This window comes from Streptomyces sp. NPDC026515, from assembly GCF_055567595.1.
The window spans coordinates 1-56058 of record NZ_JBVHQD010000002.1 but is presented as its reverse complement, the minus strand read 5'-3'; the positions used below and the strand labels follow the sequence as shown (position 1 = coordinate 56058).

The window sequence follows — 56058 nt, the reverse complement described above, 5'->3', positions numbered from 1 at the left end:
CCGGTCGTCGTACACCCCGTCCCGCATCTGGATGACGTCGCCGGGCTGCGCCTCGTCCAGGGCCTGGGCGAGGGACTCGGCGTCCCCCACGGTGACCGTGGGGGCCGGGCACTTCGTCCCTCCGGTCACGGCCGGCGCGGCGGAGCCGGACGCGGTGGGCTCGGCCGTCCCCGCGTCGGACGCCGTGCCGCTAGGTTCCGGGGCGGAGGAGGCGGCACCGGCGTCGTCGGTGTCGCCGTCGTCATCGCCGGGGGTGGCCACCGCAATGGTGGGTCCCGCGTCGGGCCCGGCCCCGTACACCACGGGCGAGCCGTTGCCGGCGGAGGCCGCCACGATCAGCGCCACCACCGCGACCAGCAGGGCGGCCGAGGCCACCCACAGCGGCAGGCCGCCGGAGAGCCGGATCCGGCGCACCCGCTCCGCCACCGTGGGCTGTGTTTCCGGGACTCCCGTCCCCTCGGGGGTTTCCTCGCTCATTCGCTCATCACCGGCACCCTGCGACGGCCCGCGACGTCGATCTCGTCCGGCGGCGGGGCCGGCAGCGGTGCCTTGTCGGAGTACGGGTGGACGATCCGGCCGATCAGCCCGTGCCCGCGCCGCCTGCGCCGGCCCATCACCGCCGAGAACAGGATCAGCAGCAGGATGCCGGTCCACAGCAGGGTCATCGGGCTCGCGTAGTGCTTGACCTTGACCCAGAAGGAACTGGTGTCGTACCAGGCGAAGGTCTGGTTCTCCTTGATGTCGGCGCCGCCGTGCGAGCGGCCGGCGTCCAGCGCGCTGGGGCCGACCCCGCCGATCACGTTGAAGGAGACCGTCGTGCCGTCCACGCCGCCGACCAGGCTCACTCCGTGGTTGGTCGCGTCCTGGACGGTGTTGCCGCGTATCTCGGCGGCCGAGTCACGGACGTACACGCCGGTCTCCGGGCCGTCGATGATGTTGCCGGTGACCGTGGCGTCGCTGACGCCGTCCCGTACCGAGATGCCCTGCCGGTTCTGGCCGGTGAGGCGGTTGCCGGTGATGGACACCTTGTCCGCCTCCAGGCGGGCCACGATCCCCATGTCACCGCCCTCGATGCGGTTGTTCTGCACTCCGACGTCGAACCCGCCCAGCACCTCGACGCCGTAGCGGCCGTTGTCCTTCGCCACGCTGTTGGCGACCGAGTTGGAGCCGTAGCTGTCGACGGCCTGCCCGGAGGCGGAGGGGCCGTCGGCGAGCGGCTTGCCGCTGAGGGTGTAGCCGTTGCCGCCGTTGCCCTCGGCGGTGGAGCCGCTGATCCGCACCTGCTGGGTGGCGCGGGAGAGGATGAAGCCGTCGCCGCCGTTGTCCTTGGCGACCGTGCGCTGCACCAGCGAGCTGGAGACGAAGCGGTGCAGCACCACACCGTCCTCCAGGCTGTCCCGCACGGTCGTGTCACTGATCTCGATCCCCGTGGCGCTGGAGATGAAGATCCCGAAGGCGTTGCCGGTGATGGTCGAGTGGGTGATCGACCCGGAGACGTAGGAGAGTCCGCCGGTGGAGAACCGGGCGTCGGGAGTGGTCAGTTCACCGGAGGGCATGGCGGTGACGTCTCCGCTGCTCGAGCCGTCGTCCTGGGCGTCCCCCTCCTCCCGGGCCCGCTCGCGCGCGGTCTTGCCGTGGATCTGGCCGGTTTCCTCCAGCGAGCCGGTGTTCGGCCGGTCGGTGCCGGTGAGGCTGAGCCCGCCGGTGCGGCCGCTCCAGAAGCCGAGGTCCGAGAGTTTGGTGTGGGTCATCTGGAACTGGCCGCCGATGGTGCGGACATAGGCGCGGCCGTCCCGGACGTCGGTGTCGGCCCTGTTGCCCTGCGGGTCCCAGCTGGTGATCTCCAGCGGCGCCTGGGCGGTGCCCTGGAGCGCCAGTTCGCCGCCGAAGGAGACGATGGAGACGAAGCCGGTGCGGTTGCTGGCCATCCGCAGCGTGAGGCCGCCCGGGTTGGACAGCTTCAGCTTGGCGCCGACGTTGAGGTAGATGTTCTCGGTCAGCAGGTACGAGCCGTCCTTGCGCCGTACGAAGGTCTGCGGGGCCAGTTTGAGCAGGTCGGCGATGGTGTAGGCGTTGCTGCGCTCGGTGAGCACCAGGGTGTAGCCGTTGTCGGTGTCCAGCCGGTAGGGCACGGTCCACTTGGTGCTCTGCAGGGGTGCCACCGAGGTGAACGCCCGTACCTGGTTGAGCCGGTGGTCCTCGTCGGCGACCAGCGCGGCCTGGGTCTCCGCGTCCTCGGCGGCCAGTGTCTGCTTCCTGTCGCCGTCCCCGTCGGCGTGCGCCGCGGTGGACGTGCCCAGCAGCAGCGTCGCCGCCACCGCGAAGGCGCCCACCAGCGCCGCCGCTCTGGCACCCGCCCGGCGCGGCGGGATGCCGGGGCCCGGTCTCGTGGGGGTCATGAGTCGCGCTGACATGAGGTCAGATCACCTCCGGCTGGAGAGCGGGGTGGTTCTGACCGCCGCCGGAGAGGGTCGAGGCGCTCTGGCCCTCGCCTCCGATGCTGGTGGAGCCGCGGGTGAGCCAGCCCTGCTTGTTCATGGTGACGAAGGCGTACAGCTTGATCGGCAGCGAGATCATGATGACCACGAGTGCCGTCAGCGGCAGCAGCAGGATCTCCTGCGGGTGCCTGCGCAGATGCGAGTAGCCGCGGACCGCACGGCCCAGCATCAGCCAGATCAGGGTGAGGACGATGCCGCGCGGGCTGAGGTCGAGCCGGCTCAGCAGCAGATAGCCGAGGGCCATGCCCATGGTCACCGGAGTGAGCAGGATCTGCAGCACGGTGATCTTGGTGACCAGCGGGGCCCGCCACAGCCAGCCCTTGTACAGCGCGGTCAGGTAGCACCGGTAGGAGTTGCGGCTCCACCGGACGCGCTGCTTCACGAACGCCCGGAACGACGAGGGGAACATGGAGACGGCCCGGGCCGAGGACTGGTGCACGGTCCTGTAGCCGGAGGCGAGCACCAGCCAGGTCAGCCGGCCGTCGTCGCCCGCCACGCAGCGGCGGCCGAGGAAGAACTCGTTCTCCAGGTTCTCCAGGACCGGCAGGACCGCGGCCCGCCGGTAGGCGGCCGTACGGCCCGACAGACAGGCCACGGCTCCGGCCCGGCCCATGGCCGGGACGTAGTCGTAGTAGCGGAGGTTGACCAGCCAGTCGGCTATGCGGCGCCAGACGCTGGTGGTGCGCTGGTAGACGTTCTGCTGGGTACCGACGCCACCGACCGCGGGGTCCGCGAAGGGCATCTGCACGGCGTCCAGCAGCCCCGGCTCCCAGCGGGTGTCGGAGTCCACCAGGACGAGGAGCTCGGCGGTGGCCTCGCGTATGCCGACCCCCAAGGCGGAGCGTTTGCCCCGGTGTTCGAAGGCGAGCACCCGGACCCGGGGGTCCTCCACCAGCGACAGCCGGCGCAGCACCTCGTGGTCCTCGACGTCGGGGACGATGATGATCTCGGCCGGATCCTGGGCGAGCCAGGTCTCCAGGCACTCCAGCAGGATGTCAGGGTCTTCCCGGTACGCCGGGACCACCACGGAGACACTGGTGCGGAAGTTGTTGACGACCGGCTTGGCGAACCGGGAGAGCACCGCTCGGTACAGCCAGAGCGCCCAGACGAAGAGTCCGGCCAGCCCCAGCGGCATCAGCTCTCGCCACGAAGTCTCCCCCACAGCCTCGACGATCCACGACCAGACCTGGTCGAAGAACTCGGACAATGTTTCGCTCTCCCCCCACATGACACGGCTGCCTCGGTCCGAAAAGCGACAGAACCGGGCACTGCTTCAGCGATGCTAGGAGTTCTCGGGTGAACGGGAGTCACACAAAGCACTAACTTCGCTCACGAAATCTTCACACACCACTCGTCACGGTCATGACGAGGCTGCCGGAGGGCAGGTGCGCAGGACCCCCAGTTCCCCATGTACTCCCCGACCGTGACAGCACGTCACACACGTCACGGCGCGAGGGGGATCATATGAGGGTGATGTGAAGAGGACGAACTCTTCCGATAAATGGCATGTTTCGACGGGACGAGCGGAAAGCGGGTGCCACGGCACCGCGAGACCCACCCGGTGACGACGTCAGCCCCGCAGCGCGGCCTTCAGCAGCTCCGGGTCGGTGGTCGGGGCGTCACAGGTGAAGTGCCGGCAGACGTACGCGGCCGGCCGGTCCCCGACGAGCGGGCGGCCGGCGAGGAGCGGGAACTCCTCGCTCCCCGGGGTTCCCACGGCCACGACCGCGCCGGGGGCCACGCCCAGCAGCGCGGCGCGGTGCAGGGCGGCCGTAGGGCCGTCCCCCTGGCCTGGTCCCACGATCGCGACCTCGCGCGGGCCGTCGAGCAGCGCCTCGGCGACCGCGAGCCCCCACCCGATGAAGCGCGGCACCCGTGGCCCGAGCGTCCTGACGACGCCCAGCGCCCGTTCCGCCGCCGCGCGATGAGGCTCCGACCCGGTGTGGGCCGCGTAGCCGAGCAGCGCACCTGCGGCCGCCGTCCAGCCGGAGGGCGTGGCGTTGTCGGTCGGGTCCTGCGGCCGGCGGATGAGCTTCTCGGCGTCCGAGGCGGTGTCGTAGAGGGCACCGGTCTCCGCGTCGGCGAAGCGGTCCAGGACGTGGCCGAGCAGCAGGCCGGCGAACTCCAGCCAGACCCCCTCGCCGGTCACGGACGCGAGCGCCAGGAAGCCCTCGGCGACGTCGCCGTAGTCCTCCAGCACACCCGCGTTGGCGCCGGCCTGGCCGTCCCGGCTGGTGCGGGCGATCCGCGCGTGGTCGTCGAGATGCACCCGTACGAGGAGATCCGCGGCGCCGACGGCGGCCTCGACCAGGTCGGGCCGGTCGAAGAAGGCGCCGGTCTCGGCGAGCGCCGCGACGGCGAGCCCGTTCCAGGCGGCGACCACCTTGTCGTCCCGGCCCGGCGCCGGGCGTTCCGCGCGCTTCGCGAGCAGCCGCCGTTTGACCGACTCGACCTTCTCGGCGTCGAACACCACGTCCTGCTGCGGGAGTTGCAGCACGGACTGACCGTGCTCGAAGGTGCCCGCCTCGGTGACACCGAAGTACCGGACGGCGAGATCCGCGTCCGCGCCGAGGACGTCGTCGAGCTGCGCGGGTGTCCACACGTAGTACGCGCCCTCGACGTGCCTGCCGGTCCCGTCGTCGCTGTCGGCGTCCAGGGCGGAGGCGAAACCGCCCTCGCCGGTGCCGAGTTCACGGACCATGAAGTCGGCGGTCTCCAGCGCGACCCGGCGGGCCAGCTCGGACCCCGTCGCCCGCCACAGGTGCGCGTAGACCCGGCAGAGCAGGGCGTTGTCGTACAGCATCTTCTCGAAGTGCGGCACGACCCAGTCGCGGTCGACGGAGTACCGGGCGAAGCCGCCGCCCAGCTGGTCGTAGAGGCCGCCGCGGGCCATCCGCTCGCAGGTGTCCGCGGCCATCTGCAGGGCGCCTTCGGAACCGGTCCGGGCGTGGTGGCGCAGCAGGAACTCGACGGTCATGGACGGCGGGAACTTGGGGGCACCGCCGAACCCGCCGCGCTGCGCGTCGTACTCGCGGGTGAGCCCGAGCAGGGCCTGGCCGAGCTCCTGCTCACCGGGCGGCCGGTCGCCCTGGTGGCTGATCTCCCGCTCGGCGAGATCGTGGACGATCTTCCCGGCGACCTCGGCGACCTCGTCGCGCCGGTCCGCCCAGGCGCCCCGGACCCCCTCCAGGACCTGCCGGAAGGAGGGCATCCCGTGCCGCGGGGCGGGCGGGAAGTAGGTGCCGAAGTAGAACGGCTCGGCGTCGGGCGTGAGGAACACGGTCATGGGCCAGCCACCCTGCCCGGTGGCGGCCTGCACGGCCTCCATGTACACGGCGTCGATGTCCGGCCGCTCCTCGCGGTCCACCTTGACGGCGACGAAGTGCTCGTTCAGGAAGTCGGCGGTGGCCTGGTCCTCGAAGGACTCATGGGCCATCACATGGCACCAGTGGCACGCCGAATAGCCGACGGACAGCAGGACGGGTACGTCACGCCGCCGCGCCTCCTCGAAGGCGGCCGGCTCCCAGGGCCACCAGTCGACCGGATTGTCAGCGTGCTGAAGCAGATAAGGCGAGGTCACACCAGCCAGCCGGTTCATGCGCCCCAGCCTCTCACAGCGCCCCGCCCCACCGGCGGGTCCTGCGCGGGCGCCGCCCCGCCCGGCCTCACGGTCCGCACGGCTCGCCCTCCCGTTCCCCGACGGGGTCGGGGGCCGCGTAGAAGCGCAGGTTGACCCGGCGCGCGCCCTCGGGAACGGCGTCGTCCGGGTGGCCGTAGCGGTCGAGCAGTTCCTGGTAGGCGCGGACGAACGCGTGCAGGTCGTCCTTGGTCATCCAGGTTCCGGTGCGCTGCACCTGGGACCAGCCCTGCGGACCCCGGTACTCCTCGTGGGCGCGGCGGAACAGCCTGGTGTCGACCTCGATCTTGAGCAGGGCGAGGTGCTCGGCCGCCGCGTACTCCTCGGCCGTCATCGTGGCCGGGTCGGGTGTGGTGTGGCGGAACGGCAGGCTCCGCCACCACCGCTCCCGCCCTCCCGACCTCTCCGGGATCTCCTCGATGAGCTTCTGCTCGGCGAGCTTGCGCAGGTGGTAGCTGGTGGTGCCGGAACTCTCGCCGAGTTCGCGGGCGAGCACGGTGGAGTTGGCCTCGCCGTGCCGGCCGAGGTAGTCGAGGATCCGGCGGCGCAGCGGATTGCCCAGTGACTTGTAGAGGGCGGTGCGTTCGAGGCCGGTCAGCTCGGCGTGGGCGCCGGGGTCGGGCGCGGCGGGCGTCCTGGGCGTGCCGTCGGTCATGCGATCACCGTAGCCCTGAGAACCCTGAGACGTCCCCGATGTCTGCCGACTTTCCTTTGCAGAGCTTTCTCTGCGTTCTACGATGGGGCATGGCGGAGCTCCCGCGAGGTCACCCTGGGGGGCCATCGGGTCCACAGCCTCCGCCGGGCCGGAACAAGGTGAGGGGGCCGAGGTGTTGGAGGGGTCGACGGCGAGGAAGGCGCGGAGGATGAAGCGGACGAGGCGGCTGAAGAGGTGGGCACTGATCCTTCTCGGGTCGTCCGCCGTGCTGCTCGTGCCGTGGACGGTGGTGCTGGCGCTGACGCTGCCCACCAGGACCGAGGTGCACAACTGGTCGCTGGCCTGGATCGGGCTGGACGTCCTGATGGCGGCGGGCTGCGCGGCCACGGCCGTGCTGGGGTTGCGGGGTGACGCCCGGGTCCGCCTGACGGCTTCGGCGACGGCATCGGTCGCGATCCTGGACGCATGGTTCGACATCACGACGTCGGCGGTCGGCACGGCGCTGCTGGAGGCGCTCGGCAGCGCGGTCGCGGAGGCGGGGCTGGCCGCGGCATGCGTCTTCCTGGCGCTGTCGAAGGGCCGGCAGGGCGAACCCGCGCCCCGGTAGCCGGACGCTTCTCTTGGAGATCCGCTCTTCGATGATCCGGCCCTCTCGCAACTTCGCCCTCTCCCAAGGACACTCATAGGCCAAGGAGTTACCGCTGGAGGGGGACGGGACATGCGGGACGCCCATCGGGCGGAAGCCGACCGGCTGCTGGTCCAGGCCGTGGAGGAGGAGGTCCGCCGCTCCGGCGGCCGCGTCGACGGACAGCTGCTGCTGTCACGGGCCCGCGGCGGCCTGGAGGCGATGGCCCAGAGCGCCGCGGAGGAGTACGACACCTACACTCACGCTCTCGACGAACGGGAGGCCGGCCGGCAGAGCTTCGGCCAGCGCTACGCCCGCGACGGCGCGGGAACTCCGCTGCTGGTGGCGGCCGTCGCCGCGGTCGCCGCCACCGTCGCCGACCTCTCCTTCGGCACCGGCGCCGGTACGGCACTCGGCGCGGGCGCGGCCGCCGGAGTGATCGGCGCGGCGGCCACGGTCGTCAAGGTCGCCGGCGCCCATCTCCCCGCCGCGCACCACCAGGCCGGCGAGGCAGGCCAGCCCGGCGGCCCCGAACAGCTGCGGCTGCAGTGGCTGACCGCGCTGGAGGTACGCGGCATCCGTCCGTTCCTCGATCAGCAGCGGGTGCTCAGCGCGTCCACGGGGCCGAAGAAGCAGGGGCCGGGGCTGCGCGGCGCGGACAAGAGCGCGGCGGCCCGCAGGCGTACGGTGCTCCAGCAGTCGTTCGGCCAGCTCCCCGACCGGGACGGCCCGTTCGCCGGCCGCCAGCATGAGCTGGCGCGGATCCGGCAGTGGGCGCAGGCGGCGCGGGCGGCCACGGAGACCCGTCCGACGGTGGTCGTCCTGCACGGGGAGCCCGGCTCCGGGCGGACGACGCTCGCGATCCGGGCCACCCACGAGCTGAAGGACTTCTTCCGGGGTGCGGTCGTGGTGGATCTGCGCGGTGGAACCCGCGGTGAGCCGCCGCTGCCCACCCGGGACGCGCTGCTGCACCTGCTCAACCGGCTGGGCGCGCCGCGTGAACAGCTGCTGTTCCGTGAGCGTTCCTCACCCGACCAGCAGGTCAAGCGGCTCAGCGAGCTGTACCACCAGCACCTGACGGGTCTGCCGGTGACCATCGTGCTGGACGACGCCTCGGACGCCGGGCAGGTGCGCACCCTGATCCCGGAGCGGTCGGACAGCCTGGTCCTGGTGACCGCCCGGGAACAGCTCGACCTGCCCGCGGACCTGCCGGCCTGGGTGCACCAGCTTCCGGTGACGGCGCTGGACGCGGCGGGTGCGGAGGAGCTGCTGGACGCGGCGGCGCAGGACACGTCGGGGCCGTACGACGCGCAGTCCGCGGAGCGGATAAGGGAGCTGTGCGGCGGCCTGCCGCTGGCCCTGCGGGTGGCGGGCTCCTCGCTGGGTTCGCGCTCACCGCTCCAGCTGGCGACGGATCTCGGCGCGTACGGCCCGGTCGAGCCGGTGGAGCGAGTGCTGTGGCTGCGCTACACCGACCAGTCGGACATCGGCCGCCGCCTGTTGCGGCGGCTGGCGCTGGCGGGCCGGGCCTCGCTCGGCGCGGCGGCCGCGGCCGCACTGCTGGCCACGGACGAGGCGGAGGCGACCCGTCAGCTGCTCGCGCTCGCGCGGGCCGGTCTGATCGACCATGTCCGGGGCAGCCGCTACCGGCTGCACGACCTGGTCCGGGCCTTCGCCCAGGCCCGCCTCGCCGACGAGGAGGCACCGGCCGACCGTACGGCGGCGCAGGAGCGGCTGATCGTGAACTACGGGGAACTGGCCGACTCCGTGCTGCGGCTGGTGGACGGCAACATGTCCACCCGCTCGGACCGGTTCAGCCCGCACGGCTTCACCTCGCTCGACGAGGCGCTGCGCTGGCTGGACGACGAGTCGAGCTTCATCACGGCGGCGCTGCGGCACGCCGAGGGCGTCGACCAGGCGGCCGTGCAGAGTCTGCTGGGCGCCCTGTGCGACTACTGCCTGCTGCGCGGCGACCTGTACCGGCTCGGTGAGATCAGCGAGCTGGCGCAGGCGGTGGACCAGGGACTGCTGGTGCGTTCGGTGCAGTGGCGGACCGGTATCGCGGCTCGGCACCTGGGCGAACTGGACAAGGCGCGCACCACCCTCACCTCGGTGGTGGACCTCTACATGGAGGCGCACCACGACGCCGGCGCGGCCCGTGCCCTGTGCTCCCTCGGGATCACCCTGCACCACCAGGGCAACCTCACCGAGGCGGCGGCCAAGCTCCAGGAGGCGCTGGATCTGCAGGCGGCCCCCCAGCTGGCGACCGACCGGGCCTGGACGATGCACGCGCTCGCGGCGGTGCAGCGCGACCGCGCCCGGCTGCCGGAGGCGTTGGACCTGCTCACCCGCTCGCTCGTGCTGCACCGGGAGGGCGGTTCGGTGCACGGCGAGGCCTGGGCGCACTTCCAGCTCGGTCAGCTGGCGCTGCGGATGGGCGACGTACCGCGTGCGGAGCGCGAGTTGGGGGCGGCGCTGGAGCGCTACGGCCGTACCCGCGACGCCCGCGGCGAGGCCTGGGCACTGACCCAGCTGGCGCGCACCCGGCTGGTGGACGGTGACGCGTCCCCGGCGGTGGACGCACTGCGGCAGGCGGCGGCCCGGCACCGGGAGAACGAGGACGCGCGCGGCGAGGCCTGGACGGTCTACTACCTGGGCCAGGCGCTGGAGGAGACCGGCACGCTGGACCTGGCGGTCCGTGAGCTGGAGCGCTCGCGCGCGATGTTCTCCCGGATGCGGGACGTCTACGGACTGGCCTGCGCCCGCCACCACTCGGCCCGGGTCACCCGCGACCAGCGCGCGGCCCAGACCGGCTCGCTGCGCAACTCGGGTTTCGCCCGCCAGCTGCTGGTCGACGCCCACGCCGACTTCCAGCGCATCGGTGTCGTCCACGGCGAGGCCTGGACCTGTCTGGAGCTGGCCGTCGTCGACGCCGGCAACAGCCGCACCCAGCAGGCCCTGGCCCTGTGCGACGAGGCGGTCACCCTGTTCTCGTCGTACGGCGACCGCCGCGGCGAGGACTGGGCCCGCTTCCTGCGCTGCACCCTGCTCCCCTACGCCGCACCGGGCGGTGCGGAGGTGGGCACGGCGGTCGCGCAGGAGGAACTCGCCCAGCTCTCCCGCGCCGTCCATCCGCTGCGCGACGAGAAACTGACCGAGTACGTCACCGCGTACGGCCTGCTGCTGGACCGCGGGATCACCCTGGAGTCCGGCTGGCAGGCCTGGCGCCTGGGCATGGTGCCCAGCCGGCACGCCCGTGAGGTGATGGGGGTGCCGGTGCCGGGCGGGGAGTGACCCGGGTCAGCCCTTGGAGTCGGCCACCGCGGTCCCCGGGTCCGCCTTGGCGTCCGGGGCCTCCTTGAAGTCGACCTTCTGCATGTGCTTGCTCATGGACTTCATCAGGCCCCAGACCGCCAGGGCCATCACCGCGAAGACGATGAAGCCGAGGACCCCGGGGGTGACCTTGTTCTCGTCGACCTCCTTGGCGAGGGGGACGAGGTGCGTCAGTGCCAGGTTTGCGCTTGCGCTCATGTCAGGCATTGTCGCGGATGCCCGCAAAGAGGTCGTCCTCGGGGAGGGAGGTATCGACGAGCGACTTCGCGAGCTCGTACTCCTCGGTCGGCCAGACCTCCTTCTGGAGGTCCATCGGGACCTTGAACCAGCCGCCGTCGGGGTCGATCTGCGTGGCGTGCGCGATCAGTGCCTTGTCGCGGATCTCGAAGAAGTCCGCGCACGGGATGTGCGTGGTCAGGGTGCGCTCGGTGCGCTCCGTCTCGCTCCACCGCTTCAGCCAGTCCCCGTACGGCGACTCCATGCCGCGCGCCAGCAGCGCGTTGTGCAGCGCCTCGGTGCGCGGGCGGTTGAAGCCCTGGTTGTAGTAGAGCTTCCGCGCCTGGTGGACCGGGCCGAACTCGCCCTCGGGGTACTTCTCCGGGTCGGCCGCGCCCTCGAAGGCCACCATCGAGATCTTGTGGGTCATGATGTGGTCGGGGTGCGGGTAGCCGCCGTTCTCGTCGTAGGTGGTGATCACCTGCGGACGGAACGCGCGGATCCGCCGGACGAGCTCACCGGCGGCCTTGTCGACGTCCTCCAGGGCGAAGCAGCCGTCGGGAAGCGGCGGCAGCGGGTCGCCCTCGGGCAGGCCCGAGTCGACGAAGCCCAGCCAGTCCTGCTTGACGCCGAGGATCTCCCGGGCCTCGTCCATCTCCTTCTTGCGTACCTCGTGGATGTGCTCCTCGATGTACTTGTCGCCCTGCAGCTTGGGGTTGAGGATGGAGCCGCGCTCCCCGCCCGTGCAGGTCACGACCAGCACGTCCACCCCCTCGGACACGTACTTCGCCATGGTGGCCGCGCCCTTGCTCGACTCGTCGTCGGGGTGGGCGTGGACGGCCATCAGTCGCAGCTGGTCAGTCAAGACTCAATCCTCAGTAAGTCGGCGCCCCGGTGTCTTCGGGTGCGATCGGCGCTTCTATAGTGACCGAATCGGGGGGCGAATAATTCCGGGGTCCGGGTCCGGCCGGCCCCGGAAGGGTTCCTGCAGGAGGACGATCATGAGTACCGCGAGTACGCGGCCGCCCGAGGGTCGCTACGGCCGCTCCTCGGACGAGGCCGCCGACCGCAAACTCAAGATCACCGGCGCCGTCCTGGGCGCCCTGCTCCTCGCCCTGGTCGGTTATTTCGCCTACCACTATGTCGTGAAGAGCGAGATCAGCGCCCAGGTGGTCACCTTCGACGCCTCGGACAGCGCGGTCAAGGTGCATCTGGAGGTCCACAAGGACGCCGGCGCCTCCGGGTACTGCACCCTGCGTTCCCAGGCCGCGGACGGCTCCGAGGTGGGCCGGGCGGACTTCCGCTTCACCGGTTCCGCCACCGAGATCGACCGCGTGGTCACCCTGCGTACGACGGCTCGCGGCACCACGGCGGAGCTGCTCGGCTGCCACACCGGCTGACACCGGCCATGAATACGTAGAGCCTCACCTGCGTTGATGCGATTCTGATGGCTTATGTCCTCCCCCTTACGCCGTCGAATTGTTAGGCTCGTGGTTTCGCCCTTCCGTGGAGGAACATGCTTCTGGGTAGGGCGATGCTTTGTATTCCCAGTACCTACGAGGAGCACCTGTGACCCAGACCAGCGAGAACGTCACCTGGCTGACCCAGGAGGCGTACAACCAGCTCAAGGCCGAGCTGGAGTACCTGTCTGGTCCTGCGCGCACGGAGATCGCCGCCAAGATCGCGGCTGCGCGCGAGGAGGGCGACCTGCGCGAGAACGGCGGGTACCACGCGGCCAAGGAGGAGCAGGGCAAGCAGGAGCTCCGTGTGCGCCAGCTGACCCAGCTTCTGGAGAACGCCAAGGTCGGCGAGGCTCCGGCCTCCGCGGACGGCGCTGTCGCGCCCGGCATGGTGGTGACCATCGCCTTCGACGGCGACGAGGACGACACGATGACGTTCCTCCTCGCCTCGCGCGAGTACGCCAGCGCCGACGTCGAGACCTACTCGCCGCAGTCCCCGCTGGGCACCGGTGTCATCGGACACAAGGTGGGCGAGGACGCCGAGTACGAGCTGCCGAACGGCAAGAAGGCCTCGGTGAAGATCCTCAAGGCCGAGCCCTACTCCGGCTGACCTCGACAGACACCTGCCCCCGGCGTCCACGGGACGCCGGGGGCGTTGTCATGGGCCGGGTCAGGCGGTGGCCGAGCGGTACTTGCGGACCGCTAGCGTCCGGAAGACCAGGATGATCGCGACCGACCAGATCAGCGAGGCCACGACCGGGTGCTGCATGGGCCAGGCGCCGGACGCGTTGAAGCCCGGCGGCAGATTGCCGAACAGCTCACGGCTGGCCTGGACGGTGGCGCTGAACGGGTTCCACTCCGCGATGTGACGCAGGAAGGCCGGCAGGTGGCTGGCGTCCACGAACGCGTTCGAGATGAACGTCAGCGGGAACAGCCAGATCAGACCGCCCGAGGTCGCCGCCTCGGGGGTGCGCACGGACAGGCCGATGAGCGCGCCGATCCAGGAGAACGCGTACCCGAGCAGCAGGAGCAGACCGAATCCGGCGAGCACCTTGCCGAGGTTCTCGTGGGTGCGCCAGCCGACGATCAGGGCGACGACCGCCAGCACGACGAGGGTGAGCGCCGTCTGCACCAGGTCGGCGATGGTCCGGCCGGTCAGCACCGCGCCGCGCGCCATGGGCAGCGACCGGAAGCGGTCGATGAGGCCCTTGTGCATGTCGTCGGCGATGCCCGCGCCCGCGCCCGCGGTGGCGAAGGTCACCGTCTGCGCGAAGATGCCCGCCATCAGGAACTCGCGGTAGGCCTGGGTGGAGGTGGACGAGCCGACCTGGATCGAGCCGCCGAACACGTAGGTGAACAGCACCACGAACATGATGGGCTGGATGAGCCCGAAGATCAGCATCTCGGGGATCCGGGACATCCGGATCAGGTTGCGTTTCGCGATCACCATCGAGTCGCGGAAGGACTGACTGACGGCGTTGCCCGGGGCGGCTACCCGCACGGTGTCGCTGACGGCGCTCACTTCACGGTCTCCTTGCGGCTGTCCTTGCGGGTGTTCTGCCGGCCCTGGTCGCCGGTGTCCTCGGTCTTCTCCTCGGCCGTGTGTCCGGTCAGGGACAGGAAGACGTCGTCGAGGGTCGGGCGGCGCAGCGCGATGTCGTCGATCTCGATGCCCCGGGAGTCCAGCTCACGGATGACCTCCGCGAGCAGCTTGGCGCCGCCGGTGACGGGGACCGTGAGCTTGCGGGTGTGCTCCTCGACGGTGGTCTCGCCCTTGCCGAAGCCGCGCAGCACCTCGCCGGCGGTCGGGATGTGCTCGCGCTCGTGGACGACGACCTCGACGCGCTCGCCGCCGGTGCGGGCCTTGAGCTGGTCCGAGGTGCCCTGGGCGATGACCCGTCCGTGGTCGACGACCGCGATGTCGTGGGCGAGGTGGTCGGCCTCCTCCAGGTACTGCGTGGTCAGCAGCAGCGTCGTGCCGCCGGAGACGAGCTGCTTGATGACCTCCCACAGCTGCTGGCGGTTGCGCGGGTCGAGGCCGGTGGTGGGTTCGTCCATGAACATCACCGGCGGCGAGACGACCAGTGCGGCCGCCAGGTCGAGGCGGCGGCGCATGCCTCCGGAGTAGGTCTTGGCGGGGCGGTCCGCGGCGTCGGTGAGGTGGAACTGCTCCAGCAGCTCGACCGCGCGGGCCTTGGCCTGTTTCGCGCCCATCTGGTACAGACGGCCGACCATCTGCAGGTTCTCGCGGCCGGTCAGGTATTCGTCGACCGCCGCGAACTGTCCGGACAGGCCGATGGAGCGGCGCACCGCGTCCGGTTGCCCGACCACGTCCAGGCCCGCGACGACCGCCTTGCCGCTGTCGGGGCGCAACAGGGTGGTCAGACAGCGGACGGTCGTCGTCTTGCCGGCGCCGTTCGGCCCGAGCAGTCCGAGGACGGTGCCTTCGGGGACATCGAGATCGACGCCGTCCAAAGCCCTTACGTCACCGAAGGTCTTCACCAGGCCTTCGGCATAGATGGCGCCTGGCATATGAGTCTCCACGTCGTCGAGGATTCTTCGAGAAAGGCTAGGTATGCGCGCTTCGGTCCGCCTATGGTTTTCGCCGACGCGACGACAGGCGGGCGCGACCGTGGCCACGCGACACACCATAACGCGATGTATCGCGTTCGTCGACAGGTTTTCTCGAACGAGTGAATGAACAGGTCCTGACCTCGCCGTTCGCCCTCGGAAGCGGCCGAAGGCGCGGCCCGGAGCGGCCGGAAGCAGCCCGGAGCCGTCCGGGAGCCGCCGGGAGCGCGGCCGTTTCTCTCAGTCGATGACCGTGTAGCCGGCCTCGCGCAGTGCCTGCCCGACCTCCGTGCAGTGCACCGGCCCCTTGGTCTCCAGCTGGAGTTCGACCTCCGCCTCCGAGAGCCCGAGCCGGGGGTCGGTCCTGACGTGGCTGATGTCCAGGACGTTGGCGTCGGCCCCCGACAGCACCCCGAGGAGCGTGGCCAGGGCGCCCGGCCGGTCGGTCAGCCGCAGCCGTACGGCCAGGTAGCGGCCCTGCGCGGACATGCCGTGCCGCAGCACCCGCTGCATCAGCACCGGATCGACGTTGCCACCGGAGAGCACCGCGACGACCGGTCCGGCGAAGGTGCCGGGCTCGGCGAGCAGGGCGGCCACCGGAGCGGCACCGGCCGGTTCCACGACCAGCTTGGCCCGCTCCAGGCAGAGCAGCAGGGCGGCGGAGAGCCGGTCCTCGCCGACCGTGCGGACCTCGTCGACCAGCTCCTCGACCAACGCGAACGGCACGTCGCCGGGCCGACCGACCTTGATCCCGTCGGCCATCGTCACCGGGTTGTGCACCGAGACCGGCCGTCCGGCGGCCAGCGAGGGCGGATACGCGGCCGCACCCTCCGCCTGGACGCCGACGATCCGCACGTCCGGCCTGATCGCCTTCACCGCGACCGCGATCCCGGCGGCGAGCCCGCCGCCCCCGACACCGACGACGATCGTGCCGACCTCCGGGCACTGGTCCAGGATCTCCAGCCCGACCGTGCCCTGACCGGCGATGACGTCGGGGTGGTCGAAGGGGTGGATGAACACCGCGCCGGTCTCGGCCGCGTACTCCTGGGCGGCGGCCAGCGTCTCGTCGACCACCTGACCGTGCAGCCGGACCTCGGCGCCGTACTCGCGGGTCGCGCTGATCTTGGGCAGCGGGGCGCCGACGGGCATGAACACCGTGGCGTGCACACCGAGCAGCGCGGAGGCCAGGGCCACGCCCTGGGCGTGGTTGCCGGCGCTGGCCGCCACCACCCCGGCGGCGCGCTCCTCGGGCAGCAGCCCGGCGATCCGCACGTAGGCTCCGCGCAGCTTGAACGAACCGGTCCGCTGGAGGTTCTCGCACTTGAGGTGCACCGGCGAGCCGACCAGCTGGGACAGGTGACGGCTGCCCTCCATCGCGGTCACCCGCGCCACGCCCGTGAGCATCTTCTGAGCGCCGCGTACGTCGTCGAGGGTGACGGGGCGCAGGGAGTCAGCCGTGCTGTAGCTCATGACCCAAGTCTCGCAGTTCACAGGCCGGAGCCTCGGGTGTGACCAAGCTCCGAGACCGGTTTGCGCAGCGCCGGTACGGCTCGACCCCGGTCCGCGTACTCTGTCCCCCACACCAGCACTCTTCATGAAGTGAGTCCCCGGCCATGCCCACAACACCTGAAATGTCGATGGACATGACGACCGTCGGTGACACCGGCCTCCTCGACACGCTGCAGCACGAGGTGGCGGTGTTCGCCCGCCGTGCCGAACAGACCCGGCTCGGCGGCGTCGGGCAGGTGCGCAACTCCATGGACCGCGCCGCGTATCTGCTGCTCAACCGCCTCGACAAGGAAGGCCCCATGGGGGTCAAGGCGCTCGCCGCGAGCATGGGGATCGACTCCTCCACGGTCACCCGGCAGGTGGCCCCGCTGGTCGACACCGGGCTCGTCAAGCGCACCTCGCACCCCGAGGACGGGCGGGCCGTGGTGCTCCAGCTGTCCCCGCGCGGGCTGTCGCGGCTGGACGAAGTACGTTCCTCGCGGCGGCAGTTGATGGCGGAGCTGACCCAGGACTGGGAGCCGGCGGAGCGCGAGGCGTTCTGTGCGCTGCTCACGCGCTTCAACACCGCCCTGTCGGCGCGGATGTCCCTCCAGCCGGGCTCGGACGCACCTCCGGCATCCTGAACCCCGGCCGGCCCCGGCCCGCGGACCGTCCGGCACGCGTGCGTGCCGCCCGGCTCTTGACCGTGAGGGCACCCCTGGCCTCATATGAGACCGGGCCTCCGTCCTATCCGAATCCGTGTCCGGTTCCCGGACACGGGGGCCCACGCAGACGGGGAGGTACGGTGCGTGATCGGCAGGCGTTCCAGGACGCCCGCCGGGCCCGGGAGTTCGAGGCGTTCGTCGCGGGCGCGGCAGGACGGCTGCTGCATGCCGCGACGCTGCTCACCGCGGAGGCCCCGGACGCCAACCCGCGCGCGCGGCGCCTGCTGACCCTCGCGCTCGCGCACACGTACGCGTGCTGGGACGGGCTGCGCGGCGAGGACCCGTACGACCGGGCCCGCCAGCACCTGGCCCTGCGCTTCGCGAACTCCGTCTGGCACCAGTACGGCAGCCCGCTGAGCCGCGCCCGCCCGCACCCGGACAGCGCCCTCGCCGTCCTGACCCCGCAGGAGCGCCTGATCGTGGTGCTCCGGCTGTACGAAGGGGTCGCCGAGGAGCAGACGGCGGCGCTGCTCGGCCTGCCCACGGACCGGGTGCACACCATCTGCGACCGGGCCACCGCCACCCTGCTGCACCCGCCCAGGAAGGCGGCACCCCCGGTGATGGGAGCGAAGGTGGCACCGTCGTGAACCGTGTCGAACGCGAGGCGGCCGCCCGGCGGATCATGGAACAGGGGCCGCCACGGGTGCCGCCCGATCTCTACGGCGAGGTGCTGCGCCGCGGCGGCCGCCTGTTGCGCCGCCGACGGGCGGCCCGCCGCCTGCTGTGGGTGCTGCTGTGCGCGGCGGCGGTGGCCTTCACCGTCTGGGCGGTGCTGGTCCGGCCGTGGGCGCAGCCGCCGTCCACGACGACTCCGCCCGTCGTCGGCTGGTGAGCCGGTTCTAGCCGAGCGCCTGCTGGAGGTCTTCCAGCAGGTCGTCGACGTTCTCGATGCCCACGGACAGGCGCACCAGGTCGGCGGGCACCTCCAGCGCGGAACCGGCCGCCGAGGCGTGCGTCATCCGGCCCGGGTGCTCGATCAGCGACTCGACGCCGCCCAGGGACTCGCCGAGGGTGAACACCTTGGCGCGGTTGCAGACCTCGACCGCCGCCTCCTCGCCACCCGTGACCTGGAAGGAGATCATGCCGCCGAAGGCCTTCATCTGCTTGGCGGCGGTCTCGTGCCCGGGGTGCTCGGGCAGGCCCGGGTAGAGGACACGCGTCACGCGCGCGTGCCGGCTCAGCATGTCCGCGATCCTGGTGGCGTTCTCACTGTGCCGGTCCATGCGCACCGCGAGCGTCTTGGTGCCGCGCAGCACCAGCCACGAGTCGAACGGTCCGGCGACCGCGCCCATCGCGTTCTGGTGGTACGCCAGCTCCTCGCCCAGCGCCTGGTCCGACACGATCAGCGCGCCGCCGACCACGTCGGAGTGACCGCCCATGTACTTCGTCAGCGAGTGCACGACGACGTCCGCGCCGAGCGAGAGCGGCTGCTGGAGGTAGGGCGTGGCGAAGGTGTTGTCGACGACGAGCCGGGCGCCCGCGTCGTGGGCGACCTGCGCGACCGCGGCGATGTCGGTGATGCCGAGCAGCGGGTTGGACGGGGTCTCCACCCAGACCGCCTTGGTCTTCGGGGTGATCGCGGCCCGCACGGCCGACGGGTCGCTGGTGTCGGCGACGGACCACTCCACGCCCCACCGGGAGACGACCTTCGCGAACAGCCGGAACGTGCCGCCGTACGCGTCGTTCGGGATGACCACGTGGTCGCCGGGGCTGAGCAGCGTGCGCAGCAGGGCGTCCTCGGCCGCCAGCCCGGACGCGAACGCGAGGCCGCGGCGGCCGCCCTCCAGCGCGGCCAGGTTCTCCTCCAGGGCGGTCCTGGTGGGGTTGGCGCTGCGGCTGTACTCGTAGCCGCCGCGCAGACCGCCGACGCCGTCCTGCTTGTAGGTCGAGACCTGGTAGATCGGCGGTACGACCGCACCGGTGAGGGGGTCCGCCGTGTTGCCCGCGTGGATGGCGAGCGTCTCGAAATGCTGACTGATGTGCCTGTCGCTCATAAGCCCCGAGCCTAGTGCTCAGGCGCCTGCTCACGCGCCCCGGAGGAGCGCGGGGCGGTACCGGTGTGTGCCTTCGCCACGTGGACGCCACCCGTCCCCACCGCCCCGCGACCGCGTCCCGGCCCCGCGTCGTCCACGGGCCACGACCACCGGTTCGCCAATTGTCCGCGCCGTCTGGTTCGCTTGACGCATGGCGATTCTCTGGGCCCTGATGGCGCTGCTCCTGCTGAGCTTCGTGCTGCTCCCTGTCCTGCGGCGGCGGCGCGGCATGATCGAGCAGGTCCACCCGAGCCACCCGGACGCCGCCGACCCGGCGGACTACGGCTTCGTGCGCGAGGAGGACCTGGACGTCCGGATGCCCGGGCCCGACCACGACCTGCTCGACGTCCTGGACCTGGTGCAGCGTACCCACGACTACCACGCCGCGGCGCAGCTGCTGGCGGGCACGGAGATCACCGGCGAACTGCGCTGGCAGCGGGTGCAGGCCTTCGCCGGCGCGGCGGCGCTGGAGCTCCAGCAGCGGCCGGGCGGGGTCAGCGAGACACCGGGCGGCCAGTGGCTGCGGGTGTGGCGCGCCGAGCAGCCCAAGGACGCCGGCGGCGCGGCCGTGCACGCGGAGTTCCTGGTCCAGCAGGCGTGGCGGACGTCGACGCCGGGCACGGACGACTTCCGGATCATCATGGAGGAGGCCAGGGACGCCTGCGGTCAGGCGGCGCTGCTGTCCCCCGGCGACCCGGTGCCGTACGTCATCGAGCTGTCGGTGGCCCGCGGGCTGAACTACTCGCAGCCGGACTTCGAGAAGCTCTGGCTGAAGATCCTGGACCGCGCGCCCGCGCACATGGGGGCGCATCTCGCCGCCCTGCACTACTGGTGCGAGAAGTGGCACGGCTCGCGCGAGGCGGCGTACTCCTTCGCCGAGGCCGCCGCCGCACGCGCCCCGCGGGGCTCCCTGCTGGCCGCGATGCCGCTGTTCGCGGTCTTCGAGCACCTTCCCGAGGTCAACCTGGTGGCGAGCTTCTACCAGAGCGAGGTCGTCACCAAGGCCGTCCACGGCGCCCTGCACGCGGTGCACTCGGCCCGCCAGGACGACCCGATGCTCGCCCACGTCCGGCACCTGCTGATCTTCTTCCTGGTCCGCTCCGAACGCTGGGCGGAAGCCATGGGCGAGCTGATACACGTCGACGGGCACGTGGGGGCCCTGCCGTGGACGCTGTCCGCGAACCCGGCCGCCGAGTTCACCCTCTACCGCGCGCTGGCGGTGGCGGGCTACGAGGCGAACGGCGGCAGCCCGGCGACACTGCCCGGCTGAGAGGCCTCCGGCCACAGGACGGGACGCGTGCCGGCCGGGGCGCCGGTGGGACCCGCCTCGGTTCGTCACCCGGCGCCGCGGAGAGAACAATGGGACTCCCGCGCCGTGTGAGGTGGTGGCGATGCCTGCTTGGCACCTGCGTGAATACCGCGAAGACGATCTCGACCAGGCCATCGACATCTGGGACCAGAGCCGTCCGCCCGACGAGGACCAGGTGTTCGCGGTCTCCGAGGTCATGACGGCGGCCAAGGCCGGACAGCCGGCGGTCGTCGCGGTCGTCGGGGAGGAACTGGTCGGCATGGCCGTGGCGCAGGCCTACGGAAAGCGGGGGTGGATCCTCCTGGTGGCGCTCGCCTCCCGCTGGCGTGAGCGCGGGATCGGCAGCGCCCTCCTCTCCGATCTCGAGCGGCGCCTGCGGGCACTGGGCGTGCGCCACATCAGCGCGCTGCTGCCCGCCGAGGCTGCGGGCACGAAGGCTCTGGAGAACTCCGGCTACCGGTTCCGCGACGGGCTCACCTACTACGAGAAGCTCGAACCCGTCGACACCGCGAACGCGGAGGTCCTCGCGGGGCTGGGCGGCCGCATGCTGCCCGAGGGCCTCTGGAACGACATGGCCGGCATGGAGGAGGAGAAGCAGGTCGTCGAGCGCCGTGTCGTGCTCCCGCTGACCGAACCGGCACTGGCGGACCTTTACGACGTGGCCCCGCCCAAGGCGATCATCCTGTTCGGCCCGCCGGGCACCGGAAAGACGAGCTTCGCCAAAGCGGTGGCCTCACGGCTCGGCTGGCCGTTCGTGGAACTCTTCCCCTCCCGGCTCGCGGCCGACACGAGCGAGGGCCTGGCCGTGGCGCTGCGGGAGGCCTTCGCGGACCTGGCGGAGCTGGACTCGGTCCTGCTCTTCATCGACGAGGTCGAGGAGATCGCCGGGGCGCGCTCAGGAAAGGCGGTCGATCCCGGGCACGGCGTGACCAACGAGCTGCTCAAGCTCATCCCCATCTTCCGCGAGCACGACGCGCGGCTGCTGGCCTGCGCCACCAACTCGATTCGCTCTCTCGACGCGGCGTTCCTGCGGCCGGGCCGCTTCGACTACGTCATCCCCATCGGCCCACCGGACGCGACCGCCCGGGCGGCGATCTGGAGCCGCTACATCCGAGCCTCCGCCGAGACCGTGGACATCGCCCAACTCGTCCGGGCGAGCGAGCTGTTCACCCCGGCCGACATCGAATTCGCGGCACGCAAGGGCGCACAGGCGGCATTCGAGCGCGAAGTCACCCACCGTCAGGGCCGACCGGCGACGACCGAGGACTACATGACCGCCATCGCCGACACCCGCCCGACACTCACCGCACAGGCCATCCAGGAGTTCGCGGAGGACATCGACAAGTACCGCCGCCTGTGAGCCGGACGCCCGCATCCCCGGCCCGCGGTGCGCGGCGACCGCCCTCGTCCCAGGCAACCGCCGGAACCGACGCCGAAACCCCGGTCTGCCTGGACACGGGAGACGGCGGGTACCGTCAGCCCGTTTCCCACAGGTTCACCGTCCTGTCGACGCCGCAGCCGGCGAGCATCCGTCCGTCCGGACTGAAGGCCAGACCCCGTACCGCCTTGCGGTGGCCGGTGAGATGGGCGGCCGGAGTCAGGTGCGCGGGGTCGGTGACATCCCACAGGGTCACCGCCGCGTTCTCGCATCCGGAGGCCAGCAACCGGCCGTCCGGACTGAACACCACCGCGTACATCCGCCCCGTGTCCCCGGGACCGGCCAGAGGAAGGATGCCTGTGCCCGTCCGTACCGGGTGTGCCGGGTCGGTGATGTCCCACACCATGACGGCTCCCTTCCGCCACGACCCATAGGTGCCGGACACCACGCCCAGGTCCCCGCTGCCGGTGGCCAGCAGCCGCCCCTGAGGACTGAATCCCACCGCATGGACGGCCGGCGCCCCGCCCGCGGACAACGCCTTCGGCCATTCGCGGACCTGTGGCCGGACGACGGCGGTTCGGACCGGGTGGGCCGGCTCGCTGACGTCCCACAGGACGCCGGTGTTCTTGTCACCGTCGGAACCCGAAGCCAGTAACCGTCCATCGGGACTGAACATCACCGACAGGACGGGACCCGACCGCCAGAGATGCCGGTGGTGGGTGACACGGGCGCACCGGCTCGGCCTTGCGAGGTCGCGGAGATCCCAGATGATCACCGTGCGGTCGACGGCACAGGCGATGAACCGTCCGTCCGGGCTGAAACTCACCGCGTGGACACCGCCTTGACGCCAGCCGTCTCGGAACAACCAGCCGGGGCGGTCATGGACGAGGATCGCCGACCGGGTCAGGTTCGCGGGGTCCGCGACATCCCAGAGGACCACGCTCCGGTCGGTGCTTCCGGACGCCAGCAGCCGTCCGTCCGGGCTGAACGCCACCGCGTTCACCGCTCTGCCGTGCCCGGTGAGGGTGGCGGCCCGGGTCTGGTGCGATGCGTCCGTGACATCCCAGAGGACCACGGTCCTGTCGCTGCTTCCGGACGCCAGCAGCCGTCCGTCCGGACTGAACGCCACCGCGTTCACCGCTCTGCCGTGCCCGGTGAGGGTGGCGGCCGGCCCTCGCGGCGGAGGCGGCGACGGCGGTCCGGGGAATGCCATGGTGCAGTCTCGCGCGATCCGGCACACCCCGGAAGGCGGAGCACCGACTTCCGCCGTCCGGCCGTGCAACAGGGCCGACGAATCCGCGCGCTCCGCCCGGGGATGCGACGACGCCCTTCATCTCACATCACACGGGCATCAGGGATGACGTCCCCGGCTGGGCCGCTGACCACGGGTCAGGGACACAGATGGGCCAGGAGTTCCGCGCCGGCGGGGTACCCGTGCTCCCGGGGGAGAAGTCGGGTCGCTGCGTCCGGTTCGCCGTCCCTGACGAGTGCGTGGATCTCGTGGGCGAGCGGGGTCACGTCGCTGACGGACACGATCCACTCGTCCGCGTAACGCGTCGACGCCTCGCCCGAGAGCCCAAGTTGCAATGAGCGGTAGGGCAGGGGACGCAGGTGCAGATCGCGTTCCGGATCCCACTGGACACGGGCCGGCGCATGCTTGAGGTCACGCTGCCAGGCGCCGCGGTCGGGATGCAGTCCGCGGACGTAACTCGACAGGCGGGCATGACGCAGCGCCCAGTCGAAACCGTCGCGGGTGATATCGACGGCGAGGACGGTCTCCTGACCCTCCTTCGTGCCCCAGCCCGAGCGGTACATCATCCACAGGAAACTGGGTTTGATCCACGTCATCCGGCCAGGCTTCCACGCGGCCGGAAAACGGCCGTCCCGGATGGCGGGCAGTCCGATCTCAGGGGAGTACGCCTGGTAGACGGTGATCGTAGACGCCGTGTGGAGCGCGCGAATCCGGCGGAACGGTTCTTCCATGGCGTACAGCGTGGGCCCGGTCAGCTCGGGTGACCATCGATTTTCCTGGCGGTCGGACGGCGGACGGGACCGGGAGCGGACGACGGACTGTGGGCGCGGCTCGACGTGGCTCGTGGGGTGACGGTCACTCGACGCCCAGCGGGCCGATACCGAGGTCCTCCCGCATGACGCGACGCATCTGCGCCATGGCCGCGCGCCGCCTCGCTATCAGGGACGCTTCCTCGTCGGACCCGACAGCCACGCCTCGGGCGTACGCGTCGCGCAGGGCGCGCATCCCGTGGAACGCCTCGTTTCCCGCCGTGACGACCTGCGGCGGCCCCACGAGCCAAAGGCGTTCACTTGCCGTATGGATGCCCGTCTCGCGTACGGCCTCCCGCACGGCCGAGTCACGTGCCGACGCGGACATGTGATCGCCCAGGGCGACGGCCCGTATGTCCTCACCCGCGGCCTTGAGAGCGGAGACGAACACCGTGTACACCTCGCGGCGTAGTTCCAGCGCGTGTCTGGCTTCTTCCCGTTGCCACCGGTTGCGATCGGCGATCAGAGTGGCCGCGATACCGATGGCGGCACCGGCCAGTGTGGAGAGCAGGGGCATCCAGTCCATGCGCGGCAGCATTTCCGAAACGGCGGGCCGCCGCCAGCAGGTCTCCCCGCGAACGCGGGTGCGCGCCCGCGTTCCGTGAAACGCACCGGCTCACGTGCTGTCGACGGGCGTCGGCAGCAGGGCGGTCGGCGGCTCATGGGCTGAACCTCTCGCGAGCACGGCTGCAGGGGCGGATCCGGGTACCTCCGCCCCGTGCAATCGACGGGTATCGACGGGTATCGATGGGTATCGACGGGCAGGGTCCGCACATGACCAGTGGTGGCCGCGACCGCGTCGCCGACGTGCGCGGTGTCGTGGGTGCGCACCTGCCCGGCTACCGGACCGAGTCCGTGGTGCTGCTCGGCGAGGGCCTGGACAACCTGGCGTACGAGGTCAACGGTGAGCTGATCGTGCGCTTCAGCAAGGAGCCCGACCCGGTACGGCGGGCCGCCCTGGTGAGCCACGAGGCCCGCTTGCTCGCCGCCGTCGCCGACATCTCGCCGCTGCCCGTCCCCGAACCGGCGTTCGCGGTCGCGGAGCTGGGATGTCTGGCCTACCGCAAGCTCCCCGGCGTGCCGCTGTTGGACACGCCGCGGCACCTGCGATCGGCCCACGGCACGTCGATCGGCGCCCGGCTCGGTGAGTTGCTCACCGCGCTGCACTCCGTTCCGGTCGGACGGCTGGCCGGTCTGGTGGACACGGACCTGCGGCCGCTCGCCGAGTGGCTGCAGGAGGCCAGGCAGGACTGTGTGAGGGTGGCCGGGCGGGTACCGGCGGTGCGTCGCCGTTCCGTCGAGGCGTTCTTGGACGCCGCACCACCGCACGACGGGTACAACCCGGCGTTCTCCCACAACGATCTGGGCATCGAGCACGTTCTCGTGGACCCGGTCGCGTGGACGGTGAGCGGCGTCATCGACTGGAGCGACGCGGCGATCGTCGATCCGGCCTACGACTTCGGGGTGCTCCACCGCGATCTCGGCCCTGCCGCTGCCCGCGCCGCCGTCGGCAGCCGCCGAACCGACACCGGCGACCTCACGGCTCTCCACGAGCGCGCCGTCTTCTATGCCCGGTGCGGTGTCTTCGAGGACCTCGCCCACGGCATCGAGACGGGACAGGGAAAGTACGTCGACAAGAGCCTTGCCGCGATGGAATGGCTGTTCCCGCCGTAGCCGCCTCCTCCCGGCCGTGCCGGCCGTGACCACCCTGCCGCCGACCGGGCTACGCTGCCCTGTCATGCAGGGGACGCGCCTGGACACCGAGCGGATCCGGGCCGTTCGCCGGCTGATCGACCCGGTTTTCCTCGACACCCCGCTGTACCCCTGCGAGGCGCTCGCATCCACCCTCGGCTGCGCTGTGACCATCAAGCTCGAAACGGCGAACCCGGTGCGCAGCTTCAAGGGCCGCGCTACCGAGGTGGTCGCGGGCCTCCTCGCCGAACAGGGTGCGCAGGCCGTGGTGTGCGCCAGCGCGGGCAACCTCGGGCAGGCCCTGGCCTGGTCGGGCCGCGGCCGGGGGCTCGCCGTGACCGTCGTGGCGTCCCGCTCCGCGACCGTGGCCAAGCTCGATCGCATCCGGGCGTTGGGCGCCCGGCTGGAACTGGTCGACGGCGACCACGAGATGGCTCGCGAACGCGCGGCGGCCCTCGCCCGGTACGACGGCATCCGGCTGCTCGAGGACAGCCTGGACATCGAGACCTGCGAGGGTGCGGCGACCATCGGTCTTGAACTGGTCGGCTCTCCACCGTCGTTCGACACCGTTCTGATCGCTCTCGGCGGCGGGGCGCTGGCCACCGGTGTCGGGCACGTGATGAAGACCCTGGCGCCGGAAGTCGAGGTGATCTGCGTGCAGCCGCTGGGCGCGCCCGCGATGACCCTCTCGTGGCGCGGGCGGCGCGTCGTCACCACCGACTCGGCCCGCACCATCGCCGACGGGGTCGCCGGACGGTGTCCCGTCCCGGCCGTCCTGGACGATCTCCTCCTGGTCGCCGACGACGCCGTCCTGGTCCGGGAGGAGTCGATCGTCGCCGGTATGCGGATGCTCCTGGACCACGCCGGCCTTGTCGCGGAGCCGTCGGCCGCGCTCGGCGTCGCCGCGATCCTCGAGGACCCCGCCCGCTTCGCCGGCCGACACGTCGTCACCATCGTGTGCGGCGGCAACGTCGACCCGGACGCCTACCACCGCTGGGTCGGTACGGCTCCTGTCCGCGGGTCCTGACGCGTGCCCGCAGCGTCCCGCCCTGCTCCGCCGTGCGGCGGGTCCGGGGCGGGGGCGCTGCGCCATACGTACCCGTCGCCTCACCCCCGGGGGGTAACCCGGCCGAGCCGCCGGTCCGTCACACCGGCGCGGCCGCTACGCCGGATGCCCTCTCCGGGATGCGCGCCGGGGCCATCCCGCCACAGGATCCTGACCATGCGGACATCTACTCTCATACGACCCTGTCCACCGCCGGTGCGACGCGGTGGTGCACGTCATGCCATATCCGCGGCTCTGGCCTGCGGTGTCCTGCTGGCCGGCACCGCGGCGTGCGCCGGGGTCGGCGGGCACACCAGTCACGTCGGCGCCCCGGGCGTCAACAACCCGTCGTCGCCGGGCTCGACCGGCCCGGAGCGCCTTCCCGGCGTCGGCAGCAGCATGTGGAAGCACGTACCGGCCGACGCCCGTCAGGCCGTGGTCGTCTACGGCGACGACGCGGACTCCGACGAGAGCACCGTCGTGCTCTACGAGAAGCAGGGCACTGCCTGGAAGAACAAGGGCAGTTGGCGCGCGCACAACGGCAGGCTGGGCTGGACGACCGACCACCGCCTGGACGACGAGCGCAGTCCCGTCGGCACCTTCTCCCTGACGGACGCGGGCGGGTCCCTGGAGGATCCGGGCAGCCATCTGCACTACTGGTACGACGACAACGCCTTCGCGTCCATGATCGAGGACGGCTCCGACCACGAGCACGACTTCGACTACGTCATCGCCATCGACTACAACCGGCTCAAGGGTGTCCCGCCGTTCGACTGGAGCCGTCCCCAGGGGGTGGAGAAGGGCGGCGGCATATGGCTGCACCTGGACCACGGTGACGGCACGTCCGCCTGTGTCAGCCTTCCCGAGTCCGGGATGAAGACCCTGCTCCACACCCTCGATCCGCACCTTCACCCGGTCGTGGTGATGGGGGACCGGGAGCGGCTGAAAGCCTGACGACGACCGGCCTGTACACCGGTCCGCACGCGGGGTCCGACGTCACCGCCGGGCTCCGCCCGGGCCCACCGCCCACGGCCGCGCGCGGCACCCCGCAGCCGGTCGGCTCCGAGCGCCCGGCGACCGTCCACGACGGGCGTGAGCCTCTCGGCCCACGTCTGACCCGCCCGGTCACTCCGGCGCGATCATCGACGCGAGAGTCGAGAACGCCGGGCGTTCGACGCTTCCCATCCAGCGAGCCGACCGGGAGGGACACCACGCGAGGGCCTGGTGGTCCGACGAACTCGTGGAGACCGCCTCCGCGGGTCGAGTCGGCCGAGTCCACCCTGCCCCCGCACTGTGCGCACCCACGAAGCCGGAACCGGTCCCGGGCGGACGAACCGAAGCAGCGCCGGTGGCGGCGCGGCTGACGCCGCGCGGCCGACGTCCGGGGCGCCTCGGGCGGCTCCCTTCAGGTGATTGCCGGAGGCCTCGCGAGCCGGCCGGCCGTCGCGGGGGTACGACGTCCGAGCAGAGGCGAACCCAGAACGCCGTGAGGAGTCTGGCGATGTACGCAGCGGTCCGGCGGTACGAGGGAGTGACCGATGCGGCCGAGGCCGCACGTGTCGTGAACGAGGGGTTCGTGCCGCTGCTGCGCCAGGTCTCCGGTTTCGTGGCCTACTACTGGATCGATGCCGGGGACGGAGTGATGGTGTCGACCAGCGTCTTCCAGGACCGGGCCGGTGCCGACGAATCGATCTCGAAGGCCGCCGACTTCGTACGGGACAACCTCGCGTCGTTGCTCCCCGACCCTCCCCAGGTCGTGGCCGGCGAGGTCGTGGCTTCCGCGTGACGGCGGCCGGGACGGCGGCCTGAGAGCACCGGTCAGTGGTTCTCGCCCCCGGCCGGGCGGCGGGCCACCTGTTTCCGCACCGTGCGCCACCGTGACCTGGTCTGCTCGACCAGCCTGTCCCACTCCTGGCGTACGTCGTGGTCGGACGGCCGGGCGCCCCGCCGGATCCGGCCGAGCTCGTCCCGTACTTCTCGTCCCAGGGCCGCCGACGCGACCAGGACGAGCATGGCCGCGAAGAGGGCGGAGACCATGGCGAAGACGGCCCCGACCACTCCGTAGCGTTCGACGGAGGAGTTGAACAGGCGCGGCATGTAGAACCTCGCGGCCGTCGAGTAGGCCACCGTCAGGACGGCACCCGCGACGGCGAAGGGGAGCAGGTCCCGCCAGCCGATCCGCCCGGCCGACAGGAGCCGGCCGCTCCAGACCAGGAAGGCGGCGGTCACCGGTACCTCGCACAGCGAGGTGACCACGCGCAGCACGCCTCCGCCAAGGGGCGCGGACAGCAACGCTGTCGCGACCGTGTAGCCGCCGAGGACGAGGATCCACCACAGGCCGTTGCGTGTGTTGCGCACGCTGAGGGGCTTGAGTTCCCAGGTCTGTTCGAAGAGCCGTTGTGCCGCTCGGGTGAAGCTCAGCACCGAGATCATCAGGAACACGGTGCCGAAGACACCCACGCTCGCCCTGGTGCCCTCGGCGGGCGAGAACAGCGAGTCGACAGCGGTGGCGCCCGCTCCGGTGAGGTGATACCGCCTGATGATCCGGCCTGCGGCGTCGTAGTGCACGGCGCCGCTCAGGACGGCGCTGCCGAGGATGGAGAGCGGGATCAGTGCCGTCAGGGCGCTGGACGCCAGGGCCATCGAGCGGTCGAAACCCACGATCCTCTGGAACCGGTTGATGACCCGCAGCGCGAAGACGGGACGCAGCCAGAACGTCAGCGTTCTGACGACCTGCTCTCGATTGATCCCCGCCGTGCTGCCCTCCGCGAAGTTCAGGACCTCTGTGGCGACCAGAGCCTAGGGGACGGTCGCCGGTCAGCCGGAGGACGACACGGGAAGCCCGCTCCTGCGGCTCTTCTCACGGCTCTATATGGCGGAAGCCAGCAGCACCAGGAGCAGCAGGACCAGCCGCAGGACCGAGACCGCCCTGGCGCCCCTGACCGTCTCCGGACGGTTCTCGCGCCGCAGCGCCGCCCACCCCGTGCCGACGAGCGACGCCAGCAGAACGACCGCCGCGCCGATGAGCGACGTGTCGGAGGGCTGCGGCAGCATCGGTCCCGGTTCCGCGGGGTCGATCTGGTTGTGGGTCGACCACACGACCAGCAGAGCGGCGGAGCCGCAGCTCACCAGGGCATCCAGCAGCAGAACGCCCCACCAGGCCCCGTCCGGGCCGAACCTTCGCCTCGCTTCCCCCGTGCCTGCCACGGGGTGGATCGTAGCGAAGGTTCGTTCCGACGAGCCGGCCTGCGGTCAACCCCGGGTCAGCCGTCGGTCAGCCCTGCGCTCAGCCCTCCGTGCGGGCCGGCAGGCGCCAGCCCGGGCGCGGGAAGTGGCAGGTGTAGCCCTCCGGGTAGCGCTCCAGGTAGTCCTGGTGCTCGGGCTCGGCCTCCCAGAAGGGACCGACCGGCTCGACCTCCGTGACGACCTTGCCCGGCCAGAGTCCGGACGCGTCGACGTCCGCGATGGTGTCCTCGGCGATCCGCTTCTGCTCGTCGTCCACGTAGTAGATCGCCGAGCGGTAGCTGAGGCCGATGTCGTTGCCCTGGCGGTTCCTGGTGCTCGGGTCGTGGATCTGGAAGAAGAACTCCAGGATCGCCCGGTAGTCGGTCTTCTCGGGGTCGAAGAGGATCTCGATCGCCTCCGCGTGCGTGCCGTGGTTACGGTACGTCGCGTTCGGCACGTCGCCCCCGGTGTATCCGACCCGGGTCCCGGTCACGCCGGGGAGCCGGCGGATCAGGTCCTGCATCCCCCAGAAGCATCCGCCCGCCAGCACGGCCCTCTGCGTCTGCCCAGCCATTACGGACCCTCCAATTTCTGTCAGCTCGTTCACTCGGGCTGTTCGGCCCGCCCATCACCGGCCTCCCGCGCCCACACCCCCACAACGCGCGAGGACCCCACGCGAATTCCGCGGGCGTGACCGCCGCCGCAGGGTGCCGGTCCGCCCCGCCGCCCGGGCACGGCGGGCCGCCCGGGTCCGCGCCGGGAATTGGGTTGCGCCCGCCGTGTGCCGCGGGCTGAATGGCTTCCATGGCCGACATTCATGGCTCCTACGACGAGTTGTTCGCCGCTGTGCCCACCATGCTCTCCGGACTGCTGGACGAGGGGGATGCGGGCGGTGCGGTCGCCGTCTTCGTGGACGGAGCCGCCGTGGTCGACGTGTGGGGCGGGTTCGCCGACGCGGGGCGGAGTGTGCCGTGGGAGCGGGACACGATCGTCAACGTGTTCTCCGTGACCAAGACGATGACCGCCCTGTGCGCGCTCGTCCTGATCGACCGGGGTGAGCTGGATCCCGACGCGCCGGTGGCCCGGTACTGGCCGGAGTTCGCCGTGGCGGGCAAGGAGGGCGTGCTGGTACGGCATGTGCTCTCGCACACCGCCGGACTGCCCGACTGGGAAGGGCCGACAGAGGAGCTGTACGACTGGACGACGGCCACGACGCGGCTGGCCGGGCAGGCTCCGCAGTGGGAGCCCGGGACGGCGGCCGGGTACCACTCGCTGACCCAGGGGTTCCTCGTGGGTGAGGTGGTGCGCCGGATCACCGGGCGGAGCCTGGGCGAGTTCTTCGCCGCCGAGGTGGCCGGGCCGCTGGGCGCGGACTTCCACATCGGGCTGGGTGCCGAGCACGACCGGCGGGTGGCGCTCACCGTGCCGCCGCCGGGCAGGGACGAGGAGTACGCGGCCGGTGCGCGGGACAGCGACGCGACCCGCGCCGGTGTCGCCACCCTGCGCGTCCGGGACGGCAACAGCATCGCCTGGCGGCGCGCGCAGATCCCCGCGGCGAGCGGCTTCGGCAACGCCCGCTCCGTCGCCCTCGTGCAGTCCCTGCTCGCCTGCGGCGGAGCCGTCGGCGAGGTGCGGGTGCTGTCGCCTGCGGGGTGCGAACGGGCCGGCGAGGTGCAGTTCGACGGTGACGACCGCGTGCTGGGCATGCCCTCCCGGTACGGCCTGGGATACGGCCTCTTCGGCAGCGCCCTGGGCTGGGGCGGCTGGGGCGGCGCGCTGGTCTGGGTCGACCCGGACGAACGGATGACGCTCGCCTACGTGACGAACCAGATGCGTGAACCGGCGGCCGACAACCGGGCCATCGAGCTGGTCATGGCCGCGCAGGACGGGCTCAAGGCCCTGCGGGGGTGAGCACCCGGGACCGTCAGGGCGAGCGCGGGGCACCTGCGGGCGGGATCTTTCTCGTCGGCGGGGGCTGGGACGCTCCCGAGGTGTACGGGCCGCGGGTGCGGGCAGCCGCCGTATCGGGTGCGTGATCGTCGACGAGGGGGACGGCGAGGAGCTGTTCGGGCGGTACGCGGGGATGTTGCGGGCCGCCGGAAAGTGCGTTCCGGTGCCGCTGATCGTGCCTTTCGACGGGCGGTTCGGTCCGGAGCGGCTGGGGGACGTGGACGGGGTGCCGGTGTGCGGCGGGCTCACGCCGGCCTGTCAGGACACGTTCTCGGACTGTCTGCGTCGGCTGCCCGAGGTGCTTGCCGAGCGCGGGCTCCCCTGTGCCGGGTTCTCCGCCGGAGCCGTTCCCGCCGCCCGGCGGGCCGTGGTCGGCGGCCGGCTGGTGGACGGGGTGCCGGTGTGTCCGCCGGACACCGCCGAGGACCTGGACGAGGTGGAGATCCGGCCGGGTTTCGGACTGGTGCCGTTCGCGGTGGAGGTGCACGCGGCGCAGTGGGGCACGCTGGGCCGGCTGGTCGCGGCCGTGACGCACGGCGGGGTGCCGTACGGCGTCGCGGTCGACGAGAACACCGTGCTGACGGTGTCGGACGAGCGGGGCCTGGTCGGCGGGCGTGGGCGCGTGCATGTCGTCCGCCGGTGACGGGGCGGGTGCGGTCGTCCGGTCGTGCGCGCCCGGAGAGTCCGTGCCGCTGGGTCAGCCGCCGCTGCCGTAGGGGCGGGTGAGGATTTCCAGGCGGTGGCCGTTGGGGTCGTCGAAGTAGGTGCCGCGGCCGCCGTCGTTGGTGTTGATCTCGCCGGGAAGCCTGTGGTGCGGATCGGCCCAGTAGCTGAGGCCGGCGTCCTGGACGCGGCTGAAGATCTCGTCGAAGTCGTCCTCGGAGACGAGGAAGGCGTAGTGCTGCGGCGGGATGTCCCCGGGGCTCTCCATGTAGTCGAGGGTGACGCCGTTGGGCAGGGCCACCGGGACGAACGGTCCGTATTCCGGGCTGACTTCGAGACCGAGGATGTCGGCCAGGAACCTCGCCGACTCCTGCTTGTCGTGTGCCGCGACGATGGTGTGGTTCAGGTTCACGGTCATCGTGAGACCTCCTCCTGTCCAACGTACTCCCGGCCCGATTCAAGGTACGGCTCACCTTGGCGGTCGATGGCGGTCCTGGCCGCCGGCCGGGGGGCGCGCACCCTGGTGCCTCCGCTGGAGATGCCGGTGGGTACGCTCGCCTCCCTGGTCGGCGGCCCCTGTCTGGTTCAGATGGTCGCCGTGTCGATCACGAAGCGGTAGCGGACGTCGCTGTTGACGACCCGCTCGTACGCCTCGTTGACCTGGTCCGCGTTGATCAGTTCGATCTCGGCGCCCAGCTGGTGCTCGGCGCAGAAGTCCAGCATCTCCTGGGTCTCCTGGATGCCGCCGATGCCGGAGCTGGTCAGGACGCGGCGGTTGCCGGAGACGGAGGAGAGCAGGATGTTCACCGGCTCCTCCGGGATACCGACGTTCACCATCGCGCCGTCGGTGCGCAGCAGCGACAGGAAGGCGTCGAAGTCGAGCGGCGCCGACACCGTGTTGAGGATGATGTCGAACGTGCCCTCGAGCTCCTCGAAGGTCTTCGGGTCGCTGGTCGCCCGGTAGTCGGTGGCCCCCAGCTTCAGGCCGTCGTCCTTCTTGCGCAGCGACTGGGACAGGACGGTGACCTCCGCGCCGAGGGCTGCGGCGATCTTGACGCCCATGTGTCCCAGCCCGCCGAGGCCGACGACCGCGACCTTCTTGCCGGGACCCGCGTTCCAGTGCTTCAGGGGGGAGTACGTGGTGATGCCGGCGCACAGCAGCGGGGCGGCGACGTCGAGGGGGAGGCCGTCGGGGATGCGGACGACGTAGTTCTCGTCGACGACGATCTTCTGCGAGTAGCCGCCGTAGGTCGGCTGCCCGTCCTTGCCGACGGCGTTGTACGTCCAGGTCGGGCCGCCGCCGGTGCAGTACTGCTGGAGACCGGCCTTGCAGTTGTCGCACTCACGGCAGGAGTCGACCATGCAGCCGACGCCCACCCGGTCCCCCACCGCGTACCGGGTGACACCCGGGCCGGCCTCGGCGACGACGCCCGCGATCTCGTGACCGGGCACCATCGGGAAGATCGCCGTACCCCAGCCCTCGCGGGCCTGGTGGATGTCGGAGTGACAGATACCGGCGAACTCGATGTCGATGAGGACGTCGAATTCACCGACCGCGCGCCGCTCGATCGTGGTCCGCTCCAGCGGGGCCTTCGCGGCGGGCGCGGCGTAAGCAGCAACAGTGGTCATGAGGGGGGTTCTCCTAAGGTGTGGTCGTACCCGGTCGCCTTTCCCGGGCACGCACCCAGACTCCTCCACGCTACGTCCGCCACCCAGACCCCGCCTCTGCGTACGTCGGGCGTGCCTACCACTGGCGGGGTCAGGTTCGTGGACGTACGACCGTGAATACTGGACGTATGGAAGAGCAGTCCCCGACCTCCCCCGCCTCCTCGCCCCTGGACCGGCGTGCCGAGCTCAGCGAGTTCCTGCGCACCCGGCGGGCCCGGCTGCTCCCCGGCGACGTGGGGCTGCCGGACTTCGGGCGGCACCGCAGGGTGCCGGGGCTGCGGCGCGAGGAGCTGGCCCAGCTGGCCGGGGTGTCGGTGGCGTACTACACGCGCCTGGAACAGGGCAACGGGCGGAACGTGTCGGCGGAGGTGCTGGACGCGATCGCCCGGGCGCTGCGGCTCACCGACGCCGAGCACGCGCACCTCATGCACCTGGCCAAGGGCAAGCAGCACAAGAAGAAGGGGGCGGCGCGGCCCCAGCAGGTACGCCCGGCGCTGGGGCAGCTGCTGGAGGCGATGGACGGCGTGCCCGCGTACATCGGGGGGCGCCGCTCGGACATCCTGGCCTGGAACGGGATGGCGGCCGCGGTCTTCGGTGACTGGTCGCAGCTGCCGGTCGCGGAGCGCAACTGGGCGCGACTGGTGTTCCTGCGGCCCGAGTACCGCGATCTCTTCGTCGAGTGGGAGCAGAAGGCGATCGACATCGTGTGTCTGCTGCGCATGGACGCGGGCTGCTTTCCCGACGACACCCGGCTGTCCGCGCTGGTCGGCGAGCTCTCGGTCAAGAGCGAGGAGTTCCGCCGGCTGTGGGCGACGCACGACGTCAAGGAGAAGAGCCACGGGCTGAAGCGGCTGCACCACCCTCTGGTGGGCGAGCTCTCCCTCAGCTACGAGTCGTTCCGGATGCCGGACGACCCCGACCAGTCCCTGGTCACGTACCACGCGGAGCCGGGCTCGGCGTCGGCACAGGCGCTGCGCCTGCTGGCCAGCTGGGGCACGGACGCGACCCGGGTGGCCTCCGCCCCCGACCTGGGCTGACCGCCCCGCCGCGGACAAGGGGAACGGCCCGCCGGAAGCCGCGCTTCCGGCGGGCCGCTCGCTCTCAGCGGCTACGGCTCACCTGGCGTAGTACGCGTTGTAGATCGAGATCGTCGACTTGTTGCCCTTCTTGTCGGCGATCTTGGCGTGGAACGAGACGGCCTTGCCCTTGGCCGGGTTCCTGACGGTGATCTTCCCGTGGCTGACCGTCAGCTTCTTCCAGGTCTTGCCGTAGTCGTACGACACGTAGACCGAGAGGGACTTCAGGTTGCGGCCGGCGGCCGCGCCCTCGACGGTGACCGGGAAGGTGACCTTCTTGCCCGCCTCGACGCGGCTGTCCGATCCCGTGTTGGCACCGAAGTGGACGGTGGACGCGGGCAGCTTGGCCGGCGGGCCGGCGGCCGACGGCTTCTTCGAGTGGAAGGTCCAGCTCGCGTCGATCCGCGTGGAGGCGGCGGCGACCTTGACCGAGCGGATGACCGAGGTGGTCAGCCGGTACTCGGCGTCGGCGGACGGCACGGTGAAGACGCCGTCACCGAACAGCGGGTCCTTGTTCGAGCCCACCTTGGTGCCGTTGCGGTACAGGGTGGTGTTCACCGACAGGAAGTCGGAGGAACCGGCATGCTTGGCGCTGTCGGAGAACAGCGGGACGACGCCGAAGATCTGGTTGCCGTCGCGGTACAGACCGTACTGGCTGGTCAGATGCGGGCCGAAGATCGCCCTGTTGAAGGTGTTCTGGTAGCTCTTGCCCGCCTTGTACTGCTGCGGGTCGATCGAGTAGAAGGCGTCGGCGATCGGCAGGCCCTCGGCGTCATGGCCGCTGACCTGGGCGAAGTCGAAGCCCCACAGCGCTCCGTCCACGGTGGAGAGGTGGACGGTCCGGGTGCTCGGCAGCTTCTGCTCCGAGAAGACGGTCATCGCCGAGTCCTCGCCGACGATGCCCCACGCGCCGAGCGAGCCGGTCTTGCCGGAGGCGGCGGCGCCGAGGCTGTTCTTGACCGTGGCGAACTCGCCGGTCTTGAAGTGCCGGACCTTGTCGCCCTGCACCTTCTTGACCCGTGCGCTGGTGGCGACGTCGTACTCCTCGTGGTCGCCCTTGGTGAACTGACCGCTCCAGGTCTGGGTCAGACCGCTCGCGACCTCGCCGCCCAGCGGCGCGATCCGGATCTTGTCGAAGCTGTCGGAGCCGACCCCGAACCCGGCGCCCGCCGGGTCGTACACATAGGAGACCGTCGCGAAGCCCGGCTTCGCCTGCGCGTCCGGCACGGTGATGTCCGGCGCCTTGGTGGTACGGGCGTCGACGGTGAGCGTGAGGTCCCTGGTGACGCTGACCTTCGGCTGCACCAGCCAGTCGACACCGCCGTCTAGGGTGGTGAAGTCCTTCGCGATCAGGGCGTCGAGCAGGTAGGTGCCCTTCGCCACCCGGATCGTGGCGGTGCCGGAGCCGTCGACCGGGACGACGAGGTCGCGGCCCTGGCCGAGGCCCGAGTAGCCCACCAGGTCGGTGCTGTACACACCGCTCGGGTTTCCGTCGCGCCCGACGTGCTTGACGGTGACGCTGTACGACTGGACCTCACGCTGCACCGCGGCCGCCGTACGGACGCTCTGGCCGTCGCCGGCCGCCGTGACGTACGCCGAGTAGGCGCCGTCGAGGGTGCCGCCCAGCCTGGTGTCGGCGGTGACGTCGACGGCGGCCGTGCCGCCCGCCGGGACCGTCACCTTGGCCGCGTCCAGCGTGAAGAAGCCGGCCGGGGCCGCCGCGCCCCCGGGGCCGGTGCCGCTCGCCGAGAGGCTGAGGGTGACGTCCTTGGTGCCGAGGTTGCGGTAGGTGAGCTGCTTGGTGACCGGGGTGTCGTCGGTGTGCGGCCACTGCTGCACCCCGAAGTTCACCGACGTCGTCTCGGCGATCACGGTCTGCCTGATGGCCTTGTCGACCTGGATCCGGCCCGTGCCCTGCTCGAACGGCGTGTACGTGCCGCCCTTGGCGGAGCCGGTCAGCACGGCCTTCAGCTGCTGGTAGCCCCAGTCGGGATGCTCCTGCTTCAGGATCGCGGCGGCGCCGGCGACATGCGGGGTCGCCATCGACGTACCCGAGATGGTCAGGTAACCGGGCGGGTTCTCGCCGACCTCCTGGTCGATGAGACTGCCCTTGGCCGCGGCCGCGGTGATGTCGACGCCGGGCGCGGTGACGTCCGGCTTGATGGTGCCCTCGGCGCTGGGGCCGGTGGAGGAGAAGTCGGCGAGCCTGTCGTTGCCGTCGACCGCGCCGACGGTCAGGGCGGCGTCCGCGCTGCCCGGCGAACCGACGGACTCCGGGCCCTCGTTGCCCGCGGCGATCGCGAACAGGATGCCCTTCTCGTTCGAGAGCTTGTTGACCTCGGCTTCGAGCGGGTCGATCTCGGGGGTGTCGTAGCCGCCCAGGCTGAGGTTGACGACATCGGCGCCCTGGGCCGCCGCCCACTCCATGCCGGCCAGGATGCCGGAGTCGTCGCCGGAGCCGGTGTCGTCCAGGACCTTGCCGTTGAGGATCTTCGCGCCGGGCGCGACACCGGTGTACTTGCCGTGCGACTTGGCGCCGGTGCCCGCCGCGATGGACGCGACGTGCGTGCCGTGGCCGAAGTGGTCCGAGGCGTCGGCGGCCGTGGTGAAGTTCCTGGACTCGATCACCTGGTCCCTGAGGTCCGGGTGGGTCGTGTCCACACCGGTGTCCAGGACGGCGATCTTGACGCCCTTGCCGTTGTATCCGGCCGCCCACGCCTTGGGGGCACCGATCTGCGGCACGGACTTGTCGAGGCTGGCCTTGCGGACGCCGTCGAGCCAGACGTGCGCGATGCCGGACGCGGCCCGGTCCCCGTCGGTGACCGCGTCCCACAGCCGCGGCGCGTCCTTGACCGGGGTCTGCACGGCATCGGCGTCGAGCGTCCTGAGACTGTGCCGCAGGATACCCGCGTCACGGACGTCGGCCCTGGCGGCGCCGGCGGCGCCCCGGTACCCGACGATGACCTTCAGACCGTTGCGCTGCGCCTTGCGGGTCGCGGCCTTGTCCAACTCGGTGACGTCGAAGAGCCGCCGGTCCAGCTTGCCGGAGGCGACCAGCCGGACGGCGTCACCGGGGACGACGAGGGTGTGCCCGTCGGCCTTGCGGATCCGGAAGGGTATGTGCTCGCGCCCCTTGGCCCGTTCCAGGCCGACGACCCGGCCCTTGGCGTCGAGGGCGACCCGGTCACCGGTGATCAGGGTGACGTGGTGCCGGCCGGCGACCGCCGAGGCGGCCTCGGCTACGGCGGTGGCGCGCTGTTCCGGCTTCGCCGACGCCGGGCTGGTCATGCCCGCGGCGAGGGCGACGGCCGCTGCCGTGGCCACCGAGGCCGCGGCAGCCCATTTCACTTGTCTGCGCAAGACTCCCCCTGGGAGACGGTGTACCGGGCGAATTCCCCGTTCACCCGGCCGGGGGCAGTCTCGTACGCGTATACGTCAACCCCCCGGAACACGGAGTATGCCGGGGGGTGATCAGTGGGCTCAATAGATGAGAGACCGGTAGGAGAAGGACCGGAGAAGTGTTACGCGCCCGGGCGGACACCGTTACCCAACTGCGCGGTTCTGCACGGGAGTTCAGTGCTAGACACGGTCCCCCCGTGACGCACCTCACGCGCCCGCGTTCTCCTTGACGGTGATCCTGCCCTTGCGGATGGTCGCCAGGCGCGGGGCCTTCCTCGCGATCGCGGAGTCGTGGGTGACCATGATGAACGTCAGCCCGTGCTCCTTCCACATGCGCTCCAGCACCTCCATGATCTCGTCGCGCATGCTCTCGTCGAGGTTGCCGGTGGGCTCGTCGGCGAGCAGCACCTTGGGCTGCTTGACCAGGGCCCGGGCGATGGCGACGCGCTGCTGCTGGCCGCCGGACATCTCCGAGGGCAGGTGCCCGAGCCGCTCGCCGAGACCGACGGAGGTCAGTGCCTCGGCGGCCCGCTCCCGGCGGTCCTTGGCCCTGACGCCGAGCGGGACGAGGGCGGTCTCGACGTTCTCCTGGGCGGTGAGCGTCGGGATCAGGTTGAACGACTGGAACACGAAACCGATGTTCTCGCTGCGGACCCGGGTCAGCTTGGTCTCGGAGAGCTTGGCCAGGTCGGTGCCGTCCAGGACGACCTCGCCGGAGGTCGGACGGTCCAGGGCGCCGATCATCTGGAGGAGGGTGGACTTGCCGCCGCCGGTGGGGCCCTGGATGACCAGGCGGTCGCCGTCCGCGATGGTGAGATCGATGCCGTCGAGGGCGCGGACGGTGTCCTTGCCCCGGGAGTAGAGCTTGGTGACGCTTCTGAGTTCGTACATGGGGTGACTCCTGAGAGGGTTCGGGGTCGGGCGGTTCTGTCGTCGGCCGCGGGCCGGTGGGGGCTGATCACGCCCGCGCGGCGGAGCCGCACATCGGCTTGGGGCCCCGCGCCCCTGAGCCAGTGACCGCCCCCGGCGCCGCGTGCGGACCGCTACTCGACGCGCCGCAGCGCGTCCGCGGGCCGGAGCCGGGACGCCCGCCAGCCGCCGAACGCGCCCGCGATCAGGCCGCCGGCCACCGCCAGCCCGACCGCCACCGCGATCGTGGTCACGCTGACCGGCGCCGTGAGGGCGACCTCCAGGGTCTTCGCGGTCTGCCGGCCGGGACCGCCGCCGAAACCGCCGCCGCCGAAACCGCCTCTGCCGCCCGCGTTGCCGCCGCCGAGGGAGGCGTCCAGGGTCGGACTGATCTCGGTGACGACGTACGCGCCGGCGAGACCGAGCGCGATGCCGAGCGCGCCGCCGACCAGGCCGTTGACCATGGCCTCACCGATGACCTGCCCGGTGACCCGGCGGGACTTCCAGCCAAGGGCCTTCAGCGTGCCGAACTCGCGGACCCGGCGGGAGACCGCCGAGGAGGTCAGCAGGCCGGCCACCAGGAACGCGGCCACGAGCACCGCGACGGACAGCCACTTGCCGACGTCGGTGGCGAGCGAGGACGCCGTGGAGAGGGAACCGGAGACGGTGTCCGCGAGGTCGGCGGAGGTGGTGACCGTCGTACCCGTGACGTTCTTCTGGATGGTCGACTTGACGGTCGAGATCTGCTTGGAGTCGGTCGCCTTGACGTAGATCGTGGTGACCTTGTTCTTCTCGCCGGCCAGTGTCTGCGCCTGCTTCAGCGGCATGTACAGGTTGGCCGCCGCGTCACCGCTGTCGGCCGTCGCGATCCCGACGATCGTGTACTTGACCTTGTTGATGGTGACGGTCGAACCGACCTTGTACTTCTTCTCCTTGGCGTACGCCGAGTCGGCGACCAGCACCTTGGCGTCGGTCTCGGTCGTCTTGAAGCTACGGCCGCTGGTGATCTTCGACGAGGTCAGCGGGCCGATCCCGGCCTGGGTGACGTCGGTGCCGTAGACCGTGTACGAGTTGACGTCGAAGTTGGCGCCTCCACCGCGGACCTCGCCCTGCGGCGGGCCGCTGCCGCCGCCGCCCGGGAACCCGCCGCCGTTGCCGCCGGACCCCTGGTTCTGCTGGAACTGACCCCGCGTGAACTGGCCGCTGATCTTGACCACGTTGAGGTTCAGCCCGCCGACCGCGGTCGCGACGCCCTTCTGGTCGCCGACCTTGGTGACGGTGGTGGAGGCGAGGGTGGTGAAGCCCTGCACCATCACACGGTCGCTGCTCTGCGTGTCCGACGAGCCGTTGTTCTGCGCGTCGAAGTTGAAGCGGGGGCGCTGGGAGGCGCTCGTGGAGGCCGACGCGGCCTTGGTGACGGTCATGTCCGTACCCAGGCCGTACAGCGACTGGAGGACCTTGTCCTGCGCCTTCCCCATGCCGTTGGACACGGAGTTGACCACGATGACCAGTGCGATGCCCAGCGCGAGGCCGGAGGCGACGACGAGAGCCGCCTTTCTGCGGCGGCGCAGTTCGCGCCTCAGGTAGGTGAAGAACATGACCGCACCGTAGGGAGGCACCGTGATGGCTCGATAAGGCCGAAATAAGAGAAGCATGAGAAGGCTGTGCCGGGCCCCGGAAGCGCCGATGCCGCCCCTGGGGGCGGCATCGGTGTGCTGTGGGCGGACTGTGCGTCAGACGGCCGAACCGGCCTTCCAGGCGGCCCAGTCCATGTTCCAGCCGTTGAGGCCGTTGTCGGGGGCCACGGTCTTGTCGCCGGTGTTGGAGATGACCACCACGTCACCGACGATCGAGTGGCTGTACATCCAGTAGGCCGGCGTGCTGGTGTCGTTGGCGCCCTTGGTGTCGGAGAGGCCGACGCAGCCGTGACTGGTGTTCACGGCGCCGAAGATGGACTTGGCGCCCCAGTAGTTGCCGTGCAGGAAGGTGCCGGAGCTGGTGAGGCGGATGGCGTGCGGCACGTCCTTGATGTCGTACTCGCCCTTGCCGTCGCTGTCGGTGAAGCCCACGGTCGCGCCGTTCATGCGCGTCTCCTTGAACTTCTCGGACATCACCATGACGCCGTTGTACGTCTTGTTGTCGGGCGAACCCGCCGAGATCGGGATGGTCTTGACCGTCTTGCCGTCCTGGGTGACCTTCATCTCCTTGGTCTTGGCGTCGACGTAGGAGACCTGGTTGCGGCCGATGTGGAAGGTGACCGTCTTCTGCTGGACGCCGTAGACACCGGAGGCGCCCTGCACACCGTCGAGCGCCAGTTTCAGCGTGACGGTGGAGTTCTCCTTCCAGTAGTCCTCGGGACGGCAGTCCATGCGCTGGGTGGAGAACCAGTGGCAGGCGACCTCCTGGCCGCTGCTGGAGGTGACCGTGACGCCCTTCTGGACGGCCGCCTTGTCGGTGATCTGCTTGTCGAAGTTGATCGACACGGGCATGCCCACGCCGACGGTCGAGCCGTCCTCCGGAGTGAAGGTGCCTATGAAGCTGTTGGCGGGCGAGACCGTGGTGAAGGAGGCGTTCTCGTGGGCGACCAGACCCGCGGAGTCCTTGGCCTCGGCGGCGACCTTGTAGGTGGTGGACCGCTCCAGCTGGGCGGAGGGCTTCCAGGTCGTCTTGTCGGCGGACAGGGCGCCGGTGACCGCGGTGCCGTCGGCGGTGGTCATGGTCACGCTGGTGAGCGTGCCCTTGCTGACGGTGACTGCGGCGGAGTTGTTGATGGACGCGTTGCCGGAGCCGTCCTTGGGTGTGATCGTGATGTCGGCCTGGGACGACTTCTCCGCCGCCGCCTGGTCCGACTGGGCCTGCGAGCTCTCACCGCCGCCGGACGCCTTGTCGTCGCTGCCGGAACACGCCGTGAGCACCAGCACACCGCCGAGCAGTGCGGACGCGGCCACCAGGCCCTTGCGCCGCTTACTGTCCGTCATCACACGCTTCTCCATCGTTGCCGAGTCCGCGAACACACCGAGAGTCCCCCTCAAGAGCCTTCAACGCTACGGCCGCTTCGTCCCGTTCCACATTTCCGTCAGGTGTGGGGCACACCACGTCCGACGGGGCGGCCGGTGCGGCAGGGGTCGGTCCGTGCTCTGTCCGAGACGACGAAACCCCGGACGGCGGTTGCCGTCCGGGGTCACTGGTTCCCCGAAACGCTCAGCCGATGCCGTCCTCTTCGTCGTCGCCGCCATCATCCTCGTCGAGGTCCCACTCCGGCGAATCCGGATCGTAGGCGACCTCCTCGCTGGACCAGGAGGCCTGCTGGAGTTCGACTCCGGGCACCTCGCTGACCAGGTCGAACGGGTCGACGAGATAGGCGAGGGCCTCGGCGGTGTCCTCCGTCACAGCGGCCTCGGCGTGCGCACGCTCCTCGCCGGGCAGCTCGGGGTCCTCGGCGATCCGCTGCAGCGCGACCTTGGTGACCTCGTCGGCGTCCTCGACCTCGAGGACCAGCTCCACCCGAAGTCGCACAAAACGTGATGTCTCTGGAGTGCTCATGCCGGGAGCGTAAGGCCGAAACCTCCTGTGACTTTCCCGTGACCCGCGATTTTCACTAACATCACCTCACACGGCCAATTCGCCAGCGCCACAAGGGGATCGATATTCCGTGTCATCCGCTCGCCGCCCGTTGCTGACCGCCACCGCCGCAGGCACCCTGCTGTGCGCGCTGTGGTTCGTCCCGTCCGCCCACGCGTCGCAGGACACCCCGGCGAGAACCGGCACGTCGGAGAGTACGGCGACGCGGGTCACCCAGCAGGCCAGGGCGCTGTCCGAGGCCACCTCCGAGGCGACCGGGGACGCCACCCGGCTCGCCGACACCGGAAGCCCGGACACCACGCCGTACGTCGTCGGCGGCACCCTCTTCCTCGCTGTCGGCGCCGGGTTCGTGGTGTATTCGGTCCGCCGGGAGCGGCTGGAGTTCTAAATGATTTGACCTCTCCTTGACCGGACACTCACAGTCCTCTCATGAAGAGATCATCGGGCGTGCGGATGTGCACCCTCGCCGCCGGCGGCGCACTGTCCCTCGCCCTCATCACGGGCTGCTCCGACGGGAGTTCCACGGATCCGGCCGCCGCCAAGGACTCCGCGTCCACCGTGAAGGCGCTGAACGCCGCGGAGTTGAAGCAGCGGATCCTCGCGCAGGACGAGGTGGACGGGTACAAGGTCAACGCGGTCGGCTCGGCCGCGCCGACCCGGAGCAGGATCAAGGCGAGCGACGAGAAGTGCCGTCCGCTGGCCTACGTCCTCACCGGCCTCGCCCCGGCCGACGCTGCCACGGAGATCGGCCGCACGGTCCGGGAGGACAAGAAGGACCCGACCGACGACGCGACCTCCCTCGACGACATGGCCGACGGCAAGTTCGAGAGCGCGCTGAAGGACTCGCTGAACCTGGACATCACCTCCCTCGACCTGTCGTCCTACGACGGGGACGGCGCGCAGCAGGCCCTCAAGGCGCTCTCGGCGGCGGTCAAGGACTGCGCTACCGGCTTCACGGGCGGCTCCGCCGGTGACGAGCAGAAGGTCACGAAGGTCACCGCGGCCAAGCCCTCGGGCACCGGCGACGAGTCGGTGGCGTTCACCGCGGTCACGGACATGGACGGCGACACGGGGCCCCTGCACGCGGAGGTGGTCCGCCACGGCAACACGCTCGCCACGTACTTCACCATGAACATCGGCGCGATGATGTCCGGCAAGACCTATACGGTCCCGGCCCCGGTCATCAAGGCCCAGTCGGCGAAGCTGAAGTGAGCACGACTCGTCGCGGCCCTTCCAGAAGGGCCGCGACGAGGAACCCAGGGGCGCTGGGGGTACCCCCGGCCGAAAGCTGGGGGAGGACCTGCGCGACCGGCCCCCTCGCGCCCGCAGCCGCACCCGGCTACCGCAGCGGGCCGGTCACCTTCTCGGCCGCCGCCACCAGCGCCCCGCCCCGCACGAACTCCTCCGCCGCGGCGAGGTCGGGAGCCAGGTACCGGTCGGGGCCGGGGCCCCGCACCCCCGCGGAGCGCGCCGCCTCGATCACGGCCAGGGAGGCCGGCGCCGCCGTCAGCCCCTCGCGCAACTCGATCGCCCGGGTCGCCGCGTACAGCTCGACGGCGATGATCCGGGCCAGGTTGCCGACGGCCGTCCGCAGTTTGCGCGCCGCCGACCAGCCCATGGAGACGTGGTCCTCCTGCATCGCGGAGGACGGGATCGAGTCGGCCGACGCCGGAACGGCCAGCCGCTTCAGCTCGCTCACCAGGGCCGCCTGCGTGTACTGGGCGATCATCAGTCCCGAGTCGACGCCCGCGTCGTCCGCCAGGAACGGCGGCAGCCCGTGGCTGCGGTTCTTGTCCAGCAACCGGTCGGTCCGCCGCTCGGCGATGGACCCGAGGTCGGCGACCGCGATGGCGAGGAAGTCGAGGACGTAGGCGACCGGCGCACCGTGGAAGTTGCCGTTGGACTCGACCCGGCCTCCCCCAGTGCCGAAAGCCTGGGAGGTGCCCCCAGGCAGGACGACCGGGTTGTCGACGGCCGAGGCCAGCTCCCGCCCGGCGACCAGGCGCGCGTGCGCGAGCGTGTCCCGCCCGGCCCCGGCGACCTGCGGAGCGCACCGCACCGAGTACGCGTCCTGGACGCGCGGCGCGTCGTCCTGATGGTGCCCGGTGAGCTGGGAGCCCTTGAGCACGGCGAGCATGTTGGCGGCGCTGTCGCCCTGGCCGGGGTGCGGGCGGATCGCGTGCAGCTCGGGGGCGAGGACCTTGTCCGTCCCGAGCAGCGCCTCCAGACTCAACGCGGCCGTCACATCGGCCGACTTGTAGAGCATGTCCAGGTCGGCGAGGGCCATCACCAGCATGCCGAGCATGCCGTCGGTGCCGTTGAGGAGTGCGAGCCCCTCCTTCTCGCGCAGTTCGACGGGGGCGATCCCGTGCTCGGCGAGCAGCTCGCCGGCGGGGCGCACGACGCCGTCCGGGCCCTCCGCGTCCCCCTCGCCCATCAGCGTGAGCGCGCAGTGGGACAGCGGGGCCAGGTCGCCGGAGCAGCCGAGGGAGCCGTACTCGTGCACGACCGGGGTGATCCCGGCGTTCAGCACGTCGGCCATGGTCTGGGCGACCTCGGGACGCACACCGGTGTGTCCGGAGCAGACGGTCTTCAGCCGCAGGAACATCAGGGCCCGGACGACCTCGCGTTCCACCCGCGGCCCCATGCCCGCCGCGTGCGAGCGCACGATGTTGCGCTGCAACTGGGCCCGCAGTTCCGGGCTGATGTGCCGGGACGCGAGGGCGCCGAAGCCGGTGCTGACGCCGTAGACCGGTTCCGGCTTGGCCGCCAGCGCGTCCACGATCTCGCGGGCCGCCGCGAGCGCCGCGACCGCCTCCGCGGACAGTTCGACGCGGGCGCCGCCACGCGCCACGGCGAGGACGTCGGACGCGGTGACACCGGACGTCCCCACCACCACAGTGTGCATATCCATATTCAGGAGCGTACGCAGTGAATGCCGCTGCTGTCACTAGTGGGGTACCGGGTTGCCCCTTACTTCCGTTGGGTTCTGCGTCACAGCCCCACGGTCATGAACGCCGGCCCCGGAAACTGCGCCGCTCGGCCCGTTCCGGCGGGGGCGCGTCGGCCAGCCGCAGGACGGGGTCGTCCGGCCCCTCACGTCCGGCCACCACCGGCCGCTCCGCGCGGAGCGCCTTGGCACGGTACTGCGCGGCGTCGGCGAGCCGGAACAGACGGCGGGCCGAGCGCACCGGCCCGATCGGATCCGCGGTCGAGGCCACCCCGCACGCCACCCCCTCCCCCAGCTCCAACTCCCCCGCCCGGCGGCAGAGTTCACCGGCCGCCTCGACCACGTCGTCGGCCGGCGGCCCGACCGCCAGCAGACAGAACTCGTCACCGCCGAGCCGCGCGGCCAGGGCGCCCGGCAGCATCGCCCCGCACAGCGACAGGACCGAGCCGAACCGTTCGAGGAGGCGGTCGCCGACGGCGTGCCCCTGGGTGTCGTTGACCCGCTTGAGCCCGTTGAGGTCACAGACGACGAGGCTGACCACGGTGTCGTCCGCGCGGTGCCGGTCGATCGCCTCGTCGAGATGCGCGTCGACGGCACGGCGGTTGGCGAGCCCGGTGAGCGCGTCGGTGTACGCCAGCCGGCGAGCCTCCTCGAGACGCTCGGTCTGGGCCATCCCGGCGGCGACGACGGAGGCCAGGACGGTGGCGAAGTCGGCGTCGGCGCGATTGAAGACGGTGGCCCGGACGGGACGGGCGACGTACAGCTCGCCCCAGGCCCTGCCGTGCAGCAGGATCGGCGCGACCAGGCAGCAGCCGCGGCCCCTGCGGCGCAGGGCGTCGACCCGCCGGTGCGAGTAACCGGGACGGCCGGCGGCGGGGCCCTCGGCCGTCTCCACCCAGGCGTTGGGACCGCCGCCGCCCGCCCAGCGCTCGTGGAGGAACTCGGTGATCTCCGGGAACTGGTGCACCGGGTATGACTCCGCGTCCGGGAACTCCTCCTCGTCCGTGGCGCGCTCCCCGACGTTCACCAGGACCCGCAGCCGGCCCAGGTCGCGCTCCCACACGGAGAGCGCGGCGAAGCTGCCGTCCAGAGCCCGGCAGGCACCGGCCGCGGCGGCGTGCCAGCACTCACGTGGGGTGTGAGCGGCAGCCATGCCCTGCGCCAGCGCCACTACGGCGGCGAGCCGGTTGTCATCACCCATTACTCCAGGTTAGGGATGATTTGTTGGATCCGGGACGCGGGTGCGGCGAACAGGTGTTGCCACGGCCCGGTCCGGCACGGGACGCGCCCGGGGCGGCCGCGCGCCTCACTCCCCCGGCCAGTCCGGCTTCCGCTTCTCGTTGAAGGCCGCGACACCCTCCGCGCGGTCCCCCGAGAAGGCCACCGAGCGCCAGGCCGCGTCCTCGACCTCCAGCCCCGCCCGCAGGTCCAGCCCCTGCCCGAGCCGCAGCGCCCGCTTCGCCGCCCGCAGGCCGACCGGCGAGTTCGCCGCCATCCCGGCCGCCAGCGCCAGCGCCGCCTCCCGGTCCCGGCCGGTCTCCACCAGCTGGTCGACCAGGCCCAGCCGGTGCGCCTCCGGCGCCTCCACCCGGCGCGCCGAGAAGACCAGCTCGGCCGCGCGGGCCGCGCCGACCCGGCGGGGCAGCAACTGCGTGCCGCCACCGCCCGGGATCACGCCCACCGACACCTCGGGCAGGCCCACCACGGCCGTGCCGTCCGCCACGATCACATCGCAGGACAGCGCCAGCTCGAAGCCCCCGCCGAGCGCGTAGCCGTGCACGGCGGCGATCGTCGGCATCGGCAGTTCCAGCACGCCGGTGTACGCCCCGCGCGACAGCGGCCGCGCCCGGACCAGCTCCGCGTCGGTCATGGAGTTGCGCTCCTTGAGGTCGGCGCCGACGCAGAACGCCCGCTCGTGCGAGGAGGTCAGCACCACCACCCGGGCGTCCCGGTCGGCCCCCAGCGCGGCGCACGCGGCCACGATCGAGCGGGCCATGTCCGCCGACACCGCGTTCATCGCCCTGGGCCGGTCCAGCACCAGCTCCGCGACCTGGCCGTGCCGTCGTACCAGCACGAACTCCCCGAACCGCTCCTCGCTCACGACACGCCCTCCGGTTAACGCGGGTTAACAGCCTGGATCCGATCATCGCAGCCGAGTCGTGAAGAGGAAAGGGCGGCCGGCCGGCTCCGGCAGCGAGGCCCGGCAACCCGTTCGAGTGACATCACACCCAAGTCCCCCCGCACCACCCAGGGGAGCGCATAACGTGCGCTCGCCACGGCGCATCGGGGGCGCGAGCGCATCGGGGAGGAATCGTGATGACCGAGACGTCGACCCAGCCGGCGCGAGACACCGACCTCACGGCCGCACAGCCGGTACCGGCGTCACCGGCCACCGGCACCGCCCCGGCCGGTGCGCGCCTCTTCGCCCCCCGCACCCGAGGCCGGCACCGGCGCCCGCGCCGCCGCAGGGTCCTGCTCGTCGCGGGCGGTATCGCGCTGGCCGCCGGGGCCCTGAGCCTGGTCCGGGTGAGCGTCGAGCCGGGCGCCGGCGGCCCCGGCGCCGCCGAGGCCGAACCCCGGCTGGACGTGGGCCGCGGGCCGGGCCGGTCGACCCCGGCCGCAGCCATGGTCGCCACCGCCACCGCCATCCCCCGGGTGCTCCCCTCACCGGCCCCGGTACCGGGCGGGGTGAGCACGACACCGACGGCGCCCTCCGCGCCCGCGCCCCAGCCGGCCACGTCCCGGCCCGCCGCCCCGGGTGGTCCGGGTGGTCCGGATGCAACCACCATCCCCGAGTCCCCCAACGCGCCGGCTCCGTCGACCACCCCACGGCCGAGCCCGACACCACCCCGGCCGGCACCCTCCGCCACCCCCACGCCGGCTCCCCGGCCCTCCGCCCCGGCGGAGCCGGGCCTCTGCGTCCCGATCATCGGCCTGTGCGTCACCCCCTAGGAGCGAGCGATGACGAGCGGTGACGGCGGTGGGGGCGGGACGGCGGCCGCGGCCGGCGGACGGGCCACGCCGTGGTCACGGACCGGCCGGCGGTGCCTCCCGGCGCGTGAGCAGCCACGGCTCCACCACGCCCAGGCCACGTACCGGGCGCTGCCACATCGGCTGGAGCGCGAAGCGGTACGTCGGCGGTTCCTCGCCCTCCTTCTCGGCGGTGGCGGCGGCCTCGGCGGCATCCGCCTCCGAGGCGGGCGCCTCACCGGAGCGGATCAGTTCCTCCGCGAACGCCGAGTCGACGAGCACGGCGTCCCGGGGGGCTATGGAGGTCAGCCGGGAGGCCAGGTTCACGGTCGTACCGAAGACATCGCCCATTCGGGTGGTCACGGTGCCGAAGGCCATGCCGACGCGCAGCTCCGGCATCGTCTCGTCGTGCGCCATGGTCTCCACCAGGCGCAGGGCGATGTCGGCGGCCGTGCCCGCGTCGTCGGCGGCGTACAGGACCTCGTCGCCGAGGGTCTTGATGAGCCGGCCGCCGCGGGCCGCGACCAGGTCGGCGGCGGTGGTCTCGAAGGCCTCGACCAGTTCGCCGAGCTCCTCCTCCTCCATCCGGCGGGTCAGCCGGGTGAACCCGACGAGGTCGGCGAAGCCGACGGCCAGCCGCCGGTCGACCATCTCCTCGTCGTCGGCCGACTGCACGACCCGGCCGGCCGAGGCGGCGAGCTGCCGGCGCCAGACGTAGACCAGGAACTCCTCCAGCTCGGGCAGGAGCAGCTCGACGATCGGGTACGTGACCTCGGTGCGGGTCATGCCCGGCTCGGGGGGCTCGGTCAGGCCCTCCAGGAAGGAATCCATCTGCCACTCCGCCAGACGGGCGGTGGTCTGCCCGGTCGACCGGGCCACCTGCACCGCCATGGCCTCGCTGAGCAGCCCCGCCTCGACGAGACCGGCGAGCCGGCGCAGGGCCAGCACATCGGCCTCGGTGAGCGCCTTGGCCTGCCCGATGTCCGCGAAGCCCATGGCCCGCCAGAACCTCGACGCCAGTTCCATGGAGACGCCGGCGCTGCGGGCCGCCTGGAACGGGGTGTAGCGGCGCTCGGCACCGAGGATCAGGCCTTCGAGGCGCAGGGCGAGCGGGTCCTCGCCGGAGTCGGCGGCGTCCGCGCCCTCGCCGGAGCCCGTGTCGTCGACGGTCACGCCTGCTGCCCTTCCGATCTGCCGCGGTCACGTATCGACCGGCCTCAACTCTACGGCAGCTGTGCGGTAGCTCACTTCGTGAGGTGGGCCGATGTCAGGAGGTTCGGGGTGGTGAGGGGTGGGGCTCCGGGTGCTGGCGGGTGGAGATCGCGCGGTTCCTGCCCCGGCCCTCGGCCGGGGCACCCCCGGCGCCTCTCACGGGGCACGCCCTCGCCTCGGGCGGCGCGCACCGCCGCAGGCCTCGCTCCGGGCCGCCCGCACCGGCCTCACGCCGGCCGCAGGTGCACGATGTCGCCCGCCCCCACCGGCTCCTGGACTCCCTCCTTCGTCGCGATCACCAGCCTTCCGTCGCCGTCGATCGCCACCGCCTCCCCCACCAGCGATCGGTCTCCGGGCAGTTCGGCCCGGACCGTCCGTCCCAGCGTCGCGCAGCCCGCCGCGTATGTCTCCTGGAGCCCGCTGCCCGCCGGATCGCCGCCCGCCGCGCGCCAGCGCCCGTACCAGTCCTCCAGCGACCTCAGCACGGCCCGCAGCAGCGGATCGCGGTCCGTGGTCACCGCGCCGGCCAGCGCCAGCGACCCGGCCTGCGGCACCGGCAGCTCGTCCGCGCGGAGCGTGACGTTGATGCCGACACCGACCACGACGGCGTCCTCTCCGGCCCGCTCCGCCAGGATGCCGCCGGCCTTGCGCTCCTCGCCGCCGACGGTGACCAGGAGGTCGTTCGGCCACTTCAGCGCCAGATCGACACCGGCCACCCGCGCCAGCCCCGTCGCCACCGCCACCCCGGTCAGCAGCGGCAGCCAGCCCCAGCGGGCCACCGGTACCCCGGCCGGCTTCAGCAGCACCGAGAAGAACAGGCCCGAGCGCGCCGGCGCCGTCCACCGGCGGTCCAGGCGGCCCCGCCCGGACGTCTGCTCCTCGGCGACGAGAACAGCGCCCTCGTCCGCGTCTCCCGCGAGGAACCGCGCCACGAGATCCGAGTTGGTGGAGCCGGTGCGCTGCACGACCTCGACGTCACGGAAGAGCCCGCCGTGCCCGCCGTCCTTCACCAGGGCCCGGCGCAGTCCCGCGCCGCCGAGCGGTGGACGGTCCAGGTCGGACCAGCGATTGTTGTTCTCGTCTGCTGCATCTCGCGGCGTCATGCAAGCCACCCTAGGTGTGTTGTACGCCGCACTGCCGTTTGGTAGGCGTCCCACTACGCTACGGATGAGTAACCGTCCCCCCTTTTGAGCAGGCAGGGAGCCGCATCCCGATGTCCGAGCCGGAAGAGATCGACATTCACACGACCGCGGGGAAGCTCGCGGATCTCCAGCGCCGTGTCCATGAAGCGACACACGCCGGTTCGGAGCGCGCCGTCGAAAAGCAGCACGCCAAGGGCAAGTTGACGGCCCGTGAGCGGATCCAGCTGCTCCTCGACGAGGGCTCCTTCGTGGAGCTGGACGAGTTCACCCGCCACCGCTCCACCAACTTCGGCCTGGAGAAGAACCGCCCCTACGGCGACGGCGTCGTCACCGGATACGGCACGGTGGACGGCCGCCCGATCGCCGTCTTCTCCCAGGACTTCACGGTCTTCGGCGGCGCCCTCGGCGAGGTCTACGGGCAGAAGATCGTCAAGGTGATGGACTTCGCGCTGAAGACCGGCTGCCCGGTCATCGGCATCAACGACTCCGGCGGCGCCCGGATCCAGGAGGGGGTCGCCTCCCTCGGCGCGTACGGCGAGATCTTCCGCCGCAACACGCACGCGAGCGGGGTGATCCCGCAGATCAGTCTCGTCGTGGGGCCCTGCGCCGGCGGCGCCGTCTACTCCCCGGCCATCACCGACTTCACGGTCATGGTCGACCAGACGTCCCACATGTTCATCACCGGTCCTGACGTCATCAAGACCGTCACCGGCGAGGACGTCGGCTTCGAGGAGCTGGGCGGCGCCCGCACCCACAACTCGGTCTCCGGTGTGGCCCACCACATGGCCGGCGACGAGAAGGACGCCATCGAGTACATCAAGCAGCTGCTGTCGTACCTGCCGTCCAACAACCTCTCCGAGGCCCCGGTCTTCCCCGAGGAGGCCGACCTGTCGGTCACCGACGAGGACCGCGAGCTGGACACCCTGGTCCCGGACAGCGCGAACCAGCCGTACGACATCCACACGGTGATCGAACACGTTCTCGACGACAGTGAGTTCTTCGAGACGCAGGCGCTCTTCGCGCCGAACATCGTCACCGGCTTCGGCCGGGTCGAGGGCCACCCGGTCGGCATCGTCGCCAACCAGCCGATGCAGTTCGCCGGCTGCCTGGACATCAAGGCGAGCGAGAAGGCGGCCCGCTTCGTCCGCACCTGCGACGCCTTCAACGTCCCGGTCATCACCTTCGTCGACGTGCCCGGCTTCCTGCCCGGCGTCGACCAGGAGCACGACGGCATCATCCGCCGCGGCGCCAAGCTGATCTACGCCTACGCCGAGGCGACGGTCCCGCTGATCACCGTCATCACCCGCAAGGCCTTCGGCGGCGCCTACGACGTGATGGGCTCCAAGCACCTGGGTGCCGACATCAACCTCGCCTGGCCTACCGCCCAGATCGCCGTCATGGGCGCCCAGGGCGCCGTCAACATCCTGCACCGCCGCACCATCGCCGAGGCCGAGGCGGGCGGCGCGGACGTCGAGGCGGTGCGCGCCCACCTGATCCAGGAGTACGAGGACCACCTCCTGAACCCCTACATCGCCGCCGAACGCGGCTACGTCGACGCGGTGATCATGCCTTCGGACACCCGCCGTCATGTCGTACGGGGCCTGCGCCAGCTGCGCACCAAGCGCGAGTCCCTGCCGCCGAAGAAGCACGGCAACATCCCCCTCTAAGGAGCCGCTGTGACGATCAAGGTCATACGGGGCAACCCGACCCCGGAGGAACTGGCCGCCGCGCTGGCGGTGGTCAGGGCGCGGGCGGCGGCCCTGGCGGCCACCCGGTCCGGTGCCCCGACGGGACGGGCAGCCTGGTCCGACCCGTCCCGCATCGCCCGGCAGCGGCTCCCCCAGCCGGGCCCGACCGCGTGGACCCGCACGTACTGGCCGGGCTGAGAACGACACCTCGGGGGACGGGGCCGCATCGATGTGCGGCCCCGCCGCGCGGGCACACGCAACTGCGAGTCCGGGCTCCGATGTGAGTACCCCTACTCAGGCGCAGGCGCCCGCGAGGCCCCACCCTGGAGAGATGCTCTGGTCGGACCCCGAAGACGAGCCGCCGAAGGATCTGCAGGACGTGCAGAACGCCCTCCGGCGGCTCGGCGTCCTCCTGGCGGTGGTCATGCTGCTGCTGATGATCGTGCTGGGCGTGAGATAGGCAGCCACTAGGCTGACGCCATGCGCAGACTCGTCCTCGCCTCCCAGTCCCCCGCCCGGCTGAATCTGCTGCAGCAGGCGGGTCTCACCCCCGAGGTGATCGTCAGCGGCGTCGACGAGGACGCCGTCACCGCCCCCACTCCGGCCGAACTGGCCCTCGCCCTCGCGGAGGCCAAGGCCTCCGTCGTCGCCGCCCGCCCCGACGTGCAGGGCGCGATCGTGATCGGCTGCGACTCGGTGCTGGACCTCGACGGCCGGGCGCTCGGCAAGCCGGCCGACGCCGAGGAGGCCACCGCCCGCTGGAAGTCGATGCGCGGCCGGGCCGGCACGCTGCAGACCGGGCACTGCGTGTGGGACACGGCGGGCAACCGGCACGTGTCGGCGACGGCCTCCACCGTCGTGCGGTTCGGCGAGCCCTCCGACGCGGAGGTCGCCGCGTACGTCGCCTCCGGCGAACCCCTCTACGTGGCGGGCGCGTTCACCCTGGACGGGCGCAGCGCGCCGTTCATCGACGGCATCGAGGGCGACCACGGCAACGTGATCGGCATCAGCCTGCCCCTGGTGCGCCGGCTGCTCGGGGAGCTGGGCATCGGCATCACGGAGTTGTGGGCGCCGGCGGAGTGACCGGCCCGGCGGCCGGCGTGTCCTTCCTCGGTTCCGGTTCCGGCTCACCGTCCGCCGGACCGGAGCCGTCCGCGCCCCCGCCGGCGACCGCGCCGGCGTCGGCGCCCTCCGCGCGGTCGTACGTCATCAACAGCAGCACGATGAGGGCGAGGACGACCACCATGGACACGAACGCGGTCCAGCCGATCAGGCCCCACGCCACGGCGCCCAGCAGGCCGTGTACGACCGCCGCGCTGATCAGCAGGATGCGGCCGAGGCCGGCGGGCGCCCGGTTGCGTATCGCCACCAGCAGGGCCACCAGGGCGCACAGGGCGAAGTAGAGGCCGAAGACCACGGCGCCGATCTTCGCCGTCATCGACATGTTGTCGGGGTCGAGCCCGGCCAGGGACATGTCCTGACGGTCGACCACCACTCCCATGAACCAGTTGAACGCGGCGATGCCGAGTGCCTCCCCGAGGAGCACGACCGCCACGACCAGAGCCACCGGTCGGCGCACCACCGGCCCCACCCACTTTCGCTCACGACCCGCCGGGAGCCGCTGTTACCTGAAGTACGTTCAAGACATCGCGAACGCTACTAACGGGTAAACCCGGGGACAAGGGGCCGGGCGTCGGCAAAGATTCGTTGGGCCATTCGTAGGGACTCAACAAAGAAACACTGTGGGGCGCGGCACGCTCTCACAGAGACCTTGAGCACATCGCGGGGCTAGGGTTTTCCGAAGGAGTCCTGCGTACCTCGGTGCGACAAGGGCTTTCGCGGGTCCGGCGAGCCTCGCATCACGCTCCGTGTGGGCAAGCTCACCATTGGGGACGGGTCGAAGTGCCGTGTCGGCCTTCCCTAAACTCGGCTTGTTTCAAGGAGGGAGCCTCAATCGTGCGCAAGGTGCTCATCGCCAACCGTGGCGAAATCGCTGTCCGCGTGGCCCGGGCCTGCCGGGACGCAGGGATCGCGAGCGTGGCCGTCTACGCGGATCCGGACCGGGACGCTCTGCATGTCCGCGCCGCGGATGAGGCGTTCGCCCTGGGCGGTGACACCCCGGCCACCAGTTACCTGGACATCGACAAGGTCCTGAACGCGGCACGCGAGGCGGGGGCCGACGCCGTCCATCCGGGCTACGGGTTCCTCTCCGAGAACGCGGAGTTCGCCCAGGCGGTCCTGGACGCGGGTCTGACCTGGATCGGTCCGCCGCCGCAGGCCATCCGCGACCTCGGCGACAAGGTCGCCGCCCGGCACATCGCCCAGCGCGCCGGCGCCCCGCTGGTCGCCGGCACCCCGGACCCGGTCTCGGGTGCCGACGAGGTCGTGGCCTTCGCGGAGGAGCACGGCCTGCCGATCGCCATCAAGGCCGCGTTCGGCGGCGGCGGACGCGGCCTGAAGGTCGCCCGGACCCTCGAAGAGGTCCCGGAGCTGTACGACTCCGCCGTCCGTGAGGCGGTGGCCGCCTTCGGGCGCGGCGAGTGCTTCGTGGAGCGCTACCTGGACCGGCCGCGGCACGTGGAGACGCAGTGCCTGGCCGACAAGCACGGCAACGTGGTCGTCGTGTCCACGCGTGACTGCTCGCTCCAGCGCCGCCACCAGAAGCTCGTGGAGGAGGCGCCGGCGCCCTTCCTGTCCGACGCCCAGGTCGCCGAGCTGTACCGCGCCTCCAAGGCCATCCTCAAGGAGGCCGCCTACGAGGGCGCCGGCACCTGCGAGTTCCTGGTCGGCCAGGACGGCACGATCTCCTTCCTGGAGGTCAACACCCGCCTCCAGGTCGAGCACCCGGTGACCGAGGAGGTCGCCGGCATCGACCTGGTGCGCGAGATGTTCCGGATC

Annotated in this window: 54 protein-coding genes (1 of these 54 only partly in view); 24 read left to right on the top strand and 30 right to left on the bottom strand. The window is 71.4% G+C overall.

Going from position 1 to position 56058, the window contains the following annotated elements; all coding sequences use genetic code 11:
* The 5 genes from ACZ4O3_RS03695 to ACZ4O3_RS03675 form a co-directional block, all read right to left on the bottom strand.
* A protein-coding gene (locus tag ACZ4O3_RS03695; protein WP_467721037.1) for a right-handed parallel beta-helix repeat-containing protein crosses the window boundary here: on the bottom strand, window positions 1-477 show its 5' end (the start). It extends 777 nt beyond the left edge of the window; the window shows 477 of its 1254 coding nt (coding positions 1-477); its start codon is at window positions 475-477; its stop codon lies off the left edge, out of view.
* Window positions 474-2414, bottom strand: a complete 1941-nt coding sequence (locus ACZ4O3_RS03690) for a right-handed parallel beta-helix repeat-containing protein (protein ID WP_362714409.1) — start codon at window positions 2412-2414, stop codon at window positions 474-476. Before ACZ4O3_RS03690 ends, ACZ4O3_RS03695 begins: the two co-directional genes overlap by 4 nt.
* A 4-nt stretch (window positions 2415-2418) precedes the next feature.
* Window positions 2419-3705 carry a glycosyltransferase family 2 protein gene (locus ACZ4O3_RS03685; protein WP_467721036.1) on the bottom strand — a complete coding sequence of 429 codons (1287 nt, stop codon included), beginning with the start codon at window positions 3703-3705 and terminating at the stop codon, window positions 2419-2421.
* A gap of 363 nt (window positions 3706-4068) precedes the next feature.
* A complete protein-coding gene (locus ACZ4O3_RS03680; RefSeq protein ID WP_467721035.1) occupies window positions 4069-6096 on the bottom strand; it encodes a thioredoxin domain-containing protein in 2028 nt (675 codons plus the stop codon).
* A 67-nt stretch (window positions 6097-6163) separates the two neighbouring features.
* Window positions 6164-6790 carry an ArsR/SmtB family transcription factor gene (locus tag ACZ4O3_RS03675; RefSeq protein WP_362714415.1) on the bottom strand — a complete coding sequence of 209 codons (627 nt, stop codon included), beginning with the start codon at window positions 6788-6790 and terminating at the stop codon, window positions 6164-6166.
* A 208-nt stretch (window positions 6791-6998) separates the two neighbouring features.
* Between ACZ4O3_RS03675 and ACZ4O3_RS03670 the strand changes: the two genes are divergently transcribed.
* Together ACZ4O3_RS03670 and ACZ4O3_RS03665 are read left to right on the top strand one after the other, a co-directional pair.
* A complete protein-coding gene (locus tag ACZ4O3_RS03670) occupies window positions 6999-7397 on the top strand; it encodes a hypothetical protein (protein WP_362714417.1) in 399 nt (132 codons plus the stop codon).
* Between the two features lie 111 nt (window positions 7398-7508).
* Window positions 7509-10709, top strand: coding sequence for a tetratricopeptide repeat protein (locus tag ACZ4O3_RS03665; protein ID WP_467721034.1), 3201 nt, complete (start codon window positions 7509-7511; stop codon window positions 10707-10709).
* Window positions 10710-10715: 6 nt separating this feature from the next.
* Here the strand turns inward: ACZ4O3_RS03665 and ACZ4O3_RS03660 are convergent, their stop codons facing one another.
* Window positions 10716-10955 (bottom strand): hypothetical protein, encoded by a 240-nt coding sequence (locus ACZ4O3_RS03660; RefSeq protein WP_362714272.1) that lies wholly within the window; start codon window positions 10953-10955, stop codon window positions 10716-10718.
* The gene (gene mca / locus ACZ4O3_RS03655) at window positions 10948-11829 is read right to left on the bottom strand and encodes a mycothiol conjugate amidase Mca (protein ID WP_467721033.1); all 882 of its coding nucleotides are present in this window, start codon (window positions 11827-11829) and stop codon (window positions 10948-10950) included. The genes ACZ4O3_RS03660 and mca overlap by 8 nt, the downstream gene beginning before the upstream one ends.
* 136 nt (window positions 11830-11965) lie before the next feature.
* On the opposite strand from mca, the gene ACZ4O3_RS03650 reads away from it, so the two are divergent.
* Window positions 11966-12364 carry a DUF4307 domain-containing protein gene (locus ACZ4O3_RS03650; protein WP_467721032.1) on the top strand — a complete coding sequence of 133 codons (399 nt, stop codon included), beginning with the start codon at window positions 11966-11968 and terminating at the stop codon, window positions 12362-12364.
* Between the two features lie 169 nt (window positions 12365-12533).
* On the top strand, window positions 12534-13034 hold the full coding sequence (gene greA, locus ACZ4O3_RS03645) for a transcription elongation factor GreA (protein ID WP_362714278.1): 501 nt from the start codon (window positions 12534-12536) through the stop codon (window positions 13032-13034).
* Window positions 13035-13094: 60 nt separating this feature from the next.
* On the opposite strand, the gene ACZ4O3_RS03640 is transcribed toward greA, so the two are convergent.
* From ACZ4O3_RS03640 to ilvA, 3 genes are all read right to left on the bottom strand, one after another.
* The gene (locus ACZ4O3_RS03640) at window positions 13095-13874 is read right to left on the bottom strand and encodes an ABC transporter permease (protein WP_467721311.1); all 780 of its coding nucleotides are present in this window, start codon (window positions 13872-13874) and stop codon (window positions 13095-13097) included.
* A 68-nt stretch (window positions 13875-13942) separates the two neighbouring features.
* A complete protein-coding gene (locus ACZ4O3_RS03635) occupies window positions 13943-14956 on the bottom strand; it encodes an ATP-binding cassette domain-containing protein (RefSeq protein WP_362714281.1) in 1014 nt (337 codons plus the stop codon).
* 279 nt (window positions 14957-15235) lie between these two features.
* Window positions 15236-16465 (bottom strand): threonine ammonia-lyase, encoded by a 1230-nt coding sequence (gene ilvA, locus ACZ4O3_RS03630; protein WP_362714283.1) that lies wholly within the window; start codon window positions 16463-16465, stop codon window positions 15236-15238.
* A gap of 161 nt (window positions 16466-16626) precedes the next feature.
* Here ilvA and ACZ4O3_RS03625 point away from each other — a divergent pair, with 161 nt between their 5' ends.
* The 3 genes from ACZ4O3_RS03625 (at window position 16627) to ACZ4O3_RS03615 (ending at window position 18040) form a co-directional block, all read left to right on the top strand.
* Window positions 16627-17127, top strand: coding sequence for a MarR family winged helix-turn-helix transcriptional regulator (locus tag ACZ4O3_RS03625; protein WP_362714285.1), 501 nt, complete (start codon window positions 16627-16629; stop codon window positions 17125-17127).
* Between the two features lie 161 nt (window positions 17128-17288).
* Window positions 17289-17795, top strand: coding sequence for a sigma factor-like helix-turn-helix DNA-binding protein (locus ACZ4O3_RS03620; protein ID WP_467721031.1), 507 nt, complete (start codon window positions 17289-17291; stop codon window positions 17793-17795).
* Complete coding sequence (locus tag ACZ4O3_RS03615) at window positions 17792-18040, top strand: hypothetical protein (protein ID WP_362714289.1); 249 nt, start codon at window positions 17792-17794, stop codon at window positions 18038-18040. The genes ACZ4O3_RS03620 and ACZ4O3_RS03615 overlap by 4 nt, the downstream gene beginning before the upstream one ends.
* A 7-nt stretch (window positions 18041-18047) precedes the next feature.
* On the opposite strand, the gene ACZ4O3_RS03610 is transcribed toward ACZ4O3_RS03615, so the two are convergent.
* Window positions 18048-19202 (bottom strand): cystathionine gamma-synthase, encoded by a 1155-nt coding sequence (locus tag ACZ4O3_RS03610; RefSeq protein WP_362714291.1) that lies wholly within the window; start codon window positions 19200-19202, stop codon window positions 18048-18050.
* 190 nt (window positions 19203-19392) lie between these two features.
* Between ACZ4O3_RS03610 and ACZ4O3_RS03605 the strand changes: the two genes are divergently transcribed.
* Both ACZ4O3_RS03605 and ACZ4O3_RS03600 read left to right on the top strand, forming a co-directional pair.
* Window positions 19393-20511: a hypothetical protein gene (locus ACZ4O3_RS03605; protein WP_362714293.1), complete on the top strand. Its 1119-nt coding sequence runs from the start codon at window positions 19393-19395 to the stop codon at window positions 20509-20511.
* 121 nt (window positions 20512-20632) lie between these two features.
* Entirely contained in the window at window positions 20633-21910 is a 1278-nt protein-coding gene (locus ACZ4O3_RS03600) for an ATP-binding protein (RefSeq protein ID WP_362714295.1), read from the top strand.
* 115 nt (window positions 21911-22025) lie between these two features.
* Here ACZ4O3_RS03600 and ACZ4O3_RS03595 read toward each other — a convergent pair whose 3' ends face one another.
* From ACZ4O3_RS03595 to ACZ4O3_RS03585, 3 genes are all read right to left on the bottom strand, one after another.
* On the bottom strand, window positions 22026-23057 hold the full coding sequence (locus ACZ4O3_RS03595; RefSeq protein WP_467721030.1) for a WD40 repeat domain-containing protein: 1032 nt from the start codon (window positions 23055-23057) through the stop codon (window positions 22026-22028).
* A 260-nt stretch (window positions 23058-23317) separates the two neighbouring features.
* Window positions 23318-23911, bottom strand: coding sequence for a DUF4291 domain-containing protein (locus ACZ4O3_RS03590; RefSeq protein ID WP_467721029.1), 594 nt, complete (start codon window positions 23909-23911; stop codon window positions 23318-23320).
* 124 nt (window positions 23912-24035) lie between these two features.
* Window positions 24036-24515, bottom strand: a complete 480-nt coding sequence (locus tag ACZ4O3_RS03585) for a hypothetical protein (protein ID WP_362714301.1) — start codon at window positions 24513-24515, stop codon at window positions 24036-24038.
* 248 nt (window positions 24516-24763) lie between these two features.
* Here ACZ4O3_RS03585 and ACZ4O3_RS03580 point away from each other — a divergent pair, with 248 nt between their 5' ends.
* The 4 genes from ACZ4O3_RS03580 to ACZ4O3_RS03565 all read left to right on the top strand — a co-directional run bounded on the left by ACZ4O3_RS03580 (window position 24764) and on the right by ACZ4O3_RS03565 (window position 28512).
* The gene (locus ACZ4O3_RS03580; RefSeq protein ID WP_467721028.1) at window positions 24764-25663 is read left to right on the top strand and encodes a phosphotransferase family protein; all 900 of its coding nucleotides are present in this window, start codon (window positions 24764-24766) and stop codon (window positions 25661-25663) included.
* A 64-nt stretch (window positions 25664-25727) separates the two neighbouring features.
* On the top strand, window positions 25728-26708 hold the full coding sequence (locus ACZ4O3_RS03575) for a threonine ammonia-lyase (RefSeq protein ID WP_362714305.1): 981 nt from the start codon (window positions 25728-25730) through the stop codon (window positions 26706-26708).
* A 234-nt stretch (window positions 26709-26942) separates the two neighbouring features.
* Window positions 26943-27680: a hypothetical protein gene (locus ACZ4O3_RS03570; RefSeq protein WP_362714307.1), complete on the top strand. Its 738-nt coding sequence runs from the start codon at window positions 26943-26945 to the stop codon at window positions 27678-27680.
* Window positions 27681-28227: 547 nt separating this feature from the next.
* Window positions 28228-28512, top strand: a complete 285-nt coding sequence (locus tag ACZ4O3_RS03565; RefSeq protein ID WP_362714309.1) for a hypothetical protein — start codon at window positions 28228-28230, stop codon at window positions 28510-28512.
* A 32-nt stretch (window positions 28513-28544) separates the two neighbouring features.
* On the opposite strand, the gene ACZ4O3_RS03560 is transcribed toward ACZ4O3_RS03565, so the two are convergent.
* From ACZ4O3_RS03560 to msrA, 3 genes are all read right to left on the bottom strand, one after another.
* On the bottom strand, window positions 28545-29387 hold the full coding sequence (locus ACZ4O3_RS03560) for a hypothetical protein (protein ID WP_384996167.1): 843 nt from the start codon (window positions 29385-29387) through the stop codon (window positions 28545-28547).
* A gap of 207 nt (window positions 29388-29594) precedes the next feature.
* Window positions 29595-29933, bottom strand: a complete 339-nt coding sequence (locus ACZ4O3_RS03555; RefSeq protein WP_362714313.1) for a hypothetical protein — start codon at window positions 29931-29933, stop codon at window positions 29595-29597.
* 79 nt (window positions 29934-30012) lie between these two features.
* Window positions 30013-30525 carry a peptide-methionine (S)-S-oxide reductase MsrA gene (gene msrA / locus ACZ4O3_RS03550; RefSeq protein ID WP_362714315.1) on the bottom strand — a complete coding sequence of 171 codons (513 nt, stop codon included), beginning with the start codon at window positions 30523-30525 and terminating at the stop codon, window positions 30013-30015.
* A gap of 230 nt (window positions 30526-30755) precedes the next feature.
* Between msrA and ACZ4O3_RS03545 the strand changes: the two genes are divergently transcribed.
* Together ACZ4O3_RS03545 and ACZ4O3_RS03540 are read left to right on the top strand one after the other, a co-directional pair.
* A complete protein-coding gene (locus tag ACZ4O3_RS03545) occupies window positions 30756-31862 on the top strand; it encodes a serine hydrolase domain-containing protein (RefSeq protein WP_467721027.1) in 1107 nt (368 codons plus the stop codon).
* A gap of 121 nt (window positions 31863-31983) precedes the next feature.
* Window positions 31984-32544, top strand: coding sequence for a type 1 glutamine amidotransferase family protein (locus tag ACZ4O3_RS03540; RefSeq protein WP_467721026.1), 561 nt, complete (start codon window positions 31984-31986; stop codon window positions 32542-32544).
* Between the two features lie 54 nt (window positions 32545-32598).
* Here the strand turns inward: ACZ4O3_RS03540 and ACZ4O3_RS03535 are convergent, their stop codons facing one another.
* Both ACZ4O3_RS03535 and ACZ4O3_RS03530 read right to left on the bottom strand, forming a co-directional pair.
* Complete coding sequence (locus tag ACZ4O3_RS03535) at window positions 32599-32982, bottom strand: VOC family protein (protein ID WP_362722786.1); 384 nt, start codon at window positions 32980-32982, stop codon at window positions 32599-32601.
* 167 nt (window positions 32983-33149) lie between these two features.
* Window positions 33150-34193, bottom strand: a complete 1044-nt coding sequence (locus tag ACZ4O3_RS03530; protein WP_467721025.1) for an NAD(P)-dependent alcohol dehydrogenase — start codon at window positions 34191-34193, stop codon at window positions 33150-33152.
* A 167-nt stretch (window positions 34194-34360) separates the two neighbouring features.
* Between ACZ4O3_RS03530 and ACZ4O3_RS03525 the strand changes: the two genes are divergently transcribed.
* Window positions 34361-35269 (top strand): helix-turn-helix domain-containing protein, encoded by a 909-nt coding sequence (locus ACZ4O3_RS03525; RefSeq protein WP_467721024.1) that lies wholly within the window; start codon window positions 34361-34363, stop codon window positions 35267-35269.
* Window positions 35270-35347: 78 nt separating this feature from the next.
* On the opposite strand, the gene ACZ4O3_RS03520 is transcribed toward ACZ4O3_RS03525, so the two are convergent.
* The 5 genes from ACZ4O3_RS03520 to ACZ4O3_RS03500 form a co-directional block, all read right to left on the bottom strand.
* Window positions 35348-38596 (bottom strand): S8 family peptidase, encoded by a 3249-nt coding sequence (locus ACZ4O3_RS03520; protein ID WP_467721309.1) that lies wholly within the window; start codon window positions 38594-38596, stop codon window positions 35348-35350.
* 318 nt (window positions 38597-38914) lie between these two features.
* Window positions 38915-39598 carry an ABC transporter ATP-binding protein gene (locus ACZ4O3_RS03515; RefSeq protein WP_362733047.1) on the bottom strand — a complete coding sequence of 228 codons (684 nt, stop codon included), beginning with the start codon at window positions 39596-39598 and terminating at the stop codon, window positions 38915-38917.
* Window positions 39599-39750: 152 nt separating this feature from the next.
* Window positions 39751-41214 carry an ABC transporter permease gene (locus ACZ4O3_RS03510; protein ID WP_467721023.1) on the bottom strand — a complete coding sequence of 488 codons (1464 nt, stop codon included), beginning with the start codon at window positions 41212-41214 and terminating at the stop codon, window positions 39751-39753.
* Window positions 41215-41349: 135 nt separating this feature from the next.
* Window positions 41350-42594: a L,D-transpeptidase gene (locus ACZ4O3_RS03505; protein WP_467721022.1), complete on the bottom strand. Its 1245-nt coding sequence runs from the start codon at window positions 42592-42594 to the stop codon at window positions 41350-41352.
* Between the two features lie 223 nt (window positions 42595-42817).
* Complete coding sequence (locus ACZ4O3_RS03500; protein WP_362727724.1) at window positions 42818-43159, bottom strand: hypothetical protein; 342 nt, start codon at window positions 43157-43159, stop codon at window positions 42818-42820.
* 109 nt (window positions 43160-43268) lie between these two features.
* On the opposite strand from ACZ4O3_RS03500, the gene ACZ4O3_RS03495 reads away from it, so the two are divergent.
* Both ACZ4O3_RS03495 and ACZ4O3_RS03490 read left to right on the top strand, forming a co-directional pair.
* Window positions 43269-43586: an LAETG motif-containing sortase-dependent surface protein gene (locus tag ACZ4O3_RS03495; RefSeq protein ID WP_362727726.1), complete on the top strand. Its 318-nt coding sequence runs from the start codon at window positions 43269-43271 to the stop codon at window positions 43584-43586.
* A 41-nt stretch (window positions 43587-43627) separates the two neighbouring features.
* On the top strand, window positions 43628-44410 hold the full coding sequence (locus ACZ4O3_RS03490; protein WP_467721021.1) for a hypothetical protein: 783 nt from the start codon (window positions 43628-43630) through the stop codon (window positions 44408-44410).
* A gap of 127 nt (window positions 44411-44537) precedes the next feature.
* Here the strand turns inward: ACZ4O3_RS03490 and hutH are convergent, their stop codons facing one another.
* The 3 genes from hutH to ACZ4O3_RS03475 all read right to left on the bottom strand — a co-directional run bounded on the left by hutH (window position 44538) and on the right by ACZ4O3_RS03475 (window position 48249).
* The gene (gene hutH / locus ACZ4O3_RS03485) at window positions 44538-46106 is read right to left on the bottom strand and encodes a histidine ammonia-lyase (RefSeq protein ID WP_467721308.1); all 1569 of its coding nucleotides are present in this window, start codon (window positions 46104-46106) and stop codon (window positions 44538-44540) included.
* Between the two features lie 100 nt (window positions 46107-46206).
* Window positions 46207-47349, bottom strand: coding sequence for a GGDEF domain-containing protein (locus ACZ4O3_RS03480; RefSeq protein ID WP_467721020.1), 1143 nt, complete (start codon window positions 47347-47349; stop codon window positions 46207-46209).
* 105 nt (window positions 47350-47454) lie between these two features.
* A complete protein-coding gene (locus ACZ4O3_RS03475) occupies window positions 47455-48249 on the bottom strand; it encodes an enoyl-CoA hydratase/isomerase family protein (RefSeq protein ID WP_362731450.1) in 795 nt (264 codons plus the stop codon).
* Window positions 48250-48464: 215 nt separating this feature from the next.
* On the opposite strand from ACZ4O3_RS03475, the gene ACZ4O3_RS03470 reads away from it, so the two are divergent.
* The gene (locus ACZ4O3_RS03470) at window positions 48465-49100 is read left to right on the top strand and encodes a hypothetical protein (RefSeq protein WP_467721019.1); all 636 of its coding nucleotides are present in this window, start codon (window positions 48465-48467) and stop codon (window positions 49098-49100) included.
* Window positions 49101-49175: 75 nt separating this feature from the next.
* On the opposite strand, the gene ACZ4O3_RS03465 is transcribed toward ACZ4O3_RS03470, so the two are convergent.
* Complete coding sequence (locus ACZ4O3_RS03465; protein WP_467721018.1) at window positions 49176-50291, bottom strand: adenylate/guanylate cyclase domain-containing protein; 1116 nt, start codon at window positions 50289-50291, stop codon at window positions 49176-49178.
* Between the two features lie 266 nt (window positions 50292-50557).
* Window positions 50558-51433, bottom strand: coding sequence for a biotin--[acetyl-CoA-carboxylase] ligase (locus ACZ4O3_RS03460; RefSeq protein WP_384996210.1), 876 nt, complete (start codon window positions 51431-51433; stop codon window positions 50558-50560).
* A gap of 110 nt (window positions 51434-51543) precedes the next feature.
* Between ACZ4O3_RS03460 and ACZ4O3_RS03455 the strand changes: the two genes are divergently transcribed.
* The 4 genes from ACZ4O3_RS03455 (at window position 51544) to ACZ4O3_RS03440 (ending at window position 54243) form a co-directional block, all read left to right on the top strand.
* Entirely contained in the window at window positions 51544-53139 is a 1596-nt protein-coding gene (locus ACZ4O3_RS03455) for an acyl-CoA carboxylase subunit beta (RefSeq protein ID WP_362727238.1), read from the top strand.
* A gap of 9 nt (window positions 53140-53148) precedes the next feature.
* Window positions 53149-53358, top strand: coding sequence for an acyl-CoA carboxylase epsilon subunit (locus ACZ4O3_RS03450; protein ID WP_362727236.1), 210 nt, complete (start codon window positions 53149-53151; stop codon window positions 53356-53358).
* A gap of 133 nt (window positions 53359-53491) precedes the next feature.
* Window positions 53492-53620: a morphogenic membrane protein MmpB gene (gene mmpB / locus ACZ4O3_RS03445; RefSeq protein WP_362727233.1), complete on the top strand. Its 129-nt coding sequence runs from the start codon at window positions 53492-53494 to the stop codon at window positions 53618-53620.
* Window positions 53621-53640: 20 nt separating this feature from the next.
* Window positions 53641-54243 carry a Maf family protein gene (locus ACZ4O3_RS03440; RefSeq protein WP_362727231.1) on the top strand — a complete coding sequence of 201 codons (603 nt, stop codon included), beginning with the start codon at window positions 53641-53643 and terminating at the stop codon, window positions 54241-54243.
* Here the strand turns inward: ACZ4O3_RS03440 and ACZ4O3_RS03435 are convergent.
* A complete protein-coding gene (locus tag ACZ4O3_RS03435; RefSeq protein WP_362727229.1) occupies window positions 54215-54742 on the bottom strand; it encodes a hypothetical protein in 528 nt (175 codons plus the stop codon). The genes ACZ4O3_RS03440 and ACZ4O3_RS03435 overlap by 29 nt on opposite strands.
* Window positions 54743-55116: 374 nt before the next feature.
* Between ACZ4O3_RS03435 and ACZ4O3_RS03430 the strand changes: the two genes are divergently transcribed.
* The coding region (locus tag ACZ4O3_RS03430; protein ID WP_467721017.1) for an acetyl-CoA carboxylase biotin carboxylase subunit at window positions 55117-56058 on the top strand (942 nt) is incomplete at its 3' end.

Coding starts and splice junctions, on each gene's coding strand:
- ACZ4O3_RS03690 (WP_362714409.1), bottom strand. CDS start 2,414: ATGTCAGCGCGACTCATGACCCCCACGAGACCGGGCCCCGGCATCCCG.
- ACZ4O3_RS03680 (WP_467721035.1), bottom strand. CDS start 6,096: ATGAACCGGCTGGCTGGTGTGACCTCGCCTTATCTGCTTCAGCACGCT.
- ACZ4O3_RS03675 (WP_362714415.1), bottom strand. CDS start 6,790: ATGACCGACGGCACGCCCAGGACGCCCGCCGCGCCCGACCCCGGCGCC.
- ACZ4O3_RS03670 (WP_362714417.1), top strand. CDS start 6,999: ATGAAGCGGACGAGGCGGCTGAAGAGGTGGGCACTGATCCTTCTCGGG.
- ACZ4O3_RS03665 (WP_467721034.1), top strand. CDS start 7,509: ATGCGGGACGCCCATCGGGCGGAAGCCGACCGGCTGCTGGTCCAGGCC.
- ACZ4O3_RS03660 (WP_362714272.1), bottom strand. CDS start 10,955: ATGCCTGACATGAGCGCAAGCGCAAACCTGGCACTGACGCACCTCGTC.
- ACZ4O3_RS03650 (WP_467721032.1), top strand. CDS start 11,966: ATGAGTACCGCGAGTACGCGGCCGCCCGAGGGTCGCTACGGCCGCTCC.
- ACZ4O3_RS03640 (WP_467721311.1), bottom strand. CDS start 13,874: ATGGTGATCGCGAAACGCAACCTGATCCGGATGTCCCGGATCCCCGAG.
- ACZ4O3_RS03635 (WP_362714281.1), bottom strand. CDS start 14,956: ATGCCAGGCGCCATCTATGCCGAAGGCCTGGTGAAGACCTTCGGTGAC.
- ilvA (WP_362714283.1), bottom strand. CDS start 16,465: ATGAGCTACAGCACGGCTGACTCCCTGCGCCCCGTCACCCTCGACGAC.
- ACZ4O3_RS03625 (WP_362714285.1), top strand. CDS start 16,627: ATGTCGATGGACATGACGACCGTCGGTGACACCGGCCTCCTCGACACG.
- ACZ4O3_RS03610 (WP_362714291.1), bottom strand. CDS start 19,202: ATGAGCGACAGGCACATCAGTCAGCATTTCGAGACGCTCGCCATCCAC.
- ACZ4O3_RS03605 (WP_362714293.1), top strand. CDS start 19,393: ATGGCGATTCTCTGGGCCCTGATGGCGCTGCTCCTGCTGAGCTTCGTG.
- ACZ4O3_RS03600 (WP_362714295.1), top strand. CDS start 20,633: ATGCCTGCTTGGCACCTGCGTGAATACCGCGAAGACGATCTCGACCAG.
- ACZ4O3_RS03590 (WP_467721029.1), bottom strand. CDS start 23,911: ATGGAAGAACCGTTCCGCCGGATTCGCGCGCTCCACACGGCGTCTACG.
- ACZ4O3_RS03585 (WP_362714301.1), bottom strand. CDS start 24,515: ATGGACTGGATGCCCCTGCTCTCCACACTGGCCGGTGCCGCCATCGGT.
- ACZ4O3_RS03580 (WP_467721028.1), top strand. CDS start 24,764: ATGACCAGTGGTGGCCGCGACCGCGTCGCCGACGTGCGCGGTGTCGTG.
- ACZ4O3_RS03575 (WP_362714305.1), top strand. CDS start 25,728: ATGCAGGGGACGCGCCTGGACACCGAGCGGATCCGGGCCGTTCGCCGG.
- ACZ4O3_RS03565 (WP_362714309.1), top strand. CDS start 28,228: ATGTACGCAGCGGTCCGGCGGTACGAGGGAGTGACCGATGCGGCCGAG.
- msrA (WP_362714315.1), bottom strand. CDS start 30,525: ATGGCTGGGCAGACGCAGAGGGCCGTGCTGGCGGGCGGATGCTTCTGG.
- ACZ4O3_RS03545 (WP_467721027.1), top strand. CDS start 30,756: ATGGCCGACATTCATGGCTCCTACGACGAGTTGTTCGCCGCTGTGCCC.
- ACZ4O3_RS03535 (WP_362722786.1), bottom strand. CDS start 32,982: ATGACCGTGAACCTGAACCACACCATCGTCGCGGCACACGACAAGCAG.
- ACZ4O3_RS03530 (WP_467721025.1), bottom strand. CDS start 34,193: ATGACCACTGTTGCTGCTTACGCCGCGCCCGCCGCGAAGGCCCCGCTG.
- ACZ4O3_RS03525 (WP_467721024.1), top strand. CDS start 34,361: ATGGAAGAGCAGTCCCCGACCTCCCCCGCCTCCTCGCCCCTGGACCGG.
- ACZ4O3_RS03520 (WP_467721309.1), bottom strand. CDS start 38,596: ATGACCAGCCCGGCGTCGGCGAAGCCGGAACAGCGCGCCACCGCCGTA.
- ACZ4O3_RS03515 (WP_362733047.1), bottom strand. CDS start 39,598: ATGTACGAACTCAGAAGCGTCACCAAGCTCTACTCCCGGGGCAAGGAC.
- ACZ4O3_RS03510 (WP_467721023.1), bottom strand. CDS start 41,214: ATGTTCTTCACCTACCTGAGGCGCGAACTGCGCCGCCGCAGAAAGGCG.
- ACZ4O3_RS03505 (WP_467721022.1), bottom strand. CDS start 42,594: ATGACGGACAGTAAGCGGCGCAAGGGCCTGGTGGCCGCGTCCGCACTG.
- ACZ4O3_RS03500 (WP_362727724.1), bottom strand. CDS start 43,159: ATGAGCACTCCAGAGACATCACGTTTTGTGCGACTTCGGGTGGAGCTG.
- ACZ4O3_RS03490 (WP_467721021.1), top strand. CDS start 43,628: ATGAAGAGATCATCGGGCGTGCGGATGTGCACCCTCGCCGCCGGCGGC.
- hutH (WP_467721308.1), bottom strand. CDS start 46,106: ATGCACACTGTGGTGGTGGGGACGTCCGGTGTCACCGCGTCCGACGTC.
- ACZ4O3_RS03480 (WP_467721020.1), bottom strand. CDS start 47,349: ATGGGTGATGACAACCGGCTCGCCGCCGTAGTGGCGCTGGCGCAGGGC.
- ACZ4O3_RS03470 (WP_467721019.1), top strand. CDS start 48,465: ATGACCGAGACGTCGACCCAGCCGGCGCGAGACACCGACCTCACGGCC.
- ACZ4O3_RS03460 (WP_384996210.1), bottom strand. CDS start 51,433: ATGACGCCGCGAGATGCAGCAGACGAGAACAACAATCGCTGGTCCGAC.
- ACZ4O3_RS03455 (WP_362727238.1), top strand. CDS start 51,544: ATGTCCGAGCCGGAAGAGATCGACATTCACACGACCGCGGGGAAGCTC.
- mmpB (WP_362727233.1), top strand. CDS start 53,492: ATGCTCTGGTCGGACCCCGAAGACGAGCCGCCGAAGGATCTGCAGGAC.
- ACZ4O3_RS03440 (WP_362727231.1), top strand. CDS start 53,641: ATGCGCAGACTCGTCCTCGCCTCCCAGTCCCCCGCCCGGCTGAATCTG.